At 66.6% G+C, this 56,385-nt stretch carries 52 protein-coding genes (1 of these 52 only partly in view); 25 read left to right on the top strand and 27 right to left on the bottom strand.

Going from position 1 to position 56,385, the window contains the following annotated elements:
• The 9 genes from VLA96_03990 to VLA96_03950 form a co-directional block, all read right to left on the bottom strand.
• On the bottom strand, window positions 1-204 hold the start of the coding sequence (locus tag VLA96_03990) for a hypothetical protein (protein ID HSE48349.1). The gene continues 1,425 nt to the left of window position 1, outside the view; 204 of the gene's 1,629 nt are visible here — the first part of the coding sequence; the start codon lies at window positions 202-204; its stop codon lies off the left edge, out of view.
• Window positions 205-267: 63 nt separating this feature from the next.
• Window positions 268-741 (bottom strand): hypothetical protein, encoded by a 474-nt coding sequence (locus VLA96_03985; protein ID HSE48348.1) that lies wholly within the window; start codon window positions 739-741, stop codon window positions 268-270.
• 283 nt (window positions 742-1,024) lie between these two features.
• Window positions 1,025-1,471 (bottom strand): transcriptional repressor, encoded by a 447-nt coding sequence (locus tag VLA96_03980; protein ID HSE48347.1) that lies wholly within the window; start codon window positions 1,469-1,471, stop codon window positions 1,025-1,027.
• A gap of 144 nt (window positions 1,472-1,615) precedes the next feature.
• Window positions 1,616-2,299 carry a hypothetical protein gene (locus tag VLA96_03975; GenBank protein HSE48346.1) on the bottom strand — a complete coding sequence of 228 codons (684 nt, stop codon included), beginning with the start codon at window positions 2,297-2,299 and terminating at the stop codon, window positions 1,616-1,618.
• Between the two features lie 159 nt (window positions 2,300-2,458).
• Window positions 2,459-3,763 (bottom strand): imidazolonepropionase, encoded by a 1,305-nt coding sequence (hutI, locus tag VLA96_03970; GenBank protein ID HSE48345.1) that lies wholly within the window; start codon window positions 3,761-3,763, stop codon window positions 2,459-2,461.
• 41 nt (window positions 3,764-3,804) lie between these two features.
• Window positions 3,805-5,490, bottom strand: a complete 1,686-nt coding sequence (gene hutU / locus VLA96_03965) for a urocanate hydratase (GenBank protein ID HSE48344.1) — start codon at window positions 5,488-5,490, stop codon at window positions 3,805-3,807.
• Window positions 5,491-5,528: 38 nt separating this feature from the next.
• On the bottom strand, window positions 5,529-5,960 hold the full coding sequence (locus VLA96_03960) for a type II secretion system protein (GenBank protein HSE48343.1): 432 nt from the start codon (window positions 5,958-5,960) through the stop codon (window positions 5,529-5,531).
• Entirely contained in the window at window positions 5,960-6,478 is a 519-nt protein-coding gene (locus tag VLA96_03955) for a type II secretion system protein (GenBank protein ID HSE48342.1), read from the bottom strand. Before VLA96_03955 ends, VLA96_03960 begins: the two co-directional genes overlap by 1 nt.
• On the bottom strand, window positions 6,479-8,878 hold the full coding sequence (locus tag VLA96_03950; protein HSE48341.1) for a cohesin domain-containing protein: 2,400 nt from the start codon (window positions 8,876-8,878) through the stop codon (window positions 6,479-6,481).
• A 165-nt stretch (window positions 8,879-9,043) separates the two neighbouring features.
• Between VLA96_03950 and smpB the strand changes: the two genes are divergently transcribed.
• The 4 genes from smpB (at window position 9,044) to VLA96_03930 (ending at window position 12,649) form a co-directional block, all read left to right on the top strand.
• The gene (gene smpB / locus VLA96_03945; protein ID HSE48340.1) at window positions 9,044-9,571 is read left to right on the top strand and encodes an SsrA-binding protein SmpB; all 528 of its coding nucleotides are present in this window, start codon (window positions 9,044-9,046) and stop codon (window positions 9,569-9,571) included.
• Between the two features lie 60 nt (window positions 9,572-9,631).
• Window positions 9,632-10,021: a GxxExxY protein gene (locus tag VLA96_03940; protein HSE48339.1), complete on the top strand. Its 390-nt coding sequence runs from the start codon at window positions 9,632-9,634 to the stop codon at window positions 10,019-10,021.
• A gap of 48 nt (window positions 10,022-10,069) precedes the next feature.
• Window positions 10,070-11,620: a leucyl aminopeptidase gene (locus tag VLA96_03935; GenBank protein ID HSE48338.1), complete on the top strand. Its 1,551-nt coding sequence runs from the start codon at window positions 10,070-10,072 to the stop codon at window positions 11,618-11,620.
• 72 nt (window positions 11,621-11,692) lie between these two features.
• Window positions 11,693-12,649 carry a PAS domain S-box protein gene (locus VLA96_03930; protein HSE48337.1) on the top strand — a complete coding sequence of 319 codons (957 nt, stop codon included), beginning with the start codon at window positions 11,693-11,695 and terminating at the stop codon, window positions 12,647-12,649.
• Window positions 12,650-12,706: 57 nt separating this feature from the next.
• Here the strand turns inward: VLA96_03930 and VLA96_03925 are convergent, their stop codons facing one another.
• On the bottom strand, window positions 12,707-13,177 hold the full coding sequence (locus VLA96_03925) for a hypothetical protein (GenBank protein HSE48336.1): 471 nt from the start codon (window positions 13,175-13,177) through the stop codon (window positions 12,707-12,709).
• A gap of 81 nt (window positions 13,178-13,258) precedes the next feature.
• Window positions 13,259-13,831, bottom strand: a complete 573-nt coding sequence (locus VLA96_03920) for a hypothetical protein (protein ID HSE48335.1) — start codon at window positions 13,829-13,831, stop codon at window positions 13,259-13,261.
• An 84-nt stretch (window positions 13,832-13,915) separates the two neighbouring features.
• On the opposite strand from VLA96_03920, the gene VLA96_03915 reads away from it, so the two are divergent.
• Window positions 13,916-14,197 carry a hypothetical protein gene (locus VLA96_03915; protein ID HSE48334.1) on the top strand — a complete coding sequence of 94 codons (282 nt, stop codon included), beginning with the start codon at window positions 13,916-13,918 and terminating at the stop codon, window positions 14,195-14,197.
• A gap of 108 nt (window positions 14,198-14,305) precedes the next feature.
• A complete protein-coding gene (locus tag VLA96_03910; protein ID HSE48333.1) occupies window positions 14,306-14,506 on the top strand; it encodes a hypothetical protein in 201 nt (66 codons plus the stop codon).
• 60 nt (window positions 14,507-14,566) lie between these two features.
• Here the strand turns inward: VLA96_03910 and VLA96_03905 are convergent, their stop codons facing one another.
• From VLA96_03905 to argS, 3 genes are all read right to left on the bottom strand, one after another.
• A complete protein-coding gene (locus tag VLA96_03905; GenBank protein HSE48332.1) occupies window positions 14,567-15,445 on the bottom strand; it encodes a hypothetical protein in 879 nt (292 codons plus the stop codon).
• 16 nt (window positions 15,446-15,461) lie between these two features.
• Window positions 15,462-15,899, bottom strand: coding sequence for a hypothetical protein (locus VLA96_03900; protein HSE48331.1), 438 nt, complete (start codon window positions 15,897-15,899; stop codon window positions 15,462-15,464).
• A 1,036-nt stretch (window positions 15,900-16,935) separates the two neighbouring features.
• Window positions 16,936-18,891, bottom strand: a complete 1,956-nt coding sequence (gene argS / locus VLA96_03895; protein ID HSE48330.1) for an arginine--tRNA ligase — start codon at window positions 18,889-18,891, stop codon at window positions 16,936-16,938.
• A gap of 183 nt (window positions 18,892-19,074) precedes the next feature.
• Here argS and larC point away from each other — a divergent pair, with 183 nt between their 5' ends.
• From larC to VLA96_03865, 6 genes are all read left to right on the top strand, one after another.
• Window positions 19,075-20,511 (top strand): nickel pincer cofactor biosynthesis protein LarC, encoded by a 1,437-nt coding sequence (larC, locus tag VLA96_03890; GenBank protein HSE48329.1) that lies wholly within the window; start codon window positions 19,075-19,077, stop codon window positions 20,509-20,511.
• A 15-nt stretch (window positions 20,512-20,526) separates the two neighbouring features.
• Window positions 20,527-22,596: a methionine--tRNA ligase gene (metG, locus tag VLA96_03885; protein ID HSE48328.1), complete on the top strand. Its 2,070-nt coding sequence runs from the start codon at window positions 20,527-20,529 to the stop codon at window positions 22,594-22,596.
• Window positions 22,597-22,663: 67 nt separating this feature from the next.
• Window positions 22,664-23,455, top strand: a complete 792-nt coding sequence (locus VLA96_03880; protein HSE48327.1) for a TatD family hydrolase — start codon at window positions 22,664-22,666, stop codon at window positions 23,453-23,455.
• Window positions 23,456-23,557: 102 nt separating this feature from the next.
• Complete coding sequence (locus tag VLA96_03875) at window positions 23,558-24,055, top strand: YajQ family cyclic di-GMP-binding protein (GenBank protein HSE48326.1); 498 nt, start codon at window positions 23,558-23,560, stop codon at window positions 24,053-24,055.
• A 30-nt stretch (window positions 24,056-24,085) separates the two neighbouring features.
• Window positions 24,086-25,084 carry a polyprenyl synthetase family protein gene (locus VLA96_03870; GenBank protein ID HSE48325.1) on the top strand — a complete coding sequence of 333 codons (999 nt, stop codon included), beginning with the start codon at window positions 24,086-24,088 and terminating at the stop codon, window positions 25,082-25,084.
• Between the two features lie 91 nt (window positions 25,085-25,175).
• Window positions 25,176-25,739, top strand: a complete 564-nt coding sequence (locus tag VLA96_03865) for a class IV adenylate cyclase (protein HSE48324.1) — start codon at window positions 25,176-25,178, stop codon at window positions 25,737-25,739.
• A gap of 31 nt (window positions 25,740-25,770) precedes the next feature.
• On the opposite strand, the gene VLA96_03860 is transcribed toward VLA96_03865, so the two are convergent.
• A complete protein-coding gene (locus tag VLA96_03860; protein HSE48323.1) occupies window positions 25,771-26,250 on the bottom strand; it encodes a hypothetical protein in 480 nt (159 codons plus the stop codon).
• A 118-nt stretch (window positions 26,251-26,368) separates the two neighbouring features.
• Here VLA96_03860 and VLA96_03855 point away from each other — a divergent pair, with 118 nt between their 5' ends.
• Entirely contained in the window at window positions 26,369-26,812 is a 444-nt protein-coding gene (locus tag VLA96_03855; protein ID HSE48322.1) for a hypothetical protein, read from the top strand.
• Between the two features lie 101 nt (window positions 26,813-26,913).
• On the top strand, window positions 26,914-27,501 hold the full coding sequence (locus tag VLA96_03850) for a DUF6448 family protein (protein HSE48321.1): 588 nt from the start codon (window positions 26,914-26,916) through the stop codon (window positions 27,499-27,501).
• 110 nt (window positions 27,502-27,611) lie between these two features.
• Here VLA96_03850 and secA read toward each other — a convergent pair whose 3' ends face one another.
• Window positions 27,612-30,536, bottom strand: coding sequence for a preprotein translocase subunit SecA (gene secA / locus VLA96_03845; protein HSE48320.1), 2,925 nt, complete (start codon window positions 30,534-30,536; stop codon window positions 27,612-27,614).
• Between the two features lie 151 nt (window positions 30,537-30,687).
• On the opposite strand from secA, the gene VLA96_03840 reads away from it, so the two are divergent.
• Window positions 30,688-31,200, top strand: coding sequence for a superoxide dismutase family protein (locus VLA96_03840; protein HSE48319.1), 513 nt, complete (start codon window positions 30,688-30,690; stop codon window positions 31,198-31,200).
• An 80-nt stretch (window positions 31,201-31,280) separates the two neighbouring features.
• On the opposite strand, the gene VLA96_03835 is transcribed toward VLA96_03840, so the two are convergent.
• The gene (locus tag VLA96_03835; protein HSE48318.1) at window positions 31,281-31,829 is read right to left on the bottom strand and encodes a DUF892 family protein; all 549 of its coding nucleotides are present in this window, start codon (window positions 31,827-31,829) and stop codon (window positions 31,281-31,283) included.
• 136 nt (window positions 31,830-31,965) lie between these two features.
• Here VLA96_03835 and VLA96_03830 point away from each other — a divergent pair, with 136 nt between their 5' ends.
• Together VLA96_03830 and VLA96_03825 are read left to right on the top strand one after the other, a co-directional pair.
• Window positions 31,966-34,695: an AMP-binding protein gene (locus tag VLA96_03830; GenBank protein ID HSE48317.1), complete on the top strand. Its 2,730-nt coding sequence runs from the start codon at window positions 31,966-31,968 to the stop codon at window positions 34,693-34,695.
• A gap of 87 nt (window positions 34,696-34,782) precedes the next feature.
• Window positions 34,783-35,193, top strand: coding sequence for a bleomycin resistance family protein (locus VLA96_03825; protein ID HSE48316.1), 411 nt, complete (start codon window positions 34,783-34,785; stop codon window positions 35,191-35,193).
• A gap of 1 nt (window position 35,194) precedes the next feature.
• On the opposite strand, the gene xerC is transcribed toward VLA96_03825, so the two are convergent.
• The 4 genes from xerC to ligD all read right to left on the bottom strand — a co-directional run bounded on the left by xerC (window position 35,195) and on the right by ligD (window position 39,015).
• Window positions 35,195-36,085 carry a tyrosine recombinase XerC gene (gene xerC, locus VLA96_03820; protein HSE48315.1) on the bottom strand — a complete coding sequence of 297 codons (891 nt, stop codon included), beginning with the start codon at window positions 36,083-36,085 and terminating at the stop codon, window positions 35,195-35,197.
• Entirely contained in the window at window positions 36,082-37,008 is a 927-nt protein-coding gene (xerD, locus tag VLA96_03815; GenBank protein HSE48314.1) for a site-specific tyrosine recombinase XerD, read from the bottom strand. The genes xerC and xerD overlap by 4 nt, the downstream gene beginning before the upstream one ends.
• 119 nt (window positions 37,009-37,127) lie before the next feature.
• Window positions 37,128-37,826, bottom strand: a complete 699-nt coding sequence (locus tag VLA96_03810) for a DUF72 domain-containing protein (GenBank protein ID HSE48313.1) — start codon at window positions 37,824-37,826, stop codon at window positions 37,128-37,130.
• A gap of 145 nt (window positions 37,827-37,971) precedes the next feature.
• Window positions 37,972-39,015 (bottom strand): non-homologous end-joining DNA ligase, encoded by a 1,044-nt coding sequence (gene ligD, locus VLA96_03805; protein ID HSE48312.1) that lies wholly within the window; start codon window positions 39,013-39,015, stop codon window positions 37,972-37,974.
• A gap of 128 nt (window positions 39,016-39,143) precedes the next feature.
• Here ligD and VLA96_03800 point away from each other — a divergent pair, with 128 nt between their 5' ends.
• Window positions 39,144-39,959, top strand: coding sequence for a nucleotidyltransferase (locus VLA96_03800; GenBank protein ID HSE48311.1), 816 nt, complete (start codon window positions 39,144-39,146; stop codon window positions 39,957-39,959).
• A gap of 16 nt (window positions 39,960-39,975) precedes the next feature.
• On the top strand, window positions 39,976-40,683 hold the full coding sequence (locus VLA96_03795) for a metallophosphoesterase (GenBank protein ID HSE48310.1): 708 nt from the start codon (window positions 39,976-39,978) through the stop codon (window positions 40,681-40,683).
• A gap of 22 nt (window positions 40,684-40,705) precedes the next feature.
• Here VLA96_03795 and VLA96_03790 read toward each other — a convergent pair whose 3' ends face one another.
• The gene (locus tag VLA96_03790; protein ID HSE48309.1) at window positions 40,706-42,580 is read right to left on the bottom strand and encodes an Ig-like domain-containing protein; all 1,875 of its coding nucleotides are present in this window, start codon (window positions 42,578-42,580) and stop codon (window positions 40,706-40,708) included.
• Window positions 42,581-42,818: 238 nt separating this feature from the next.
• Here VLA96_03790 and VLA96_03785 point away from each other — a divergent pair, with 238 nt between their 5' ends.
• From VLA96_03785 to VLA96_03765, 5 genes are all read left to right on the top strand, one after another.
• Entirely contained in the window at window positions 42,819-43,604 is a 786-nt protein-coding gene (locus tag VLA96_03785; protein HSE48308.1) for a DUF4097 family beta strand repeat-containing protein, read from the top strand.
• A gap of 110 nt (window positions 43,605-43,714) precedes the next feature.
• Window positions 43,715-44,719: a choice-of-anchor P family protein gene (locus VLA96_03780; GenBank protein ID HSE48307.1), complete on the top strand. Its 1,005-nt coding sequence runs from the start codon at window positions 43,715-43,717 to the stop codon at window positions 44,717-44,719.
• Between the two features lie 63 nt (window positions 44,720-44,782).
• Window positions 44,783-45,454: a UdgX family uracil-DNA binding protein gene (locus VLA96_03775; GenBank protein HSE48306.1), complete on the top strand. Its 672-nt coding sequence runs from the start codon at window positions 44,783-44,785 to the stop codon at window positions 45,452-45,454.
• Window positions 45,455-45,512: 58 nt separating this feature from the next.
• Window positions 45,513-46,529, top strand: a complete 1,017-nt coding sequence (locus VLA96_03770; protein HSE48305.1) for a radical SAM protein — start codon at window positions 45,513-45,515, stop codon at window positions 46,527-46,529.
• A 102-nt stretch (window positions 46,530-46,631) separates the two neighbouring features.
• Complete coding sequence (locus VLA96_03765) at window positions 46,632-48,653, top strand: M13 family metallopeptidase (protein ID HSE48304.1); 2,022 nt, start codon at window positions 46,632-46,634, stop codon at window positions 48,651-48,653.
• Window positions 48,654-48,743: 90 nt separating this feature from the next.
• Here the strand turns inward: VLA96_03765 and VLA96_03760 are convergent, their stop codons facing one another.
• The 4 genes from VLA96_03760 to VLA96_03745 all read right to left on the bottom strand — a co-directional run bounded on the left by VLA96_03760 (window position 48,744) and on the right by VLA96_03745 (window position 54,130).
• Entirely contained in the window at window positions 48,744-49,424 is a 681-nt protein-coding gene (locus VLA96_03760) for an RNA polymerase sigma factor (GenBank protein ID HSE48303.1), read from the bottom strand.
• A 165-nt stretch (window positions 49,425-49,589) separates the two neighbouring features.
• Window positions 49,590-51,101, bottom strand: coding sequence for a M20/M25/M40 family metallo-hydrolase (locus tag VLA96_03755; protein ID HSE48302.1), 1,512 nt, complete (start codon window positions 51,099-51,101; stop codon window positions 49,590-49,592).
• 47 nt (window positions 51,102-51,148) lie between these two features.
• Window positions 51,149-51,985, bottom strand: a complete 837-nt coding sequence (locus VLA96_03750; GenBank protein HSE48301.1) for a response regulator — start codon at window positions 51,983-51,985, stop codon at window positions 51,149-51,151.
• Between the two features lie 21 nt (window positions 51,986-52,006).
• Complete coding sequence (locus tag VLA96_03745; GenBank protein ID HSE48300.1) at window positions 52,007-54,130, bottom strand: response regulator; 2,124 nt, start codon at window positions 54,128-54,130, stop codon at window positions 52,007-52,009.
• Window positions 54,131-54,419: 289 nt separating this feature from the next.
• Between VLA96_03745 and VLA96_03740 the strand changes: the two genes are divergently transcribed.
• Window positions 54,420-54,692, top strand: coding sequence for a DUF4242 domain-containing protein (locus VLA96_03740; GenBank protein HSE48299.1), 273 nt, complete (start codon window positions 54,420-54,422; stop codon window positions 54,690-54,692).
• On the opposite strand, the gene VLA96_03735 is transcribed toward VLA96_03740, so the two are convergent.
• Window positions 54,693-56,385, bottom strand: a 1,693-nt coding sequence (locus tag VLA96_03735) for a tetratricopeptide repeat protein (GenBank protein HSE48298.1), incomplete at its 5' end; no start/stop codon positions are given.

Genomic DNA, 56,385 nt, shown 5'->3' with positions numbered 1-56,385 from the left:
GGGTGCGGTGGCTTCCGCGGCGGGGCGCGCGGCGAGCTGTTGGCGCAGTTCCTGCTGCTCGGCGCGCAGGCGCTTGAGCTCTTCCTCCTGCGAATCGAGCCGCTGTTGGAGTTTCAGCAGGAGCTCCTGCGTCGAGGCAGGCTCCTGCGCAAAGCCGAAGACTGGGATCAGAAGTAAGAGTACGAACACACCAAGACCGCGCATGCTGCGAAGCACACTTCCTCCTTCGACTGCTTATGACTTTAGGATTGCGTACCGGACCCTGGTTCAACCCGGCGGTTCGTGGTGACCGTTCCGCCGTCTTCCAAAAACGTAGATCCAAAGGCCGCTGACGAGCAGCACCGCCCATCCGAGCGTCGCAGCGTCGAGGATGAGCGCGCCGTTGGGGCCGAGGATGCGGCCGGAGTGCACGTCAGTGACGACGATGTCGGCGCGGACCTCGGGGCCGTCAAGCGGGCGATAGTTCTCCGGGAGCCAGGCGCGGCTGATGGTCCTGTCTTCCAGCTTGAAGTCCTCGCGATGCTGGACGAGGAAGCCGGTGACGAGCAGGAGCAGCAGGTTCAGCGTGAGGGCGAGGCCGACGAGGGCGTGCAGGCGGCGCAGGCGGCGCGCCCAACCGTTGGGCCGGCGGGGCGCAGGCGCGCGGCGCGGCTCACGCAGGCGCAAAGGCGCGGGCTGCTTGCGCGGCTTGTGCGGGCGCTCGCTCTTCTCGGCCATCGGCTTGTTGAAACTGGGTTGCATCTGGCGAAGGACTATTCTCTAGCCCGCGCAATCCGCGGTCAAGATGGCGGGCGGAGAATGTGTTGCAAATCGGTTGCAACAAGATGCAACAGGGGTGGTCGTCCGCCGTCGGTCGGCCGTCGGCGGGGGGTCGTCGGCCGGTGGCCGTCGGCCGTGCGAAGGAGTTGGCCGCAAGGCATGGTCCCTCGACTCGCCGAAGCCGCGCGCGGCGCGGCTTCGACTCGCTCGGGATGACATTCAGGAGAGAGACCGTTCGCGCAGGCGGGAAGGCCTGCTCCACCCATCAGGTGCGGCACTTGGCGCAGTAGCCGCCGACTTCCATGCGGGAGACGACGATGTGGAAGCCGAGTTCGCGCTCGACCTGGCCCTTGAGGCGGTCGAAGAGGTCGCTCTCGAACTCGTTGATCTTGCCGCAGCGCAGGCAGGCGACATGCAGGTGGTCGCGCCGTGGGTGGCGCTCATAGAAATGTTTGTCGCCCTGGATGTGGAGCAGGTCGAGCTCGTCGATGAGTCCGTGGCGCTTGAGCAGGGCGATGGTGCGGTAGACGGTGACGCGGTTGACGCGGGCGTCGAGCTTGCGGGCGTGGCGGAGGATCTGCGAGGCCTCGAGGTGCTGCTTGGCGGTCTCGATGACGGAGAGGATGGTGCGGCGCTGGCGGGTGAGGCGGATGCCGCGGGCCATCAGCTCGGCCTGAAGATGTCCGGGGCTCTCGGTCTGCGGCATGGGCATGGCGGCGTCCTCCCGGTTCCTGCAAATGGGTTGCAAGAAGCCTAAAGGGGGGCGCACGGTCGAGTCAAAGAGAAAGCGCCGGCGCCCGCTCTCGGCTGGGGCTCTGCGCGTTCGAGGGCGAACGCGCTCCGACTCCGCCGGCGCTCAGCGAGCAGCGGTGGGCCCGGCCTCCGGCGGCGGCAGGCAGCGGGCTTCGCCGATGGAGAGCCGCAGGTCGGAGGTGGGGATCTTCTCCGTCATGGCGAAGGCGATGACGCGCTCTTCGGGGTTGGAGCTGGGCAGCTCCTTTTCGATGGCGGCATTCGAGCGGGCGGTCTCCGAGGCCCCGACGACGGCGACAACGTTGAAGGGCGCGGGATACGCGGGATCGTCCCAGGAGGGGAACATGCGGCGCGCATTGCCGCCGGCGAGGGCGGTGGTGGCGAACTGCGAGTCGCCGCAGGAGGCGCGGTAGAAACCGCGGGCATTCTTGCCGAGCTTGCCGCGGTACTTGATCTTGATCTCGACCGGGCCGGCGGGCAGGGGCACGGTGGCGCCGAGCGTGGCGGTCTGCTGCTTCTTGTCGAGCTTGACGCTGGCAGTCTGGATCTCGCCGGCGGGTAGCGCCTGGATGGTGACCTCGCGGAATTCGAGGTCGACGGCGTGCAGGGTGATCTCGCTGGTGGGGCGGAGCGTGTCGCCGTGGATGGTGACCTCGCCCTTGAAGATGCCGGCCTTGAAGTCGGGCGTGATCTTGAGGATGTAGTGGTGCGGCTTGGCAGCGTCGAGCTGCTGGGCGGAGAGTGAAAGGCCGGAGAAAAGAGTGACGGCGAGGAGAATGCGACGCATCGGGAGCCTCTCGCTTTCTTGCTCGGGCTTGCGCCCTCGCTCATGTATGCCGCCCCTGAAGGGGCTCGAAATCCTTACTGCCGGGATCCACCGGGGGCTTACGCCCTGGACCAACTCAAATACCGCCCTTCGGGCCGGAGCGACGCGCCGCGAACCGCCTCAGTCCTCCAGCAGTCCTCCGGCGATGACCGTCGCTGCACAGCGATGCGCGCCAAACCAGTAGGCGATCTCGCGATAGTCGCGCACGTCGAATACCGCCAAATCAGCGTCCTTGCCTGGCTCGACACTTCCCTTCCGGTCCACCAGGCGCAGCGCATGCGCGCCGTTGATGGTGGCGGCGGCGATGGCTTCGGCCGGGCGCATCTTCATCTGCGTGCATGCCAGGGACAGCACGAACGGAATGCTGACCGTCGGCGAGGTGCCGGGATTGTAATCGGTGGCGAGCGCGACGGCTACACCGGAATCGATGAGGCGGCGCGCGGGCGGATACTCGCGCAGGCCGAGGAAGTAGTTGGACCCGGGCAGCAGCGTGGCGACGGTATCGCGGCGGGCGAGCTGCGGGATGTCTTCGTCGGCGACCTGGTCCAGGTGGTCGAGCGAAGCGGGCTGGAAGCGGAAGAGCGGCCACAGCTCGGAGGGCGAGAGCTGGCAGACGTGCGCGCGGGCGACGAGACCGAGCTTCGCCGCCGCGCCGAAGACGCGCTCGGCCTGATCGAGCGTGAAGGCGCCGCGCTCGACGAAGACGTCGACGAAGCGGGCGAGCTTCTTCTTCGCGACGGCGGGCAGCATCCGCTTGATGATCTCGTCGACGTATCGGTCGGGCTTGGCGGCGAACTCCTTGGGCACGACGTGGGCAGCGAGCAGCGTGGCGACGACGGTGCCGGGCCAGCGCGCGGCGGCGTCGCGGATGGCATCGAGGGATCTCAACTCCGCCTCGGTGGAGAGGCCGTAGCCGGACTTGGCTTCCACGGTGGTGGTTCCCTGGGCCGCCATTCGATGCAGCGCGCTCAACACCTCGGCGGCGAGGTCGGCCTTGGAGCGCTTGCGGACCGCGTCGACGCTGGAGCGGATGCCGCCGCCGCCGGCGGCGATCTGCTCGTAGGTGGCGCCGGAGATGCGCTGCTCGAAGTCGACGAGGCGAGGCTCGGCGAACACGGGATGCGTGTGCGAGTCGACGAAGCCGGGCAAGACGACCTTGCCGTGGCAATCGAACTCGCGGACCTTCTTCCTGTTCTTCTTAAGCCAGGGATCTTTGAGCGCGTCCTTCATGCGGCCGGCGGCCACGAGCTTGCCCCCGGCGCAGAGCACGGCGGCGTCCTCGACCACGGCGACGTCGTTCAGCTCAGGACCGCGGCGCGGCTTCGCGGCGCCGCGGAGCGTGAGGAGCTGGGCGATGTTGGTGAGGAGGAGAGGCTGCGCGATTTGTGATTTGTGATTTGTAATTTGTAACTTTCCTCTGGCCATGCGGTTGGGTCGTTCCCCAATTGCAAATCACAAATGGCGAATCACAAATCCATCGGGATCTTCACGCCCTTCTTCTTCGCGGTGTCCCTGGCTTCGTCGTAGCCGGCGTCGACGTGGCGGGCGACGCCGATGCCGGGGTCGTTGGTGAGGACGCGCTCGATGCGCCTGGCCATCTGGTCGGTGCCGTCGGCGACGGTGACCTGGCCGGCGTGCAGCGAATATCCGATGCCGACGCCGCCGCCGTTGTGGATGGAGACCCAGCTCGCGCCGGAGGCGGTGTTGAGGAGCGCGTTGAGCAGCGGCCAGTCGGCGACCGCGTCGGAGCCGTCCTTCATGCCCTCGGTCTCGCGGAAGGGCGATGCGACCGAGCCGGTGTCGAGGTGGTCGCGGCCGATGACGATGGGCGCCTTGAGCTTCCCGTGCTTGACGAGGTCGTTGATGGCGAGGCCGAACTGGGCGCGCTCGCCATAGCCGAGCCAGCAGATGCGCGCCGGCAGTCCCTGAAACCGGATGCGCTTCTGCGCGAGCTTGATCCAGCGGTTGAGCAGCTTGTTCTGCGGGAAGAGTTGGAGCACCAGGGCGTCGGTGGCGGCGATGTCGGCCGGGTCGCCGGAGAGCGCGACCCAGCGGAAGGGCCCGCGGCCCTCGCAGAACAGCGGCCGGATGTACGCCGGGACGAAGCCGGGGAAGTCGTAGGCGTTCTTGACGCCGCGCTGGAAGGCGAAGGTGCGGATGTTGTTGCCGTAGTCGAAGGTGACCGCGCCCATCTTCTGGAGGCGCAGCATGCCCTCGACGTGGCGGGCGATGGCGTCGAGCGATCTCTCCTCGTAGGCCTTGGGGTCGCGCTTGCGCAGCTCGAGCGCCTGCTGGAGCGGCATCCCGTTGGGGACGTAGCCGTTGAGCGGGTCGTGCGCGGAGGTCTGGTCGGTGAGGATGTCAGGGACGACGCCGCGCTCGGCGAGCTCCGGGATGACGTCGGCGCAATTGCCGACGAGTCCGACGGAGACGGCTTCCTTCTTGCGGACGGCGTTCTTGAGGATGCGGAGCGCTTCGTCGAGCGAGTTGACGAGGAAGTCGCAGTAGCCGGTCTTGAGGCGCTTCTTGATGCGCTCGGCGTCGACGTCGATGCCGAGGAAGGCGGCGCCGGCCATGGTGGCGGCGAGCGGCTGCGCTCCGCCCATGCCGCCCATGCCGCCGGAGACGACCAGCCTGCCGCTGAGGTCGCCCGAGAAGTGCTTGTCGGCAGCGGCGGCGAAGGTCTCGAAGGTGCCCTGCACGATGCCCTGCGAGCCGATGTAGATCCAGGAGCCCGCGGTCATCTGGCCGTACATCATCAGGCCGGCGCGCTCGAGCTCGTTGAACTTCTCCCAGCTCGACCAGTGGCCGACGAGGTTGGAATTGGCGATGAGGACGCGCGGGGCGTAGTCGTGCGTCTGGAAGACGCCGACCGGCTTGCCGGACTGCACGAGGAGGGTCTCGTCGTTGGCGAGGCCTTTGAGGGCGGCGACGATGGCGTGGTAGGCCTGCCAACTGCGGGCGGCGCGGCCGGTGCCGCCGTAGACGACGAGGTCGCGGGGGCGCTCGCCCACCTCTTCGTCGAGGTTGTTCATCAGCATGCGCATGGCGGCTTCCTGCTGCCAGCCTTTGCAGCTGAGCACGGGGCCGCGGGGCGCGCGGATGGGCGTGTAGTTGGAGGCGGTGATGGGAGTCTCCGTCAGCGTCGCCATGACAGACGATGGTACGCGGGCGCGCGCGGCGCGCGCAATCACCAGCTGCTGTAGGGGGTGCCTTCGCTGGAGATCTGCTCGGAGGCGGAGTGGACGTCGCAGATACCGGTCTGGGACTGGTCGATGGAGGCGTAGGTCTCGCACTGGTCGACGACCCAGTTGGTCTCGCCGGTCATGGGGTCCTTGGGGACGGCGCGCAGGTAGCCGCCGGAGACGAGGTCGTCGAGCGACTGCGGCGCGGCGTTCTTGTCGTAGGTGTAGTTGTCGATGGTGGTGCGGAGGGTGAAGAGGTTGTCGCGCAGGACGGCCTCGCGCGCGCGGTGCATGGAGCGCACGTAGTTCGGCACCGCGATGGAGACCAGGATCAGCATGATGGAGATGACGATGATCATCTCCAGCAGGGTGAAGCCGCGCGCGCGCCGATGCGGGCGCGTGTTTCCGGTTTCCCGTTTCCGGTTTCGCGAGTGCATCACCAGTCCTCGTACTTGGTGCCGTCGAGCGCAGTGCCTTGCGCCTTAGTGTAGACGTCGAAGACGTTCTGGCCGCCCCAGGAGGTGGATTTCGGGTCGTCCTGGGTGGAGCGCAGGCCCCACTCGGTGGAGCCGGTCATGGGGTCGACGGGGATGCGGCGGAGGAAGCGGACTTTCTTGCCCTGGATGTCGACGCCGTTGACGAGGGTCTCGAGGTCGGGGGGATAGCCGTCCGAGCCGAGCTTGATCTGGAAGGCGCCGCGGTCGGCGGCGTCCTTGTAGCGGTCGATGGCGTCGCGCATCTCCCACAGGTCGCGGCGGAGCTCGCGCTCCTTCTCGCGCTGGATCCGGACGCGGGCGATAGGGATGGCCGCGCCCGTCAGGATGAGCAGGATGGTGATGGCGACGATGAGCTCGACGAGGGTGAGGCCAATGTCGTTTCCCGTTTCCCGTTTCCCGTTTCCCGAAGATCGGGCGGCGGAAATCCGGAAACGGAAAACTGGAAACCGGAAACGCATTTATTTCACCGTGACTTGCGCCTGGAGCTGGCTGCCGGAGAAGAGCTGTCCGGCGGCGTTGCGCGCGGTCGGGCGCGCGATGGTGATCAGGCTCTGGCCGGGCGCCTTGGCGACGAAGGTGAGCGTGAGCACCGAGCCTTCCCCGGTAAGGCCCTCGGTCTGCGGCGGACGCGTGGCGGAAACCTGCAGCGTGCCGGTGGTCTCGTCGGGACGATGGACGACGGCGGCGGGCTGGCCGTCCTTGGAGAGGTAGCCGCCGTTCGAGACGTTCACGAGTTGCAGCACCTTCGGATCGTATTGCACCTGCATCGCGGCCTGCCACACGGGCACGCCGGCGTTCATCGCCACGTTGATGGCGAAGGTGGAGCCGACGGTCTGCGTGAGCGTCTCGGGGTCGAAGCGGAAGCTCACACCCGCGCCGGAGGGCGCCGGCTGGGTCTCGGTGATGACGGGCGAGGGCTTCACGCCGGGCTGCGGCGGGGGCGGCTGGGCCATGGCGCCGGTCGCGGGCACGCCGCCCATCTGGGCCTGCTGCCCCGTGGCGGCCGCGGGCTGCGGCGCCTGCTGGACCGGTCCGGGCGAGGTCATGGGGACGTTCTGCGGGCCGGCGGGCTGGGCCTTGCTGGCGCGGCGGAGGTCGATGGAGCTGCCCGTGCCGACGTCGACGGCGCGCAGGTTCATCTCGGTGAGCTCCTGGGCGCGCACGATGCGCGGGATGAGCATGAACACGATCTCGTTCTCCACCCGCTCCTTGTTGGTGCGCGAGAAGAAGTACTTGAAGAAGGGGATGTTGGCGAGGCCGGGAAGGCCGCTGAGGCTCTTGACGTCGGATTCCTCGAGGATGCCGCCGAGCAGGTTGACCTCGCCCTCCTTGAGGCGGATCTCGTGCTCGATCTTGCGCTGTCCGATGACGGGCTGGTCGATGCCGCCGATGTTGACGCGCGAGGTGACGCTCGAGATGTCGAGCATGATCTTCATGGTGACCTCGCGGCCGGCGTGGACGCGAGGCGTGATGTCGATGTTCACGCCAACGTCGATGTACTGGAACTGGGTGTTGACCAGCGGGTTGATGCCGACGCCGCCGATGCCGGGCTGGAACGACCCGGTGGCCACCGGCACGCGGTCGCCGATCTTGAGCGAGGCCTTGGCGCCATCCAGCGCGCGGATCTGCGGGTTCTGGATGACCTTGGTGGTGGAGTCGTTGTAGAGGAAGCTGGCGGTGGCCGACGGGATGGTCAGCACGATGTTCCTGGCCGTGAGGTTGGCGAGCGAGTTCAGGTTGATCTGGCCGGTGGGGGTGGTGGGCGTGGGCGTGGTGGTCGTGCCGCCGGTCCCGGTACCGCCCGTCGTGGGCGTGGTGGTGGGAAGGTTCTCGGCGAGCGAGCCGGTGACGCTGGTGGGCGGCTGGATGCCGAGGTCGAGCAGCTTGTCGCGCCGGACCTGCAGCACGGCGACCTCGATGACGACCTCGGGCTTGGCCTTGTCGATGTCGTTGATGATCTTCTCGGCGAGCGCGACCTGGTCGGGGGTGCCACGCACCACGATGGCGCCCTGCGAGGGCAGCTGCTGGATGCGGCTGATCTCCACCAGCGTGCGGATGGCGTTGACCGTGTCCTGCAGCTCGGTGGGCGCCGAGATGTTGGAGAGGTAGAACGTCTTGATGACGTTCTGCTCCAGCTCCTTGCGCTTGGCGACGGTGTCGGCGGCAATGAAGATGGTGTTCGAGGTCACCGGGCGCCAGAAGGTCTTGGACTCGAGCGCGGTGATGTCGAGCGCCTGGTTGAGCGTGACGCCGTTGAGGTTGACCTTGATGCGGCGCGAGGTGTAGTCCGGGTCGAACATCACGTTCAGGCCGGCGAGCTTGCCGATGGTCTCGTAGACGACCTTGGTGTCTTCGACCATGGAGAGGGTGATGGGGGTCTCGGCGATGGGGGCCAGCTCGACCGGGCCTTCGGCTTCCTCGAGGCGCTTGGTGAGGGGGCTCTTCTGCGGCACGAAGGGCGGGGGCGCATTGGCCTGGTTCTGCGCGGCGTCCATGAGCGCCTGCGTGCGGCGCACTTCCTGGTCGGCGATGAAGCTGGAGGGGTCGATCTCCTTGGCGCGAAGGAAGAGCTCCATGGCTTCCTGGAGCTGTCCCTTGTCGCGCAGCTGCTGGCCGCGGTGCACGTAGCTCGCCGAGGCGAGGAAGCGCGTGCGCTGCATCGCGATGCGGTACTTCACTTCCTTGGGCTTCTTGTCCCAGGCCTGGCGATAGAAGTCGAAAGCTTTTTCGTAGTCCTGGCGGGTCTCGGCTTCCTTGCCCTTCTTGTAGAGCGAGCCGGCGGACTCGTCGGCCCACACGGGCGCCGTGAGGAGCGCGACGATGAGGAACCACGCGGTGGCCTGAAGGATCGGCCTCATCGGACTATTCGACGCATGGGCTCGGTCTGCGTTCAGATGTTCTCCTGCAAGACGAAGCGGTGGGCGAATCCGCGATTATAGCAGCCGGTCCCGCGCCGTCCACTTCCAAGCTGCTGATTCCGCCTGTGTTACGATGCAAGATTCCTCCGAAACGGCTACTCCGCCATGGCGCGCCAGTCCACACACCAGACCAAGCCGAATGCGCCCAAGAACCCCAAGCGCGACCCGGTCGCCGCGGGGGAACGCGACGCCTCGTTCAACCGGGCCGCCAGCCATAACTACTTCCTGATGGAGAAGCTGGAGGCGGGGATCGCGCTGATGGGGAGCGAGGTCAAGTCCGTACGCGCCGGCCGCGCGAACCTGAAGGACGCATACGGCCTGATCAAGGACGGCGAGCTCTGGCTGCTGAACGCGCACATCGGCCCCTACGAGAACGCCGGGTACGCCGGGCACACGCCGGTGCGGACGCGGAAACTGCTGGTCCACAAAGCGGAGCTGCGGAAGCTCATCGGGAAGATGCAGGTGAAGGGGCTGACGCTCATCCCGACGCGGCTGTACTTCCGCAACGGCAAAGTAAAATGTGAGGTTGCGCTGGCGAAGGGCAAGCAGTTGTGGGACAAGCGCGAGACCGAGCGGCGGCGCACGGCGGACAAGGAAGCGCGCGAGGCGATCGCAAGATCGAGAAAAAGCTAAGTCCACCACAGAGACACAGAGACACAGAGACACAGAGACACAGAGACACAGAGGAAAGATATGGGATTTGGATCTGCCGCCGCCCGCGACCCAAGGACCGAGGAGATCCTCGGTGCAGCGATCGAAGTCCATCGCGAGCTTGGCCCAGGCCTGCTGGAATCCATTCATGAAGAGTGCCTCTGTCGGGAGCTGAAGAGCCGTGGGGTCCCATTTCAACGCCAAGTCCCGCTCCCGATCACCTACAAAGGAGAGCGCCTCGATTGCGATTACCGTGTCGACTTGGTGGCATTCGACGAAGTGGTGATGGAGCTTAAAGCGGTGGAAGCGCTCCTGCCGGTCCATGAAGCGCAGTTGCTCAGCTATATGAAGCTCCTGCATAAGCGCTACGGCTTGCTCATCAACTTTTGCGTTCCCGCTCTGAAGGATGGGATTCGGCGCAGGATCTTATGAATTCAAACCTCTGTGTCTCTGTGTCTCTGTGTCTCTGTGGTGGACTTTATGAAAATCTCTCTTACTACGAAGAATGTGGCTGAGCTGGAGATCGAATGCCTTGCCGTTGTCGCCATCGACCAGGGCGAGAAAGACAAGAACGAGCCGCGGATCTCGCCCGCCGAGCCGGCGCTGCAGAATGCGGTCGCCGAGCTGTTCAGCTCGGGCGAGGTGAAGGGCCGCATCTTCGAGGCGGTGATGCTGCACCGCCCGGCCGGGCTGAAGGCCAAGCGCCTGCTGGTCATCGGCGGCGGCAAGGGGAAGAACTTCTCCGCCTACGAGCTGCGCAAGATGGCGGGCACGGCGGTCCGGTTCCTGAAGCCGAAGGGCATCAGGAGCTTCGCGTTCGTGGCGCCGGAAATGGCGTCGGGCGGGGCTGACTCGGTGCGCGCGGTGGTGGAAGGCGCGCTGGTCGGGGACTTCGATCCCGACACCTACAAGTCTGACCGCAAGGACATGGCGATGCAGGAGATGACCGTGGTCGCCTCCGGCGCGGACGACGCGAAGGCGCTGCAAACGGCTCTCGAGCAGGCGCGCATCATCGGGGAGTCGCAGAACTTCACGCGCGAGCTGGTGAACGAGCCCGGCAACCGCATGACGCCGACCATGCTGGCCGAACGCGCGAAGAAGATGTGCGCGGCGGTGAACTCGCCGCACCTCAAGTGCGAGGTCTACTCCACCGAGAAGATCAAAGAACTGAAGATGGGGGCGTTCTGGTCGGTGTCGCAGGGCTCGGACGAGCCGCCGGCGCTCATCCTCATGACGTACGACCCGCCGGGTGCGCCGGAGAAGCCGGTGCTCGGGCTGGTCGGCAAAGGGATCACGTTCGACTCGGGCGGCATCTCGATCAAGCCGTCGGACGGCATGGAGAAGATGAAGTACGACATGGCGGGAGGCGCGGCGATGATCGGCGCGATGCGCGCCATCGCGCTGCTGCAGCCGAAGGTGAAGGTGATCGGCATCGTGTGCGCGAGCGAGAACATGCCGAGCGGCAAGGCGCAGAAGCCGGGCGACGTGCAGATCGCGATGAGCGGCAAGTCCATCGAGATCATCAACACCGACGCCGAAGGCCGGCTGGTGCTGGCCGACGGCCTGTACTACGCGCGGCAGCTGGGCTGCACGCACCTGGTGGACGCGGCCACGCTGACCGGCGCCTGCGTCGTGGCGCTGGGCATGATCAACGCCGGGGTGTTCGCCAACGACGATGCCATGTACGAGCGCTTCCGCCGCGCGCTCGACCGCGCAGGCGAGAAGATGTGGCGCCTGCCGCTCGACCCCGAATACCAGGAGATGATCAAGAGCGGCATCGCCGACATCGTGAACTCGGGCGGGCGCTGGGGCGGCGCGGTCACCGCCGCCATGTTCCTGAAAGAGTTCGTGGACGAGACGCCGTGGATCCACCTCGACATCGCGGGCGTCGCGTGGATGGAACAGGACAAGAGCTGGATCGCCAAGGGCCCGAGCGGGATCGCGGTGCGGTCGCTGGTGGAGTTCGCGAGGGAGTTCGGGGAGAGCGGCGCACCGTCCGCCAGCGGCGGACAGCCGGGCGCGCAGGGTTAGAGGCGCGACCGTCGTCGCCGTCGCAAATCGGCGGCGGGAGTAGAATTGCGCCAGGGCCCCTGGGAGAGAACGATGCCCCTCGAACTGTCTCTAGCCTCCGCGAGCGAGATCTCCCCGCTGCGTCGCTGGTTGCTGCCGATCGGATTGGTAGGAACCGCATACTTGGCGGCCGCCGCGGTGGTCGACATTGCCCGCGCGCCGCTGTTCCCCTTCTTCACTGTCGCGGTGCTGCTCGCGTCGTATTTCGGCGACCACCGATCGGGCCTGTTGGCGGTGGGACTCTCTGCGGGAATCAACGCCCTTGTGATGACGCACGCGCGCGGGAACTGGACGCGGCTGGATGCCGATCATGCCTTCCGCCTGGCCGCCTTCTTGCTGGTGGCGTTGGTGGGGGTGGGCGTCGTGTATCGCTTGCAGATCCTGCTGGAGCGGGAGCGCGTGCTGAACGCCCTGGTGGACACCAATCCGAGCATGACGGTGGTGACCGATGCCTCGGGCTGCATCCTGGCCTTCAACCATCAATGTGAGCGGGTGACGGGATACAAGGCGACCGAAGTGATCGGCAAGACGATCCCCGAGGTGTTTCTGTCAGAAGATTGGATCCCGGTGGTGGCCGAGCGGTTCCGAACCTTCGACGCGGAGGCATTGGCGCATCCGCACGAGAACCCGTGGCGAACGAAATCGGGCGAGGAGCGGCTGATCGAGTGGCGCTGCACGCGGATCCAGTCGCCGCGTGCGGAGAAGCCGCTGGTGATCGGCATCGGCATCGACGTGACCGACCAGAAGCGCCTGGCAGCAGTGCTAGCGGAGGCGGAGAACACGCGGCGGCGAACGGAGATGGTCAACCAACTCGCGCATGAGATCTTCAACCCGATGCAGGCCATGACGAATGCGCTGACGCTGGCGCAACTAGCCGATGGCGAGGCGGAGAAGTACATCCGTCTGGCGGAGGAACAGTTGAAGCGGATGTCGGAAGTCAGCAGCGCTCTGCTCGTCGCGACTGAAAAACCAGTGGGACCAGACTCCTAGCGCCGCGTCTGCCGACATCACCTGCTGTCGCGCTAAAGGCTCGGCTTCCTACAGTTCCTACGCGCCTTTGGGTTGCGGCAACTGGCGGGCGGCTTCCTCGACCTCGGTGCGGAACTGCTGCACCAGCGGGGCGTTGCCTTCGAGGCCGTCGACCATGAGGCCGCGCCACAGCGGCGAGCTGTTGAGGCCGTCGCGCGCGTCGTAGATGGCGAGCTCGTCCTCGAAGCTGCCGCCGCCGCTGGAAGCGTACGGCCGCCCTTCGTTGACCAGGATGATGATGTCGGCGTTGGCGGCGCGCTGCGTCACCCTGTAGCGGCCCCACGACTTGATGGCGTTCTCGACTATGGCGATGGCGCGCAGGTTCTCGACCGAGACCTGGGGCAGCGGCGCGGAACCTTCGTAGGTCGTGACGTAGACGTACTGCGCGTTCACGATCAGCGTGGGCATCACGCGCTTCTTCTCGCGCTGCCCTGCCGCGAGGGTCCCGAACAACAGCAGCAGGAGCGCTCCGCAGACCAGGCGTTTCATAATCGCCTCCCGGAGAGGTCGCGGACCTCTCCAGCGTGAAGCGTAGAAGCGTGGTGGCGCTCCTGCAGTGACGGCGGTCACCTAGGGCTTCTGTTTCTTCTGCTGCTCCTGCTCTTTCAGGACCTTTTCGGTCTCCTCGACGGCGGCGCGGAGCTTCTCGACCAGAGCCGGGGCGGGAGCTTGCAGGCCGTTGGCCATCAGGCCGCGCCAGAGCGGCGCGGAGTTGAGGCCGGCAGCGCGCTGGTAGACCGCCAACTCGTCCTCAAGGCCGGAGGAACTCACTTCCACGCGCGTGTTCGGGCCGGTCGTGGTCGTGGGGCGGTCGCTGCCGGTGTGGACGCCGCCGCCGACACGAGCGTCGAGCGTGCGGCCGGCGCGCACCAGCAGGATGAGGTCGGCGTCCTGCTGGCGGAGCGTGACCCTGTACTTGCCCCACTTGCGGATGGCGTCCTGCACGGTGGCGAGCGCCTGACGGTCGGCGGGCGAGACGCCGAACGAAGTCTCGGGGCCGTCGTAGCTGGTGAGGTAGACGTACTGCGCCTGGGTGACGAGGGCGGGCACCGGCGTCTTCACCTTTTTCTTATCCTTGTTGCCGGCGGAGGCCAGGGCGACGCCGCAGGCGAGCACGAGCAACACACGGAGAGCGCGCTTCATAGAGTCCTCGGTTGTCCTTGGGTTCTACTCCTTTTGATGCCGCAGGGGTGCATTTGTCATGCGGCGTTGTGATATTTTTCGCGCATGCCCTGGATCAAGACGGTCAAACCGCAGGAGGCCTCGCCCGAACTGTTGCGGGCGATGGAAGCGCAGAAGGAGCTGTACCCGATCGAGTACGCGGTGCCGGTGCACCCGTCGGAGAGCGGCGGGGCGTCGATCGTGGAATCGCACTCGCTCATTCCGCAGGCGCTCTACCACGCGTTCGCCACGTTCGGCGCGCTGATGTCGCCGGAGCTGCCGCTCACGCGCCGCCAGCACGAGATGATCACCACCGTCGTTTCGGTGACGAACCGGTGCGTGTATTGAATCGGCGCCCACGCAGAGTTTCTGCGTCGCGTCACGCTGGATCAGGAGTTCGTCGCGCAGCTCGAGCGCGACTACACCAAGGCCGACCTGCCGGCCGAGGACCGCGCCATGCTCGACTACGTGGTGAAGGTCACGAAAGACGCCACGCAGTGCTCGCCGAAAGATCATGACAAGCTGCGAGCGGCCGGCTTCGACGACCGCGGCATCCTGCAGATCACGCTCATCACTTCGTGGTTCAACTACATCAACCGCGTGGCCGACGCGCTCGGCGTGGGGCGCGACGACGCGGCACACGCGCAGCACAAGTAGCAAGAGAGGCCAAATGGAAAGCGGCACGCTGCTCGCGTGCCGCACGCCTCCGCAGTTCCTCTAGTGCATTTGATCGACCTTACTCTGATTGGCCCGGCATTCCGGGCGTAGAACCGCCGTGCGAAAGTCGTCAATCACGAAAAACACGTCATAGGCCCACCTGCTGCTTCCGTCGGCTTTCGTCACTTTCGCGCGATAGCGCAGCAGATTACCGAATCTGTCTTGCCGCTCCGAGCGGCGATAGTCCAGTGCTATGGAGGCAATGCCCGCCCACGATAGCGATAAGAGCTCGGCGGGATCGGAGATTCCATCATGATTCTTATCCTGCCAGAGCCGAAGCGACCAGTACACAACGTCGCCTGGATCAATTACCCCGTTTCCGTTCCCACCGTTCACCGGCTTATCCAACTCCGCTAGTGCGAGGAACCCGTTGGGGCTGCTGCTTGCAGGTTGGTCTGTGAAATTGCCGAATAGCTCGCCCCCGTCGTCGATTCTTCCGTTGCCGTTTCGGTCCAACGCGAGAAATGCATCATCCGATACGGCTGACGTCCAAGCGATTTGTCCGGCCCGGCCATCGCGATTCAGATCGAACCGAACACCGCCGCCAAAACTTGTTAGCTGAAAGTCGTTCCCGTCCATGTCGACAATGATGGGGCTGCAGGCTCCGCAGTTACGACAGATCTGAGCACCGTCTATGAAGCACTCGAAATCACCGCCGCCGCTTCCGCCACCGGTCCCACCGCCGCCGCCAGATGGTGGTGGCGTGCCGTATGCGCCGTTGCTGAAATTGTAGGCAGCCTGTTGGTCACAGGATGTCGGACTGGTAGGAGAAGTGGAAGTGACCGGCGTATTCATCGTCGTGTTCGAACAGCCGGAGCAATCGTTGAAGCCCCAGATGTGGCCCGCCTCGTGTGCCATGAGTGCAGTAAATCCAGCCATATATGGTTGCACCTGATTAGGATCGATGTTTTGTCTGCGCTAATGTGACGTTCCCTCCCGAGTTGAGTTGAGATGTGGTACAGGCACCCGTGCCTCCACAGGCCGCAGTTCCACCGTTTGTAAAGATGAATACTGGATTCGATGCAGAGGATGTTCCTGACGGAACTGTGGCAACTGCGCTAATGCTGAAGGTCACCGTTGAGCCGGTCATTCCTGTCCAGCCTTGCATGGCGGCCGTAATTGCCGACATCGCCGACTGTGAGCTTCCCAGATCACCCACTACGTAGACCGTGATAGAAGCACCTTGTTGAGGTCCCTTGTCGGCGGTACCGTTGACCGTCAATTGCGTCAGATTCGGGCAAGAACTCTGAGCTTCTGCGGGCGGTATTCCCAGCCAAAGATTAAGCAGAAGAATGCACAACACCACCGCCAGCACGACGGAAACGGTCTTCATAACCATAGAGATCCGTCCTGATCAATAGTTTGAGAGCTTTCGATTGAGAACTTGGATGAGCTCCGGGATCTTCAACCCGGTTATTTCCGAGCGTCCGTGCTCGGCCCGATACCTACCGTCGTCCGAATCTGGTACTACAACTCCGCTTGTCAGGTCCCAGCGCCTTGGCCCCTCCGTGTACATGTCCACCGTGCGATGGTACTGGAGCAGTAGGAGGTATGTGTGACCCGGCTCTATGTCAAATTGGCGAGGATATACATGATCGGAGATTGTCTTTCCCGATGCCGTAACTACGGTGCCTCCAGGGCGGCCAACGTCTATTACCGAGTTCTGGCGGAGAGTGGCACCACTACGGTTTCCAAAGACATGTTCGACTCGAATGTTCATCTCTGTATAAATTGAACGACCGCTGGAAGACAGGAAGGTGCGGTAGCCCTCGAACTTGCCGATGACCCATACACTGTCGGGAATTCGTATGAATTCGGGGCTGTCGGCCAGGTTCCCTCCCGGCGCGATCACCAGTCTTGTAGCTTGCTCCCCGGCTAGCGGAGTTGGTGCTCCAATCAAGGCGTCCCAATAGCTCTCGCGTTGCTGCCTCGCGCTTGGGGCCACAGGGTCCGCTTGCGCACGCGTATCAACCGGCACTTTCATCCACGCGCCCGCACCCGCACCCCGCCCTTGCGGGTCTCGCTGCTGTAGTGCAGCCGCTCCAAGAAGTCCGCACGAAAGCACTGCCAAAACAAGCATTCTTCTTATCACTAAGTTCATGTTGGACTCCATTTTGCGCTTTTCTCGAAACTAACGGGTAGCCAAGAGGTCTCTCCTGAAGGCAACATTACTTACCCGCGGCGGCGTTCTGCGCCATCGAACGCAGACTCACGAACGCCACACTTGTGAGGATTTGCCTCGTGCACGGCCGCGCCGAAGCACATCCAGTGTAGCTCATTGGATGCCCAGTCCTCTCCGGAAGGCCACTCATCGAGACACGGGAGTTACACCCCGTTCCCAAAGCGGGCCATTTTCCCCGCGAATGGGCTCACATCACCGGCGGCACGTTGATGCCCATGATCTCGAGGGCGCGGACCAGTTCGCGGCGCACGACCGCGGCGGTCGCCAGCAGGAACTTCTTCCGCTCCGGGTCGGTCTCGGTGAGGATGTGGTGCCGGTGGTAGAAGTTGCTGAAGAGCTGCGCGAGCTGGAAGGCGTACTTCGCCAGGTAGGCGGGCTCTGTGTTGGCGATGGCCTGCTCGACGACGGTCGATAGCTTCGCCGCCGAGAGCCAGAGCTCCCAGAGCTCGTTGCCGTCGGTGGCGTCGAGGATGGCCTCGAAGTTCACGCGCTCGGCGAGCGCGGTTTCGGGCGAGGCGCCGGCCCTGCGGAAGATGTTGCCGGCGCGGACGGCGGCGTACTGCGCGTACGGGCCGGTCTCGCCTTCGAAGCTGAGCGCGTCTTTGAAGTCGAAGGCGATGACCGAGTTCTTGGTGAAGCGCAGCATGAAGTAGCGGAGCGCGCCGATGGCGATCTGCTCGGCGATGGCGCGCTGCTCGGCGGCATCGAGCTGGGCGTGGCGCGCGGTCACCTCTTCGGCGGCGGAGTGGATGAGGGTGTCGAGCAGGTCGTCGGCCTTCACGCCGAAGCCGCGGCGGCCGGAGACCTCGATGTACGCCTTGGCCATGTCCTCGGGCAGGACGTCGTAGCCCATCTCGGCGGCGCAGCGCGGCGTGAGTGCGACCATCTCGTAGGAAAAGTGGTGGTAGTTCTCGGCGTGCTCGGTGTCGCCGAGTTCGCGGATAGCCTCGCGGACCTGGTTCTGCGGGTCGGACTGGCGCGCGTCGATCACGTTGTAGATGGCGCCGACGCCGCCGAAGTGCGGATGGTCTTTTTCTCCGGAGTCGGCGGAGACCCAGCACCAGTGGCCGTCGGGATATTCGTAGAAGCGCTTGTAGCCGAAGTCCTTGCCGAGCAGGCCGAACTTCCACAGGTGGTACGCAATGTCTTTGCCAACGTAAGTGACGGTGTTGTTCGACCGCACGATGACCTTCTGGTCCTCGGCGTCCTCGGGTTTCTGCTCGGCGGCGGCCTCGGACTTCGCGCCCGCGCGGCGCATCACCCAGCAGCCGGCGTTCTTCCCTTCCTTCTCGAAGTGGAGGACGCCGGCTTCCTTGAGCTGCTGGAAGGCGGCGTCCCAGAAGTGGAGGTGGAGGATCTCGCTCTCGCGCGGGAGGAAGTCGTAGCAGATGTCGAGCCGCTGCATGGTGCGCAGGTGGCGCCGCATGATGTCGGTGGAGATCATGTCGGCGAGCTCGGCGAGCTCGTTGCCGCCGCGCTCGATGGCGTGCAGCACGTCGAGGCGCACCTTGTCGCGCGCCTTGTCTTCCGCGTACCACTGCGAGACGCGCGCGTACAGGTCCCAGCAGGTGTAGTCGAAGCGCAAGTCGGTGGCGATGAGCTTGGCGACGTCGTCCTTCGACTTCTTTTCCAGGTGGACGAAGCCGACGACGACGTCGGCGACCTGGACGCCGGTGTTGTCGATGTAGTTCTGGACGTCGACCTGGCGGCCGTCGGCGCGCAGCAGGCGCACGAAGGTGTCGCCCAGGATGGCGTTGCGCAGGTGGCCGATGTGCGCGGCCTTATTGGGATTGATGGAGGTGTGCTCGACCAGGATCTTCTCGCGGTCGAGCTCGGCGGTCTCGCGGTGGTCGGCGGCGAGCGCGGCGGCCATCTCGCCGCGGTTCACGCGCGCGTTGATGTAGCCGGCGCCGGCGACTTCGAACTTATGGAAGCCGGGGACGTCGCCCAGCCCGCTGACGATCTCGTCGGCGATCTTGCGCGGCGCCTTGCGAAGCTGCTTGGCGAGCTCGAAGGCCACGGGCAGCGCGTACTCGCCGAGCTCCACCTTGGGCGGCTGCTCGAGGACGACGTTGGCGTTCTCGATGCCGTAGTGCGCGCGCAGGAAGGCGCGCACACGTTCGGCAAGCCGCCGCTGGAGCATGCGATACAAGCTTCAGGCCTCTCCGTAAGTTGCTGTAGAAAAAGGCGATTATAGCAAACGCGTTTCAGCGGCCCGGTTTGACGCTGTTCGCACGCCCACCTATCATCAGAAGTTTGAGCAGTCGTCGGTCGTCGGCCCTCGGTCGTCGGCTGCCGCGATCCTGCTCAAGCCATCCGAAAACCCATGCGCATCGCCTATCTCGACTGCTTCTCCGGAATCTCGGGCGACATGTTCCTGGGCGCCCTGGTCGACGCCGGCGTCTCGGCTGAGCTGCTGAAGCAGACCGTGGCGGCGCTCGAGATCGGCGCGGAGCTCGAGATCAGCAAGGTGGACCGCAGCGGCATCACCGCGACCAAGGTGGACGTGGTCGTCGACGGCGAGAAGGACGAGCCGCGCGTGGAGCACGACCACGGCGACCGCAAGCACGGACATTCCCACCAGCACGCGCACGAGCGCGTGACCGGGCACGCGCATGCGAAAGAGAATGAGGTCGGGCTGCTGAAGCACAACTTCCCGCGGGTCGCGCCCATCCCGGAGAGCATGCGGCGGGCCAAGGAAGCGCAGGCGGGACGCAAGCACGGGCACGGCCGGCATCTCGCCGAGATCAAGCAGCTCATCGCGCAGTCGAAGCTCTCCTCGGGCGCGAAGGAGACCGCCACCGAGATCTTCCAGGCGCTGGCCGAGGCGGAGGCGAAGGTGCACAACAGCGATCCCGAGAAGGTGCACTTCCACGAGGTCGGGGCGGTCGACGCCATCGTGGACATCGTGTGCGCGGCGGTCGGCGCCGAGGCGCTGGGGGTGGACGAGTGGATCTGCTCGCCGCTCAACGTGGGCTCGGGCACGGTCGAGTGCCAGCACGGGACCTTCCCCGTCCCCGCGCCGGCGACGGTGGAGCTGCTTTCGGGCGCCGCCATCTACTCTTCCGGCATCGACGCCGAACTGGTGACGCCGACCGGCGCGGCCATCGCGCGCATCCTGGCGGGACAGTGCGCGCCGCTCCCGCCGCTCAAGGTCGAGAAGACCGGCTACGGCGCCGGCTCGCGCAGTTTCCCCAATCATCCCAACGTGCTGCGCATCACCATCGGCGAGGCGGTCGACGCCACGAAGCTGCGCGCCCCCGCGGCCGGCGGGCAGGAGGAGATCTCGGTGCTCGAGGCGAACCTCGACGACCTGAACCCGCAGCTGTTCGGCTACGTGATGGACCGCGCGCTGGCCGAGGGCGCGCTCGACGTCTTCGCCACGCCGGTGCAGATGAAGAAGAACCGCCCGGGCATGCTGCTGACCGTGCTGTGCAAGCCGGCCGATTCCGAGAAGTTGACCAGGCTCATCTTCTCCGAGACGACGACGCTGGGCGTCCGGATGCGGGAGGAGAAACGCGCCGCGCTTGCGCGCCGCACGGTGGAAGTGAAGACGCCGTGGGGCTCGGTGCGGATGAAGGTCGCGAACCTGAACGGCACGGTGGCGAACTACGCGCCGGAGTACGAAGACTGCCGCCGCATCGCCGAGCAGAACGGCCTGCCGCTGAAGCGCGTGATGCAGGAGGCGATGAGCGCCTACGCCGGGCTCAGCGACAAGACGTCTACCTCCTCGCCCAAGGTCAAGGCGGCGAAGAAGAAATGAATCTCAAGAACGACGATGTCCGATAAGCCCAGGTTCTACCTCACGACGCCGATCTACTACGTGAACGCGCGGCCGCACATCGGGCACGCGTACACCACGCTGGCGTGCGACGCCATTGCGCGGCGCCAGCGCATGCTCGGCAAAGACACCTTCTTCCTTACCGGCACCGATGAGCACGGCATCAAGATCGAGCGCTCGGCCACGGCGCAAGGCACGAAGCCGCAGCAGCTCGCCGACGACGTGGCGCAGTCCTTCCGCGCGCTCTGGGACCGGATGGGGATCAGCTACGACGACTTCATCCGCACCACCGAAGAGCGACACAAGAAGGGCGCGCAGGCGCTGTGGAAGGTCCTGAAGAAGAACGGGTACATCTACAAGGGCAGCTACAGCGGGCAATACTGCGTGTACGACGAGCTGTACGTGGATTCGGTCGGGCCGGGCGCGCCCTGCCCCGAGTGCGGCCGACCCACCGAGACGGTGAGCGAGGAGAACTACTACTTCAAGCTCTCGGCCTTCGAAGACAAGCTGCTGAAGTACTACAACGAGCATCCGGAGTTCATCCGGCCGGAGACGCGCCGGAACGAGGTGATCTCGTTCGTGCGCGCCGGGCTGCGCGACCTCTCCGTCTCGCGCTCCACCTTCACGTGGGGCGTGCCGGTGCCCGACGACCCGAAGCACATCATGTACGTGTGGCTGGACGCGCTCTCGAACTACATCACGGCGCTGGGCTACGGAGCGAAGGACGACAAGAAGTTCGAGCGCTACTGGCCCGCCGACCTGCAGATGATCGGCAAGGAGATCGTGCGCTTCCACTGCGTGTACTGGCCGGCGTTCCTGATGGCGGCGGGGCTGCCGCTGCCGAAGTCCATCGTGGCGCACGGGTGGCTGCTGTTCGAGGAGAACAAGATGTCGAAGTCGCGCGGCAACATCGTGCGGGCGGAGACGATCCTCGACGTGCTGGGCGCGGATGCGCTGCGCTACTTCCTGCTGCGCGAGATCGTCTTCGGGCAGGACGGCTCGTTCAGCTTCGACGCGCTCGTCACGCGCTACAACGCCGACCTCGCGAACGACCTCGGGAACCTCGCCAGCCGCACGCTGACGATGATCAACAAGTACTTCCGCGACGAGGTGCCGTATCCCTCGGCCGCGGCAGCGCGCAGCGCGGGCGACGACGCCATCGCCAAGCTGGCGACCGAGGTGATCGCCAACTTCGGCGCGCAGTTCGACGACTACCAGTTCTCGAAGGCGCTGGAGAGCGCGTGGTCGCTGGTGGGCGCGGTCAACAAGTACCTGGTCGAGAACGAGCCGTGGGCGCTGGGCGAGAAGCAGGATGACCAGAGCCGCTCGCGCCTCGGCACCATCCTCTATACGGCGGCGGAGGCGCTGCGCATCGTGACCGCGCTCGTCCACCCGGTGCTGCCGGAATCGACGGCCAAGATCTGGCGGCAGCTCGGACTGGGCGACATCAGGAAGGTGAACCCCGCGAAGCTGAAGTGGGGCGAGCTGAAGATCGGGGTGAAGCTCGGCAAGATCGAACCGGTGTTCCCGCGCGCCGACAAGAGCGCCATAGAAAGGATGCAGAAGATGGAAGAGCAACGGAGCCTGGCCCACAAGGAAGCCGACGCGGAGCGCGAGCAGGACAAGAAGAAGACGAGATCGCCCGAGCCTGCGGGCGCGGGCGCGCAAGCGGGACAGCCCGCCACGCAGGCGGCCACCGGCCCGGGGCCGGCGGCGCCGGCCGCGGCAGCGCCGGACGCGAAGATCTCCATCGACGATTTTGTGAAGGTCGAGATGCGCGTGGGCCAGGTGAAGTTCGCGGAGAAGGTGAAGGGCGCGGACAAGCTGCTGCGCCTGGAAGTTGACATCGGCACGGAAGTCCGCCAGGTGGTCGCGGGCATCGCGAAGGCGTACGAGCCGGAAAAGCTGATCGGGCGCAAGGTCGTGCTGGTGGTAAACCTCGCGCCGCGGAAGCTGCGCGGGCTGGAATCGAACGGCATGATCGTCGCGGCTTCGTTCGGCGAGGAAGGCACGCCGGTGCTGGCGAGCTTCCTGGAAGACGTGCCGGTGGGAGCACGGCTGAAATAGATCGAGTAATCGGGTAATCGCGTAATTTGAGCCCTACCACCCGATCCCCCGATCACCAAATCACCCAATGTTCGTCGATTCCCACGCCCATCTCGACGGCCCCAAGTACGCGGGCGACCTCGACCAGGTGCTCGACCGGGCGCGGGCCGCCGGGGTGGAGAACATCCTGTGCATCGGCAACGGCACCGGACCGGGCACGCTCGACTGCGCGGCGCGGCTCGCCGAGCAGTACGAAGAGCTCTACGCTTCGACCGGCGTCCACCCGCACGAGGCCGCGCTGGCAAGCGACGCCAGCTACCTCGAGATCGAGCGGCTCATCCGCGAGAAGAAGGTCATCGCGGTGGGCGAGATCGGGGTGGACTACTTCTACAAGCACTCGCCGCCCGAGGCGCAGCAGCAGGTCTTCATCCGGCAGATGGAGATCGCGCGCGCCGCCAAGCTGCCCATCATCCTGCACATCCGGCCGGCGCAGAACAGCGACGATGCGTGGGAGCACGCCTTCCGCCTGCTGCGCGAGCACTGGCAGCCAGCCGGGCTGGGCGGCATCTTCCACTGCTTCACCGGCGACGCGGAGAAGGCGCAGCGCGCGCTCGACCTCGGGTTCTTCATTTCGTTCGCCGGGGTGGTGACATTCCCCAAGTCGGGCGCCATCCAGCAGGCGGCGCGCACGGTGCCGCTCGACCGCATGTTGATCGAGACCGACTCCCCGTACCTGGCGCCGGCGCCGCACCGAGGCCAGCGCAACGAGCCGGCCTACGTGGCCGAGACCGCGCGCTACATCGCCCAACTGCGCGGCATCGACCTAGAGGAGGTCGGCGCCGCCACGACAAGCACTTTCCGGCGATTGTTCAACCTTTAGTTCAACCACGGAGACACGGAGAACACGGAGGGTTTGTTTCTTGTTCTCTCCGTGGCCTCCGTGCCTCCGTGGTGAATCTGGTTGTGTAAACTACTTGTTCCCATGGCAGAGAACTCTTTCGACATCGTCAGCAAGGTCGACCTGCAGGAGGTCGCGAACGCGATCCAGAACGCGCTCAAGGAGGTCCACACGCGCTTCGACCTCAAGGACGCGAAGGCGGACATCAAGCTCGAGGGCAAGGACGCGATCCACCTGGCCGCGGTCGACGACTACAAGCTCAAGGCCGTGAACGACGTCTTCCAGCAGAAGCTGGTGAAGCGCGGCGTGCCGCTCAAGGCGCTCAGCTACGGCGCCATCGAGCCGGCCGCCGGCGCGACGGTGAAGCAGAAGATCACCATGCAGCAAGGCATCCCGATCGAGAAGGCGCGCGAGATCGTGAAGCTCATCAAGGACTCGAAGAAGAAAGTGCAGGCCTCGATCCAGGGCGACACGGTGCGCGTGAGCGGCAAGGACCGCGACGCGTTGCAGGAGATCATCGCGCTGGTGAAGGGGCGCGATTTCGGCATCGACATGCAGTTCACGAATTACAGAAGCAATTAGCGATCAGCGGTCAGCGATTTGCGAGAGCGGATGAAAGAGACCCGGCAGAACAACGCAGTGAACGCGAAAGAGATCTTCGATCTCCTGCGCGACGACCTGTCGGCCATCGAGCGCGAGTTCGGGCGCGACACGGTCTCGAACGTCGGCGCCATCACCGAGATCGGCGAGTACCTGCGCGGCGGAGGCGGGAAGCGCATCCGCCCTGCGCTGCTGCTGCTGTCGTCGAAGCTGTTCAATTACTCGGGGCGCTCGGTCATCCGGCTGGGCGCGGTGGTGGAGATCATCCACACCGCGACGCTGGTGCACGACGACATCATCGACGAGGCGCAGACGCGGCGCGGCCGCCCGGCTGCCAACACGCAGTGGGGCAACTCCAAGTGCGTGCTCGCCGGCGACTGGCTCTACATGCAGTCGTTCAAGATCGCGGTGCAGGAGCGCAACTTCCGCGTGCTCGACGCGCTCATCGACCTGACGCAGGCGATGGTGGAGGGCGAGCTGCTGCAGATGGAAAAGCTCGGCAAGATGATCTCCGCCGACGAGCACTTCGACCTCATCTACCGCAAGACGGCGTGCCTGTTCTCGGTGTGCATGCGGCTGGGCGCGATCGTCTCGGGCGCCTCGCAAGAGGAAGAAGAAAAGCTCGCCAGCTATGGGCGCAACGTCGGCCTGGCCTTCCAGATCGTGGACGACGTGCTCGACCTCACCGCCACCGCCGACGTGCTCGGCAAGCCGGTCGGGAGCGACCTGCGCGAGGGCAAGGTCACGCTCGCGGTGATCCACGCGCTGGAACGGTGTTCCAAGGGCGAGCGCGCGATGATCGAGACGGTGCTGCGCGAGCGCGCGTTCCGCTCCGTCACGCTCGAGCAGGTGCTCGACATCCTGACGCGCTACGGCTCCATCGATTACGCGAACGCCCGCGCCAGCGAGTACGCCCAGGCCGCGCGCGACAATCTCGCCGGCTTCCCCGATTCCGAGATCAAGCGCGCCCTGCTGTGGGTGCCGGAGTTCGTGGTCGAGCGCGAGAAGTAAGACCCACCACAGAGACACAGAGGCGCGGAGAAGCCCGTTTTTGCCTACATTCCCCGGTGTCCCTGTGTCTCTGTGGTAGGTTTGGTTCTCGATGGCGAACGAAGTCGAGATCAAGTTCCTGGTAAAGAGCCTGGAAGACCTGAGGAGCCAACTGGGCGCCGCGGGCTTCCGGGAGCGCACGCCGCGGACGCACGAGATGAACGTGCTGTACGACTTCCCCGGCCGCCCGCTGCGCGCGCAGGGCGAGCTGCTGCGCATCCGCAAGTACGGCGAGAAGTGGAAGCTGACGCACAAGGGCCCGGGCGACGCCGGCAAGCACAAGTCGCGCGTCGAGACCGAGACAGAAGTGAAGGACGGGGCGGCGCTGGAAGCCATCCTGAGGGCGCTCGGGATGCAGGAGGCCTTCCGCTACGAGAAGTTTCGCAGCGAGTGGAGCGACGGCCAGGGCGAGATCGTGCTCGACGAGACGCCCATCGGCGACGTCGCCGAGATCGAAGGCCCGCCGGAGTGGATCGACGCGACCGCGAAGCGGCTCGGCGTCGCCGAGCGCGAGTACATCACCAAGAGCTACGCGGTGCTATTCGAGGAGTGGAAGCAGCGCACCGGCAGCCGCGCGACCGAGATGACGTTCGCGGCCATCCGCGAGAGGAAGTAAGCGGCGGTCTTGCCGGCTGAAGCCGGAGTTCCTAGAACGACGCGACGATATCGAGCGTGCGCTGGGCGTGCGCGACCTCGCGGCGCATGGCCGCCTCGTAGCCGCGGCAGGCGTAGTACATCGCGTGATCGAAGAAGCGGTCGAGGCGCGTCATCAGTTCCAGCATCCCGACCAGCTCGACGGTGCTGTCCATGAGCGCTTCCTCGCGGATGAACTTGTGGATGGCCTCGCGCGTGGCGCCGATGGCCCAGATGAAGTGGCTGAGCGCCACGCCTTGCGCGGCGCGGCGGCGTCCCAGGTCGGTGTAGCGGCGCTCCAGGTCCGCCTCGGTCTTGGTGGTGAGCCAATCGCTCACGTGCTCCAGCAGGTCGTGCGTGCGGGCGTGCAGCTCTTCCGGCGGGATCTTCCGCAGGTCGCTGCATTCCGGGGAGTTGAGGAAGATGCCGAGGATCTTGGCGGAGAGCTTCTCGGAGTGCGTCTCGATCAGGTGGACCAGCCGAAGAGCCAGCATAGGAGCCTCCTTTTCGGCTTTATCGGAGCCATTCTAGCGCCAAACAATCACGCCCGTTTGTGACGGCGGTCACGTCATTTTGAGCGCGGCAGGAGCAGTCTTTCAGCTGGAGGCGTCTATGAAGAACCTCATGAAGATCCTCCTGCTGGTCTTCGCGCTCATCGCGTTCTTCGCGCTGCTGACCCCGGTGTCGCTCAGCCAGAACAAGCCGCCGGAGCAGAAGCCGGACGGCACAAAGTATTCGCGCGTGAAATACGACCGCGCGGCCGAGGTGAAGGTCATCGGCACGGTGGACGAAGTGCTGGACTTCGACTGCCCGGTGACGAACACGGAAGGCGCGCACGTGGTGCTGCGCACCGCCGACGCGCGCATCATGGTGCACATCGCGCCCGTCAGCTTCCTGAAGCAGTTCGGCATCGAACTGAAGAAGGGTGAGAAGCTGCAAGTCATCGGGGCGCGCATGAAGGACGGCGAGGGCGGCGACACCATCATCGCGCGCGAGATCACCTCGAACGAGGTGGTGTTGGGCGTCCGCACGCCCGACGGCAAGCCGCTCTGGTAGGACAGTCGCCGGCGGCTGGCGGCCGGCGGCTGGCCGCGGAGCGTTGCGGGTAGAGCTGTTCCCCGTCATCAGAACCCCTGCAAATCCTGCGAGGAGGTCTTATGTCTCTCTTTTTCAAGCGAGCTGTCCCTGCGTTGCTGTGGACAGCGCTGCTGATGGTGCCGGTCCAGGCGGCGGCGCACTGCGACACGCTAGGCGGGCCGGTCGTCTCCGACGCGCGCGCCGCGCTGGCGAGCGCGGACGTGACGCCGGCGCTGAAATGGGTGAAACCGGAGCAGGAAGCGGAAGTCCGCGCGGCGTTTGCGCGCACGCTCAAGGTGCGCAGCCAAGGGGCTGATGCCCGCGAACTCGCCGACACGTACTTCTTCGAGACGCTGGTCCGGCTGCACCGGCAGAGCGAAGGCGCGGCTTACACCGGGCTCAAGCCGGCCGACGCGGTAGAACCCGCGATCGCCGCGACCGACCAAGCGATCGAGACGGGCGACAGCGAACGGCTGGTCGCCGCGTTACAGCGCGAGGTGGCGGAAGCGGTGCGCGCGCGGGTGGCGCGCGTGCTGGAGGCGAAGAAGCATGCCGGGCAGAGCGTAGCCGCGGGGCGGGCGTACGTCGCCGCCTACGTGGAATTGCTGCATTACGTGGAGGCGCTGCACGGCGGCGCGGAGGAGACGACCGAGGCGGCCGTCCACTAGAAACGGGCTAGCGGCGGGCGGCAGGCCGCGGAGGATCGCTCTGCAAAGCTCTATTTCGCGCGCCGGCGTGGATGAGCGGCAAGCGGCAGGCCCGCTAAACGCCAGCGCTTCTAGGCCGCCGCGCCGTGGCACTTCTTGTACTTCTTGCCTGAGCCGCAGGGGCAGGGATCGTTGCGGCCGACTTTGCCGCCTTCGCGGCGAACCTGCTGCACGGGCGCCTGGTCGCCGGAGCCGGCCATGCGGGCCTGCTCCAGCTCGCGCCTTTTCTTGCGCTGGAACTCGGCCTCGATCTCGTCGATGGTGGTCTGCGCGCGCCGGCCCGCACCGTCGCCGCCCGCCGGCTGCTCCGGCTGCACCTCGACCGGCCGCCCCGTCGCGTTGTCTACGATCTGCATGAGGTAGAGGTAGCGGACGGTGTCTTCCTCGAACTTGCGCATCATGCCTTCGAACATCTCGAAGGACTCGCGCTTGTACTCCACCAGCGGGTCGTGCTGGGCGTAGCCACGCAGCCCGATGCCCTCGCGCAGGTGGTCCATGTTGAGCAGGTGCTCTTTCCACAGCTGGTCGATGACGCTGAGCATGAGCATGCGCTCGTGGTAGCGCATCTGCTCGGCGCCGATCAGGTGCTCCTTGGCTTCGTAGCGCTCCTTCAATTTCTCGAAGACGGAGTCGCCCAGCTCCTGCCGGTTGAGCTCCTCCAGCTTCAGGCCCTCGGCCGCGAGGTCCACGCCGAAGCGCGTGAAAACGTCCTTCTTCAGCCCCTCGAGGTCCCAGTCGTCGGCGTGCGCCTTCTCGGAGACGTGCTTCTCCATCAGCTCGCTGAGGATGCCGGCGACGTATTCCTCGAGGATGAGCTCTTTCTGCTCGACACCTTCGAGCAGCTGCCGGCGCAGTCCGTAGACGGCCTGGCGCTGCTTGTTCATGACGTCGTCGTACTCGAGCACGTGCTTGCGGGCCTCGAAATTCTGGGCCTCGACCGCCTTCTGCGCGGCCTCGATGCGCCGGGTGATCAGCTTCGACTCGATGGGGATGCCCTCTTCCATCCCCAGCCGCTGGAGCAGGTTCGACACCCACTCCTTGGCGAAGATGCGCATCAAGTCGTCTTCGAGCGAGAGGTAGAAGCGCGAGGAGCCGGGGTCGCCCTGGCGGCCGGCGCGGCCGCGCAGCTGGTTGTCGATGCGGCGCGCCTCGTGCCGCTCGGTGCCGAGGATGTGCAGGCCACCCACGCCGGTGACCTGGTCGTGCTCCGCGTCGGTCTCGCTCTTGTACTTCGCGAAGATCTCTTCCCACTGGAGGAGGGGCATCTCGAACTCGGTGCCCTGGTAGTAGAAGAGAGTGGAATCGGCGCGCTGCTCGCCCTTGATGACCTGCCCGACGGCGGTCTGGCGGGGCTGGGCGAGGCCACGCTTGACCGCCTCCTGGCGCGCCATGAACTCGGCGTTGCCGCCGAGCAGGATATCGGTGCCGCGGCCGGCCATGTTGGTGGCGATGGTCACCATGCCGAAACGTCCCGCCTGCGCCACGATCTCGGCTTCCTTCTCGTGGTACTTGGCGTTCAGGACGACGTGCTTGATGCCCTTCTTTTTCAGCAGCTCGGAGAGCCGCTCCGACTTCTCGATGGACGTGGTGCCGACCAGGATGGGCTGGCCGGTCTGGTTCATCTTGGCGATCTCATCGGCCGCCGCGTAGTACTTCTCCTTCTCGGTGCGGTAGACGACGTCGGGATTCTCCTTGCGCAACATCGGCATGTTGGTGGGGATGACCACCACTTCGAGCTTGTAGATCTTGTAGAACTCGGGCGCTTCGGTCTCCGCCGTGCCGGTCATGCCGGCCAGCTTCTTGTACATGCGGAAGTAATTCTGGAAGGTGATGGTGGCGAGGGTCTGGTTCTCGCGCTCGACCTTCACGCCCTCTTTCGCCTCGATGGCCTGGTGCAGGCCGTCGGACCAGCGGCGGCCGGGCATGAGGCGGCCGGTGAACTCGTCGACGATGAGGACCTCGCCGTCCTTGACGACGTACTCGACGTCGCGCTTGTAGAGCGCGTGGGCCTTCACGGCGGTGTCCACGTGGTGTTTGAGGTCCCAGTTCTCGGGGTCGGCGATGTTGCCGATGCCGAGCAGCTTCTCGACCTTCTCCCAGCCGTCGTCGGTGACGGTGATGGTGCGGTGCTTCTCGTCGATGACGTAGTCGCCGGTGAGGATCTTGTCCTCGCCCTGCTTGATCTCTTCGCCGCGCTTCAGCTTGGGGATGATCTTGTCGACGCGGTGGTACTTGTCGGTGGATTCGTCGCTGGCGCCGGAGATGATGAGCGGGGTGCGAGCTTCGTCGATGAGGATGGAGTCGACCTCGTCGACGATGGCGAAGTTGTGGACGCGCTGGACGCAGTCCTTGAGGTCGAACTTCATGTTGTCGCGCAGGTAGTCGAAGCCGAACTCGTTGTTGGTGCCGTAGGTGACGTCGGAGGCGTAGGCTTCGCGGCGCTGCTCGTCGTCGAGCTCGTGCACGATGACGCCGACGGTGAGCCCGAGGAACTTGTAGAGGCGGCCCATCCACTCGGCGTCGCGCTTCGCCAGGTAGTCGTTCACGGTGACGACGTGCACGCCCTGCCCGCCGAGCGCGTTGAGGTAGACCGGCAGGGTGGCGACGAGCGTCTTGCCCTCGCCCGTCTTCATCTCGGTGATCTTGCCCTCGTGCAGCACCATGCCGCCGATGAGCTGCACGTCGAAGTGCCGCATGTTCAGCACGCGGCGCCCGGCCTCGCGCACCACGGCGAAGGCTTCGGGCAGGATCTCGTCGAGGACCTGCTTGCGGACTTCGGCGCGCGCCTTCTGCGCGTCCTCGTCGTCGCCCGCGACCGCGTCCACGCGCTCCGCGATGCGCCGGCGGAACTCTTCGGTCCTGGCGCGCAGCTGCGCGTCGGAGAGCTGCTGCATCGCGGGCTCGAGCGCGTTGATGCGCTCGATGGCGGGCAGCAGGCGCTTCACCTCGCGCTCGTTCTTGGTGCCGAAAACCTTGGCTAAGAGTGTGTTGATCAATCCGGGATTTCCTGGGCAGGGTCTTGCCTTATCAGGCTAACACATTGGATGCGGGAGACTTGCGCAGGACTCAGAGCGCCGGCCTCCGGCCGCCAGGGGGGCCGGCGGCTCGCCGCCGCTTATATAATCCCGGTTGTCAACGGAGGAACGCATGAAGCGCATCGCTTTCGCAATCATCCTGCTCGTGGCCACCGCGGGCTACGCCAAGTCGATGAAGAAGACGGTCGAGCTCAAGGACGCGAAGGGGGCGGCGGTCGGCACCGCCGAGCTCTCGCAGGGCAAGGACGCCGTCACCATCAAGCTGAACCTGAAGGGCCTGCCGCCGGGCGAGCACGCACTCCACATCCACCAGAACGCGAAGTGCGAGGGCGCCGACGGCTTCAAGTCCGCCGGCCCGCACTTCAACCCCAGCGGCAACAAGCACGGCCTGCAGAACCCCGAAGGCCCGCACAACGGCGACATGCAGAACTTCACCGTCGGCAAGAACGGCAAGGCCAAGGTCACGGTGACGAACAAGAACGTGAGCCTGGACGAGGAAGAGGCCGACTCGGTGTTCGCCAACGGCGGCACCGCGCTGGTCATCCACGCCAAGGCCGACGACCTGAAGACCGACCCGGCCGGCAACGCAGGCGACAGGATCGCCTGCGGGCTGATCACGAAGTAGGCCAAGTCCACCATAGAGACACAGAGGCACAGAGAAGCGGGATTCTGTGAACCTCTGTGCCTCTGTGGCAGGTGTGGGTTTTATGCCGCGCGCCTGCCGCCCTTCTTGCGCGCGCCGCGGCTCTCTTCTTCTTCCATCGCTTCCATGCCCATGTCGTCCGGTCTCAGCTTCTTGCCAAGGGCCTCGATCTTCCGCAGCGTCTCCTGCTCTTCCTTCAGGTTCCGCTGCAGGAGACGCGTGGCCTCGGTGTGCTTCATCATGCGGGCGAGCCGGATGAGCGCCTCGTACTCGGCGATCTCGTAGCGCTCGATCTTGCTGGCGCCGACGGCGGCCTCGATGTCGGCGATGTCGGGCGACGGATCTGCGCTCTTGAATCCCTCGCCCTCTTCCACCAGGCCCTTGATGCCCTTGCACTCGACGTCCGACTCGGGCTCCTCGCCGAGCGACTCGAACACCTGCTGTAGGCGCTCGACCTGCTTCTCGGTCTGTGTCTTGTGCTGCTCGAAGGCCTTCTTGAGCTGCGGGTTCGAGGCCGACTCGGCGTTCTTGCCCAGGGCCTCGACCAGCTGCTTCTCACCATCCATGATGTCGCTCAGTCCATGCAAAAAGAATTCGTGCGCGGTCTGCATTGTGATCTCCTCCTGGAAGATTGCGGTCTCTTGCTCGGATGCGACCCTCCCGAGCAGGGTGGGCATCGGAGGGTTTGGAATCGAGAGCGGCTACAGCTAATATTCAGGCCTGTCTCCCAGCCCCAGCCCCGCTCTGATGACGGGTTTCTACAGCTGCTTCTCTGAATCCGCGGAAAAATGGCCACAGAACGTGGCGATCGAGGTGCAGCGCGAGCGCACCGTCGAGCGCCATACCTACGCCGAGCTGCGCCTGCGGGCGGAATCGGTGGGCCGCTGGCTGCACCAGCAGGGCGTCGCGCGCGGGGCGCGCTGCGCCTTCCTCGGCAACAACGGCGCGCGCTGGGTGGCGGCGTACCTGGGAACCATCGCCGCCGGCAACGTCGCCGTGCCGCTCGACACCGCCTTCAAGCCCGCGCAGATCGCCACCCTGCTGCGGGACAGCGGCGCTACGCTGCTGTTCGTCGACGAGCGCTACCTCGAGACGGCACGCGAAGCCACCGAGGGCATGAACCTGCGCTTCGTGCTGCTGGAGGGCGCGGCGCCCGGCGTGGAGAGCGTGGAGCGCATCTTCGCGGCCGGGCCCGGCGACTTCCGCCCGTTCGCCCCGAAGTCCCTCGACGACGCCTGCGTCATCCTCTATACCTCCGGGACGACCAGCGACCCGAAGGGCGTGGTGCTCACGCACGACAACATGATGGCCGAGGTCGAGGCCGTCTTCAGCTTCGTGCACATCCAGCCCACCGACTCGATCCTCGGCGTGCTGCCGCTGTTCCACTCGCTCGCCCAGATGGCGAACCTGCTGCTGCCGTTCGCGGGCGGCGCGCGCGTCGTTTACCTGGAGACGCTCAACACCAACGAACTGTTGCGCGGCCTGCGCGAGCGCGACATCACGCTGTTCTGCTGCGTCCCGCAGTTCTTCTATCTCATCCACGAGCGCATCCTGAAGGAAGTGGCGGCGCGCGGTCCGATCGCGCGGCAGGCCTTCCGCGCGCTGCTCGGGGTCTCGACCGCGCTGCGCAAAGTCGGCATCAATCCCGGCAGGCTGCTGTTCCGGGGCGCGCACGAGGCGCTCGGGACCAGCATGCGGTTCCTCGTCACCGGCGGCTCGCGCTTCGACCTCGACGTCGCCAAGGACCTGTATGCGCTCGGCTTCGACATCCTGCAAGCCTATGGGCTGACCGAGGTCACCGGCGGCGCCTTCGCCACGCCGCCGGACGACAACGTGCTCGGATCAGTGGGGAGGCCGCTCAAAGGCGTAGAGGCGAGACTGGTCGGAGAGCCGGCGGCGTTGAACGGCGACGGCAAGGCGTCGGCCGAGGTCGCGCTGCGCGGGCGCACCGTGATGCAGGGCTACTACAACCGGCCGGACGCCAACGCGCAGGCCTTCCGCGACGGCTGGTTCCTGACCGGCGACCTCGGGTACTTCGACGATGGCGGCAACCTCTTCATCACTGGCCGCGCGAAAGAGGTGATCGTCACCGCCAACGGCAAGAACATCTATCCGGAAGAGATCGAGCAGCACTACCTGCAATCGCCGTGGATCAAGGAGATCTGCGTGGTGGGCCTGGAGTCGAAGCCCGGGCAGCGGCTGGAAGAGCGGCTGCACGGCGTGGTCGTGCCCGACTTCGAGATGCTCAAAGAGAAGCGCATCGTCAACATCAACGAGGTCATCCGCTTCGACATCGAGACGCTGTCCACCAAGCTCACGCCCGCCAAGCGCATCCTGAGCTACGAGATATGGAAAGAGGAGCTGCCGCGCACCACCACGCGCAAGCTCAAGCGCTTCGAGATCCTGCGGCGCGTGGAGGCCGGCGAGGGCGCGAAGCAGGAGGAGCGCGGGCCAGTCGAGGTCACCGCGGAGGACGAGAGCTGGATGCTCCAGCCGCAGGTGGCGGAGGCGCTGGCGCTGATCCGCGAGGCCGCGCGCGAGCATGGCGAGCAGGTGGCGCCGGCGGCGAACCTGGAGCTCGACCTCGGCCTGGATTCGATGGAGCGCGTGGAGCTGCTGGTCGCGCTCGAAAAGCATTGCAACGCGCACGTGCCGGAGTCGCTCGTCTCCGAGGTCTACACCGTGCGCGAGCTGGTGGAGGCCGTGCTGGCAAGCGCCGGCCAGGGCGCGCGCCGCGAAGAAACCGGCTGGGACAACGTGCTGAGCGTGGAGTCCGACGACCCCGACGTCCACGCCATCACGCGCCCGCGACTGCTCTCCACGCTCTTCTGGTTCGTCTTCGGGCGCTTCGTGGGGTTGTTCACGCGCGACTTCTTCGAACTGCGCGTCACCGGGCTCGAGAAGCTGCCGGACGAGGGCCCGTACATCATCTCGCCCAACCACCAGAGTTTCGTGGACGCGCCCGTGCTCGTCGCGCTGCTGCCGTGGAAGCTTTACCGCCAGCTCTTCTACGTGGGGACGAGCGAGATCTTCGGTTCGGGCTTCGGGCGGTGGCTGGCGCGCACCATCAAGCTCATCCCCGTGGACCCGGACGCGAACCTGGTGCCCGCGATGCGCGCCGGCGCTTACGGGCTGCGCCACGGGCGCGTGCTCGTGCTCTACCCCGAAGGCGAGCGCTCCATCACGGGCGAGCCCAAGACGTTCAAGAAGGGCGCGGCCATCCTGGCCACGCACCTGCAGGTGCCGATCTATCCCGTCGCGATGGACGGCTTCTTCGAAGCGTGGCCGCGCGGCAAGAACTGGTTCCAGCGCTTCACGCGCATGCGCATCGCCGTCGGCGACCCCGTGGTGCCGCCGCCCTCACCCGGTCCGAGCCCGGAGCTGACCTACGCGCAGCTCACCGCGGAACTGAAGCGCCGCGTGATGGACATGTGGGTGCCGATGCACGAGCAATTAGCGATAAGCGATAAGCGATAAGCAAGATCCAAGAACAGCCGGGTTTGGGCGGTTTGGCTTATTGCTTATCGCTTACTGCTTATCGCTTCTCTGCTATCATCCGCCGCCATGAAAGTAGAGAGCCTCGTCCCGATCCTCAACGTCTCCGACATCGCCGCCACCTTCGCCTGGTTCGAGAAGTGGGGCTGGAAGAAACTCTGGAACTGGGGAGCGCCGCCGAACTTCGGCGCGGTCGGTGCGGATAAGTGCGAGATCTTCCTCTGCCGGGGCTACCAGGGCGGTCGCGGGCGCGGCGCCAACAAAGCCACCTTCGGTCCCGAGGGCGATGAAGCCGCGGACAAAGGCGTGTGGATGTCGGTGTTCGTCGACGACGTGGACGCGGTGCACCAGCACTGCCTGGCGCAGGGACTCGAGATCACCTTCCCGCCCACCACCATGCCGTGGAACGTCCGCGAGATGCACGTGCGCCACCCCGACGGGCACGTCTTCCGCGTGGGCACCGGCGTGGCGTGCGAGTAGCTTATTTCGCGCGCGGGTGCGACTTGTCGTACACCGCGAGCACGTGCTTCATGGAGAGCTGGGTGTAGCGCTGCGTGGTCGAGAGCCGCTCGTGGCCGAGCAGCTCCTGGATGGCCCGCAAGTCGGCGCCCTCTTCCAGCATGTGCGTGCCGAAGGCGTGGCGCAGGGTGTGCGGATGCACGTCCGGGGGCAGGCCCTTCGCCACCGCGATGGCCTTCACGATGCGCCCGACGGAGCGCGTGGTGAGCGGCCCGCCGCGCCGGTTCACCAGCAGGGCGCGGGTCGTCTTGTTCGCGAGCGCTTCCTGGCGCTTCGGCAGGTACGCCGCGAGCGCCTCGCGCGCGCTCTCGCCGAACGGCACGAAGCGCTCCTTCTTCCCTTTGCCGCGGATGAGGATGGCTTCGTTCGACCAGCGGATGTCGTCGAGCCGGATGCCGACCAGCTCCGAATTGCGGATGCCGCAGCCGTAGAGCAGCTCGAAGATGAGGCGGTCGCGTTCCGGGAAGCTCGCGCGCTCGGGCATGGGCGCGTCGAGCACTGCGTTCATCTCCTCGATGGTCGGGACGCGCGGCAGCTTCTTCGGCAGGCGCGGCGTCGAGACCAGTGCCGCCGGGTTCTGCTCCACCTCGCCCTCGCGCGCCAGCCAGCGGTAGAACGAGCGCAGCGCGGCCAGGGTGCGGGCGACCGAGGTCTTCGACAGGTTCTGGTCGTAGAGGTGGGAAAGGAAGCGGCGGATGGCGACGTGGTCCACCTTGGCCGGGTCCACCTCGCCGGCGAACGCCGCGAAACGGGCCAGGTCCTTCGCGTAGGCGCGCAGCGTGTGCGGCGAGGCGTTGCGCTCGGCGCGCAGCGTGCGGAGGAACGACGCGATGTGCTTCTCGAGCTTCTTCATTCCGTGACCTTGTGCCTGCGCGCGCGGGGATGATGCGCGGTGTAGACCGACTTCAGGCGGTCGAGCGCGACGTGCGTGTAGATCTGCGTGGTCGAGATGTCGGCGTGGCCGAGGATGGTCTGCACAGTGCGCAGGTCGGCGCCGCCTTCCACCATGTGCGTCGCGGCGGAGTGCCGCAGCATGTGCGGCGAAGTCTTGCGGCCGGCAGCGCTGCCCGCCGCGCGCACCAGCTTCCACACCATCTGGCGCGTCAGCGGCCGCCCACTGCGCGCGACGAACAGGTACGGCGACCGCGCTTCTCCCGCCAACTTCGGGCGGCCTTCTTTCAAGTATTCGGCGACGGTATCCAGCGCCGCCTTCCCCAGCGGTACGATGCGCTCCTTGTCCCCCTTGCCGCGGACGAGCAGGTAGCCGAGGTCGAGCTTCACGTCCTCGAGCTTGACGGTGGTGACCTCCGAGACGCGCAGCGCGCCGGCGTAGAAGACTTCGAGCATGGCGTGGTCGCGCAGCGCGAGCGCGGGAGCGAGCTTGCTTTCAGCACGCGGGGCGGGGTGCTCGAGCATGCGCGTGACCTCGTCGCGCGCCAGCGACTTCGGCAGCACCTTCCACTGCTTGGGCGAGTCGAGGTTGAGGGTGGGGTCGTGCTCGATCATGCGGTCGAGCAGCAGGTACTTGTAGAGGTGGCGCAGCGCCGAAAGCTTGCGCGCGATGGAGCGCCCGTCCACCTGGTGCGAGAAGAGCTGGTCGAGGAAGGCGCGCACGTCGTCGCGCTTCGCGTTGAGCAGCGTGCGACGCCGCTTCGCCAGGAAGTCGGCGAACTGCGTCGCGTCGCGGCGATAGGCTGCCACGCTGAGCGGCGCGAGTCCCTTCTCGACCTTCAGGTAGTCGAGGAAGGAGGCGAGGGTCTGGCCGTTGTCCGCCATGGGAAGACTGTAGAACGTTATCGGACACTGAGGAATAGCGAGGATGGTGCGGACGCCAGCGATCGCAGATTGCAGATTTTAGATCGCAGAATGGGCCGGTCTATTCTGCAAATCTGCAATCAGCAATCTGACTTCAAAAGTTCTTCCGCGTACATCGTGCCGGCCGGGTCGTCCTCGTGCTTGTAATAGACGTAGACGTCGCCGGGATGCGCGCTGACGCGTTTGCGGATCTTCTCGCGCTCCGCCGAGGTGTACTCGCCCTTGCGCATTCGGTAGTAGACGTAGTCTGCGGTCGCGACCTCCGGCACCTCGAGCTTCTCGCTCTCGGCGATGCAGAGCGCGACGTTGGCCTCGCGCAGCATCCCGTAGATGCGCTCCTGGAACCACGAGGCGTGGCGGAACTCGAACGCGAAGCGCATGGTCGCCTTGGGCAGCAGCGGCAGGAACCCGCCCAGCAGCTCGGGGTCGGCTTTCAAGAACGGCGGCAGCTGGAAAAGCACGACGCCGAACTTCCCTGCCTCGCAGAACAGCTGCAGCGAGCCGAGGAAGGCACGCGTCTTCTCCTCCGCGTCGCGCAGGCGCTTGACGTGCGTGATCTCCTGCGGCGCTTTAAAGGTGAAGCGGAAGTGCGCGGGCGTGGCCGCCAGCCACGAGGTCGCCAGCTTTTCGGTCAGGTAGCGCCGGAAGGTGTAGTTCACCTCGACGGTGTTCAGCCGCGTGGCGTAGTACTCGAGGAACTTCTTCGAGGGCGTCTTGGGCGGATAGAACGCCGGCTTCCACGACGGATACGCCCAGCCCGATGTGCCCGCGTAGATCATCGTTCCAGTTAAACCCACGCGTTCTGCCGCGACAAGCGAAAAGCTTCAACGCAGAGACGCAGAGAGCGCTGAGAAGAAAGAAGATAAAGCCTCGGCGAGCTCTGCGCCTCGGCGTTGAAGCTGCTCGTCCGGGGTGGCGGGGCGTCTACTTGGCTTTGCGCTTCCTGGACATCATCGCCGCGCGCGCCTTGTTGGCGGCGGTCGGGGCGGGCGGCTTGCGGCTGCGGGCGAGGTTGGGCTCTTCGCCCACCAGCTCCTGCCGCAGTTTTTCCAGCCTCTCCAGCGAGGGCAGCTTCTGCTTCAGCTTGAGCACCGGCTCGAACAGGTCGCCGAGCTTCTCGACGCGCTTCAGCACGTCGTCGGAGGTGAAGACCAGCAGCTCCGCATCTTTCTTCTTCAGACACTTCTCGACCTCGTCCCAGGTGATGGGGGTCGAGACGGTGGGCCGCTCCTTCGCGCGCAGCGAGTAGACGTTGACGGTGGTCTTGTAGTCGTCGTTCTGGCTCCAGTCCACCAGGACCTTGTTCGTGCGCAGCGACTTCTTCATGTCGCTGACGACCTTGTCGGGATGCACCGCCTCCATCAGCCGCGCCATGGCGTGCGCGAACGGCTTGGTCTCGGCGTACGTGACCGCCGTGTTCAGCGGGATGTACACCTGCATCCCCTTCGAGCCCGAAGTCTTCGGGAACGCCTTCATGCCGAAGCGCTCGAAGATGCCGCGCACCCAGAGCGCGACCTCGCAGCATTGGACGATGTTCGCGGGCGGGCCGGGGTCGAGGTCGAAGGCGATGCAGGTGGGGCGCTGCATCTCCGGGAACTTCGAGAGCGAGGTGTGGAGCTCGAGGTCGGCGAGGTTCGATGTCCAGACCAGCGTTGCCAGGTCCTGCGCGAGCACGTAGTGGATCCAGCGGTTGTTCCCCGGGCTCCAGATCTTCGCGGTCTGCACCCACTCGGGCCGGTGCTTGGGCGCGTTCTTTTCGTAGAAGTGGAAGCCGTCGACGCCTTCGGGGTAGCGCTTGAGCGTGAGCGGGCGGTCCTTGAGGTGCGGCAGCGCGACAGGCGCAATGCGCGCGTAGTAGTCGATCACCTGGCCCTTGGTGAAGCCGACCGCGGGATACAGCACCTTGTCGAGGTTCGACAACGAGAGGTGCTTGCCCTGGATCTCGACGGTCTGTTTCTGGCTGGCCACACGCGCTCCTGAAGTCTGCGATTCTCGCCGCTCCCGCCGCGTTGCCGCAATATCCAGCGGGGTTCCTGCGCCGCATTTTCGGCGGCGTAACCCAACACGCGGAGGAGCAGCTACATCCAATCATCGCCATGCCGAATGGCGACAAACCGCTGCCGGTCTCGACCTCGGTACAGCCCACGCTGCCGCCGGAGCAGAAAGCGTGTTTCTGTCACGTGCTCGAGCTGATGAACGAGCAGGGCTTCCCGTACGTGGTCTCGGGCGCATTCGCGCTGCAGGAGCACACCGGCATCTTCCGCGACACCAAGGACCTCGACCTGTTCTGCACAGCCGAGACCGCCAGCAAGGCGCTGGCGTTCCTGAGGACGCAAGGCTTCCAGATCGAGCTGACCGACCCGGTCTGGCTGGGCAAGGCGTGGCGCGAGGAGTTCTTCGTGGATTTCATCACCGGCATGTCGAACGGCGTAATCCGCGTGGACGACTCGTGGATCGCGCGCGCTTACCCGGAGAAAGTCCTGGGGGTGCCGTCACGGGTGCTCGCGCCCGAGGAGCTCATCGCCTCCAAGGTGTTCGTGGATTTCCGCGAGCGCTTCGATGGCGCCGACATCGTGCACGTCATCTTCGCGACCAAGGGCAAGCTCGACTGGCAGCGTCTGCTCACGCTGCTCGACGGCCACACCGAGCTGCTGTTCTGGCACCTGGTGCTCTTCCATTACGTCTACCCGGCGCACTCGCAGTACGTGCCGCACGCGGTGTGGGACGAGCTGATCGAGAACTTCACGCGCGAGCTCTCCGAGCCCGACAGGCGGGCGCGCTTCCGGGGCGCGCTCATCGACGAGCGCATGTTCGCCATCGACGTGCAAGGGTGGGGCCTGCCCGACCTGCTGAAGGAAGCGCGCGCGGCCAAGCGCGAGCGCATCCGCGCGCCGGAGTCGGAAGCCGCCTGAGCGAGCACGAGCCGCCATGCGCATCGCCGCCATCGCCGACCTGCACTTCTCCCCGCAAAGCTACGACCGCATCCGCGAGGCGATGCAGCGGGTGCGCGACGAGGCCGACGTCCTGGTGCTCGCCGGCGACCTCACCAACTTCGGCAAGCCGGAAGAGATGGAATCGCTGCTGAACGCGCTGGTGCGCTTGCGCATCCCGATCGTCGCGGTGCTCGGCAACCATGACTACGAATCCGGCAAGCAGGAAGAGCTGATCAAGATGATGTCGACGGAGGGCGTGAAGGTGCTGGACGGCACCGCCTACGAGCGCGACGGCGTCGGCTTCGCCGGAACCAAGGGCTTTCCCGGCGGATTCGGGCGCGGCGTGCTCACCGCCTTCGGCGAGCCGGAGGTGAAAGCCTTCGTGCAGGCATCGCTGGATGAGACGATGAAGCTGGAGCGCGCGCTCATGCAGTTGCGCGCCGAAAAGCGCGTCGCCGTGGTGCACTACTCGCCCGTGGTCGACACCGTGCGCGGGGAGCCCGAGCAGATCTTCCCGTACCTCGGCAGCTCGCGGCTGGCCGAGGTCATCGACCGCCACGCCTGCAACCTCGTCATCCACGGCCACGCGCATCACGGCGCGCCCGACGGCAAGACCACCGCCGGCATCCCGGTCTACAACGTGGCGCTCGCCATCAACCAGGCGCAGACGCCGCCGCAGGTCTACCGCGTCTTCGAGCTGTAGCGGCGGCGTCCCGCCCGCGCTCTCATTGCACGGTGACGTTGACCGTGCTCTTCACGATCACGCCATTCACGTCCTTCGCCTGCACGGTGACGCGGCGGGCGCCTGCGGCCATCGGTACCTGCGCGTCGAGCGTCGCGCCATTAACCGTCAGCACCGCTTTGCCATCCACGTAGACCTGCACGAACTTGATGGGGGCGGTGCTTGCCGCCGCGGCCCACACGCGCACCGGCGAAGCCGGCGTGGCCCCCTGAGCCGGCGCGCAGATCGCGACGCCCGATGCCGGCGCGGTGCAGGTCGGCGGCGGAGGAGGCGGTGGGGGTGGGGGTTGTGGGTCCGGGTCGTCCGCGCCGGGAGGCGGCGTGCTCACGGTGATGGACGCGCTGACTTTCGTGATCAAGCCACTGGTGTCCTTCGCCTGGACCGTCAACCGATGCGTGCCGTCGGCCACCGCCAGCTGCTCGTTCAGCTCCGCGCCCGAAACGGTCTTCTGCGCGGCGCCGTCGAGATAGATCTGCATGAACTTGATCGGCACGGTGCTTCTCGCGGCGGCCGTGACGCTCACCGGCGAAGCGACCGTGCTGCCGTTGGTAGGAGTGCACATGCGCACGCCGTTGAAGTCGATGGTGCAGCTGCCTGAGGTCGTCTGGTCCGGCACCGCGAACAGCTCCACCTGGTCCGAGAGGCCGGGCCACGCGAAGCTGTCCCGCCCATTCACGGTCGCGCCGGTCAGGCTCGCCTGCACGCTGTCCACCGCCGGCGCCGGGACCGCCAGCGCGTAGCGACCACTCGCGTCGGTGGTCGCCTGCACGCCGCCCGCGCTCACAGTCGCGCCCTCGGCGCCCAGGCAATCTTTCGAGGTTCCCGCGCGCGCGTAACGCACGCGGCCGGCGATCGTCCCCTGGCCCGATTGCGCCGCGTACGCACTCATCGGAAAGCTGAACCGGTTCTCGGCATCGGTGAGCCACGCCGTTTGTCCCAGCGACTCGCGGTAGGGCGAGTAGGTCTGGACGTCCACGGTGTTCGTCGCGGGGTGGAAGGTGTAGATGCGCAGCCAGCCGTCGCCGCCATTGGCCGCGTCCTGCCAGTCCTGCAGCGTCTGCATCACGAGCCGCCCGTTCTTGCCCGCATCCAGGCGCTTGCTCTGCGGCTTGCGCGAGACGTGACCGCTGAGGACAAGGAAGATGTTCTCGTACTGCGAGACGAAGCTGCGCCACACCCGGTCCGGATCGTTGCCGTCGGGTACGCTCATGTCGTTGGTGTCGCACTCGTCCACGCGCGTGTCGTCGACATACATGAAGCTGTGCGTGACCACGATGACGGGAGCGGCCGGGTACTGCGCCAGGACCGACTCCGCCCACGCCAGCACCGCATCGCGCGGATAGAACTCCAGCACCAGCAGCAGGTACTGCGTCCCGCCGGCCGTCAAGGTTGCGTAGAAGTTCTCGTTGCTACCGTTGTAGTTGCCGCGATAGACGGGCGACGTCGCGTAGCGCGCCGGACCAAACCAGGTGTTGAAGGCGGCCGCGCCGCGGGTCTTTGGATTGAAGTTGTCGTAGTCGTGGTTCCCGATGGCGAGCAGGTAGGGTACCTGCGCCCCATCGAGCGTCTTGATGGCCGCGTCGGCGTTCTGCCACTCCGTGGCCGAATCCCAGTGGTTCACCATGTCGCCCACGCCGACCACGAGCTGGATGTTCCGCTCGGCGCGGTGGTCCGCGATCCACTGCGTCTGCTGCTGAAAGATCTGCGGATAGTACTGGGAGTAGTTCTGCGGGTCAGGAAGGACGACGATGGAGAAATCGTCGCTGCTTTGCGCGGCCGTGAAGCGCACCACGCTGAGCACTACAAGGGCGAGAAGGACCAGCCGCCGCCACGCGGCGACGGCTTCGTCGGTTGTCATGAGGCCAGAGACCGGCATCAAGCCGGACTTTCCCCTACGCAGGACCGCGGCCGGTCGAGCTGGCTGTCGGGTGTGATAGTTACTGCGTGGTTATTAACTCTATTAGAACACTGCGGAGCGTGCTGTGCCGCCAAGCGGGGCGACAAATCGCGCTGCAGCTCACGATTTCCAGCGGCTCTGCCGTATTCCCCGGAACCGAGCAGCCGGACCATGCGTAACCTGCAGCGGAGGGGTTCGTATGCGCCTGAAGCTGCTGCTGGTGGTTGCGCTGCTGGTATCCGCCGCCCACGCCGATGTCTGGAACAAGCACTACGCCGTCAGCGGCGAGCCGAGCCTCTACCTGAAGGCGGGCGACGGCCACGTGCGGGTCACCAGCTCCGATTCGCCGGAGATCTCGGTCCGGGTCGTGACCGACGGCTATCGCATCGCGCCAGACGAGGTGACGATCGAAGAGTCGCAGGAGGGCGGCGGCGTCCGGGTGGTGGTGCGCGTGCCGCGCGGCATGCGGCTGTGCATCGGCATCTGCGTCCGGCGGATCGAGATCGACGTGACGGTGCCGCGGCGGACCAACCTCGACCTGCGTACCGACGACGGCAACATCACGGTCGCGCACGTGCGCGGCGAGTTCCGGCTGCACACCGGCGACGGGCACATGGAGCTGCACAATCTCGACGGCTCGCTCGTGGCCTCGTCCGGCGACGGGCACATCAGCGCCGACGGCCGCTTCGACCGCCTCGACCTGTCTTCCGGCGACGGCCGCATCGAAGCCGACGCCGAACGCGGCTCCAAGGTCGCGACCACCTGGCGGCTGCGCTCGGGCGACGGCAGCGTGACACTGCGCCTGCCTGACGACTTTGCCGCCGAGCTCGACGCCACCACCGGCGACGGCAGCGTCGACGTCGATCTCCCCATGAACACGCGCGGGCGCATGCGGGAATCGCGCGTCCACGGCCTGCTCAACGGCGGCGGCGGGCTCATCAGCGTCCACACCGGCGACGGGCACATCCGCATCGGCAGGCTCTGAGTCGGCGCGCCAGTCCCCATGCAGCAAACCCGCGAGGGATCGCTCCCGTCAAACAGAGTAGCGGCGGGATCGACCCACGGCGCAGGTACCACCCGACGCGAGGGCCCCAGATGAAGAGGTACCTGTACGTCCTAGCAGTACTTTCCCTACTCACCAGCCTAGCCAGCGCCACCGGCATGAGCTTCCGCGGCCAAGCCACGGTCGTCAACGCGACCGTGCTCGGCAGCAACGCAAAAGTCTCAGACACCGGTTCGCTCGGCGCCAGCGGCGGAGCGCGCAGCACCGCGCTGGTCACCTTCCACAACACGCTCGGCGTGGTCTCCGGCTCGGTAGCCGGCGCTTCGACCACCGGGTTCGGCAACAAGACCGTCTCGCAAGCCAGCGTCGCCGATCTCGAGCTGAACGTCGGCGGCAACCTGATCAACGCCAAGCTGCTCGCCTCGTACGCCCAGGCACTGAACACGGGCGGCGTGCCGGCGACGAGCGGCAACTCGGTCATCCTCGGGCTGACGGTCAACGGCAAGGCGATCATCGTCTCCGGGGCGCCGAACCAGAAGATCGCGCTGCCGAACGGCTACGTGATCATCAACCAGCACTGGCACTCCGACGCTGCCTCCATCACCGTGATCGCTCTGCGCGTGGTGGTCAACGGCACCGCCGACGTGCTGATCTCGCGTGCCAACGCCGGCGTCGGCCCCTGCACGTCGTGTGTCCCCGGCACCTGCAGTGGCACTCCCAATTGTTCCAACCCCAGCGACTTCGTGATCGGTAGCGCATCGTTCAAGCTCTCATCTACTGCTCGCGCGAACCTGGATCTCTCGGTCGGCAACAACAACGGCACCAAGGGCGGAAACCTCGTTTTCGTCGATGCCGCTGCCAATGTCACCGCGAAAGTCACTGCTATCACCCGCTACGACGTGGTGAGCGCCACCAAGCGGCACATCGAGGCGCTCGCCGAGGTCAACGGACAGGCGAACGTCAAGCTCACGCTCGATGTGACCGACAACGGCACGCCCGACAACCTGGACTACGTCAGCCTGAAGCTCGCGACCGGCTACTCGCTCAGCGCGAACGTCAACGCCGGCTTCCTGCAGGTCCACAAAGCCTGCAACTGACGCCGTCCCTCGCCAGGCTGCGACGGTGCAACCACAAGCCGTCGCAGCCTGTTCTTATTGGATATGGCGCGCAAGGGGCTCACCGCCAAGGCCGCCGTGCCCACCGCGGCCCCGTTCGTCCCACCCAGCCGCAACCTGCGCGTCTTGGCGAAGGCCGCGCAGGACTGCAAGGGCTGCGACCTCTGGAAGGGCGCGACGCAGGCCGTCTTCGGCGAGGGCAGGCCGCACGCCAAAGTCATGTTCGTCGGCGAGCAGCCCGGCGACAAGGAAGACCTCGCCGGCAGACCCTTCGTGGGACCGGCGGGCAAGCTGCTCGACCGCGCGCTGCAGGAGGCGGGCATCTACCGCGGCGAAGTCTACGTGACCAACGCGGTCAAGCACTTCAAGTGGGAGCCGCGCGGCAAGCGCCGCATCCACAAGAAACCCAACGCCATCGAGATCCACGCCTGCCGCCCCTGGCTCGACGTCGAGCTCGAAGCGGTGAAGCCAGAGGCCATCGTCTGCCTGGGGGCCACCGCCGCCCAGGCCGTGCTTGGCCGCCAATTCCGGCTGACGCAGCACCGCGGCCAGCCGGTGCCCTCCCCGCTGGCGCCGATGGTGACAGCCACGGTCCACCCCTCCGCGCCGCTGCGAGCTCCGGACGACGAGAGCCGGCGGCGGGTGATCGCCGCCTTCCTCGCCGACTCAAGGCGAATCGCCCGGATGTTGCGGCGCTACGAGCGCAAGGCGGCTTGACAGCCAGCCCCTGCCGGCGTATCTTCGCCATTTGTTCGCTTAACGATACGGTAAACGCATGTCTGCGGCGCTCTTCCCCATCCTCGACCGCGACGCCGAGCGCAAGCCGCTGGTCGGCATTGCGCGCCTGGCGGCGCAGGGCGAGCACGTGCGCGACGGGCACAACGTCGAGTACCTGACGCTGCCGGTCCGCTCGCTGCTCAACAAGTGCGATTCGCCGCGCATGCCGTTCACCTGGACGGTCAATCCGTACCGCGGCTGCGAGTTCGCCTGCAAATATTGCTACGCGCGCTACACGCACGAGTTCATGGAGCTGCGCGACCCGCTCGATTTCGAGCAGCGCATCTTCATCAAGCAGCAGGCGGCGGCGCTGCTGCGGCGCGACTTGGGGAAGATCAAGCGCGGCGAGTCCATCGCCATCGGCACCGCGACCGACCCGTACCAGCCCGCGGAGAGGCGCGCGGAGATCACGCGCGCGGTGCTGGAGGAGCTCGCGCTGCATCGCGGGCTCGACATCGGCATCGTGACGAAGTCGAACCTGGTCGTGCGCGACATCGACGTGCTGCGCCGCGTCGCCCAGCACAACGCGCTCTGGGTGAACTTGACGGTCACCACGACCGACGCCGAGCTCGCGCGCATCCTGGAGCCGCGCGCGCCGCGCCCCGACCTGCGGCTCGACGCCATCCGGCAGCTCAACACCGCGGGGATCCCGGCCGGGGCCGGCTGCGCGCCCATCATCCCGGGCATCACCGATCCGCCCAAAGCGCTGGAAGCGGTGGTGCGCGCGGTCGCCGAGGCGGGTGGGCGCTGGATCTTCTCCAACGCGCTCTTCCTGAAGCCGTGTTCCGCCGCGGTCTTCCTTCCCTTCCTCGAAGAAAAGTTCCCGCACCTGGTCGCCGACTACCGGCGGCGCTACGCGGGGCGGGCGTTCCTCGACCAGGCGTACCGCAAGCGCATCTCGGCGCTGATGCACATGCTGCGCCGCAAGTATTCCATCGCCGCGCGCGAGGACGAGATCGAGAGGGTCTCGGCCGGCTACGAGGCTGCCGCCGAGCAGCAGATGAGCCTGTTCTGAATCTCGTCCTCACCAAGCCGCGCCGGCCGCGTCCTACAGATTGACCATCCCAGCGGGAAACGTGTATCAATCGAGGTTCTTCCGTTCTCCCAGGAGCCAGTCATGCGCCGTCGGTGGGTCGTCCTGTTGTTCGCGCTCTGTTCCCTGCCGCTGTTTGGGCAATCCAGCCAGCTGAAGTCGATCGTGGTCTCCGACATGGACCGCAAAGTGGAGCCGTGCGACGACTTCTACGAGTACGCCAACGGCGCGTGGCGCGCCGCCAATCCCATCCCGGCGTCGATGCAGCGCTGGAGCCGCCGCTGGAAGTCCGGCGAAGACAACAAGGAGCAGCTGAAGGTCATCCTCGACGAAGCCGCGGCGGGCAAGGGGTACGCCCAGGGCTCGGTCGACCAGCTCATCGGCGATTTTTACGGCGCATGCATGGACGAGGCGCGCATCAACCAGCTCGGCATGAAGCCCGCCGAGCCGCTGCTGCGCGAGATCGAAGCGATGAAGACGCGCGGCGACGTGGAGAAGATGATCGGCCGGCTGCACGACATCGGCGTCAACGTGCCGTTCGGCATCTACAGCTCGCCTGACAATCACCAGCCGACGCGCACCATCGCAGACGTCTACGCCGCCGGGCTCGGCCTGCCCGACCGCGACTACTACTTCAAGCCCGAGCCGCGCTTCGCCGAGGCGCGGGCGAAGTACCAGGCGTACATCACGCAGATGTTCCAGCTCGCGGGCGCGAGCGACGCCGATGCGGCCGATGCCGCGAAGACGGTCTTCGCCTTCGAGACCAAGCTCGCCGAGGCGCACCTCGACAACGTCGCGCTGCGCGACCCGCAGGCCACCGACCACCCCACCACCTTCGCGCAGCTCCAGAAGATGACGCCGCACTTCGGCTGGGCGGCCTACTTCAAGCGGGCGAACATCCCGACCGCCGACCTCACAGTCGACCAGCCGAAGTTCATGGCGACGGTGGACGCGGCGCTCGCCAACGACCCGGTCGCGACGTGGAAGACGTATCTCAAGTGGCAGCTGCTGAACTCCGCGGCGCCCGCACTGGCGGTCCCGTTCGAGAAGGCCAACTTCGACTTTTACCAGGCCTATCTTGGCGGCGCCAAGGAGATGAAGCCGCGCTGGAAGCGCTGCGCCGAGCTTGCCGACAACCTGCTGGGCGAGGCGCTCGGCAAGAAGTACGTCGAGAAATACTTCCCGCCGGAAGCCAAGGCGCGCATGCAGGAGCTGGTGCACAACGAGCTGCTGGCGATGAAGGACATCGTCGAAGGCCTCGACTGGATGAGCCCGGAGACGAAGAAGAAGGCGCTGGAGAAGATCGCGACCTTCAACCCGAAGGTCGGGTATCCCGACAAGTGGAAGGACTACAGCAAGGTCCGGATCACGCGCGGCGACTTCTGGGCCGACGTGGTGGCGGGCAACGAGTTCAACGTGGCGCACGACCGGGGGTACATCGGCAAGCCTACCGACCGCGGGCGCTGGGGCATGACGCCGCCGACCTCCAACGCCTACTACAACCCGCTGCTGAACGAGATCGTGTTCCCCGCCGGCATCCTGGTGCCGCCGGCCTTCAGCGTGGACAACGTGGACGCGGTGAATTACGGCGCCATCGGCGTGGTCATCGGCCACGAGATCTCGCACGGCTTCGACGACCAGGGCGCGCAGTTCGCCGCCGACGGCCGCCTGCAGAACTGGTGGACCGCCGACGACCTGAAGAAGTTCCAGGAGAAGACCGCCTGCGTGGTCGACCAGTTCGACAACTACTACATCGAGCCGAACATCCACCACAACGGCAAGCTGGTGCTGGGCGAGTCCATCGGCGACCTCGCGGGCGCGAAGATCGCCTACGTCGCCTTCCAGAAGGCGCAGCAGAAGAACCCGGCGCCGACCATCGACGGCTTTACCCCCGACCAGCAGTTCTTCATCGCGTGGGGCCAGTTCCGCGGCGACGCCATCCGGCCCGAGACGCAGCGCCTCATGGTCCAGGGTGACCCGCATCCGACCGGAAAGTACCGCGTGATCGGGCCGCTCTCGAACCTGCCGGCGTTCCAGAAGGCGTTCTCCTGCAAGGCCGGGACGACGATGGTCCGCCCGCCTGAGAAGCGGTGCGACGTCTGGTAGGGCGGATCGGCCGCAGCAGAACGCAGATGGACGCGAGATAAGACCTATCTGCGTTTTTCCGCGTTCACCTGCGGCTAAGACGCAACGCTCTTACTCGATGCGCTCGAAGACGTGCTTGACGACGCGGTCGCAGCGCGTCGCGGGAAACAGGAAGGCCTCGGTGCTCGAAGCCTGCGCGGCGCGGAAGAGGTTGCGGCGCAGCATGGCGCGCGCGCGGAACAGCCGGGTCTTCACGTTGTCGGCGCCGATGCCGAGCGACGCGGCCGTCTCTTCGGTGCTCAGGCCCTCGACCTCGCGCAACATGAAGACCTGCCGGTAATCGAGCGGGAGCTTGTCGATGGCCTCTTCCAGCAACGCGCGGGTCTCGGCGGTGGCGGCTTGCGTCTCAGGGCTCATACGCGGATCCGTTACGGCGACGACTTTCGGCGCGCCGTCCTCGTCAAAGGTCTCTTCCAGGGAATCGAAGCGGGCGGCCTTGCGCATGCGCCCCAGGGCCTCGTTGACCGCGATGCGCGTGAGCCAGGTGGAGAGCTGCGCGCGCCCCTCGAACTGCCGCAGCGCGCGGTAGGCGAGCACGTAGGTTTCCTGGAGCACGTCCTCGGCCTCGGCTTCGTCGCGCACGATGGCGCGCACGGCGCGGTAAAGCCGCTGGTTGTGCCGCCGCATCAGGATCTCGTACATCGCCGTCTCGCCCTCCAGGATGCGCGCGACCACCTGCTCGTCCGTCAGGGCCGCGCCCTGGGCTAACACCGTGCTGGTGGCTGGAGACATGGGTTTTTCCCGTCCCTAGGAATAGAGATGGGCGTGGACGTTCGGTTGCAACTATTTTTCGCTCCGCGGAAAAGAGCCACACCCACCACAGAGACACAGAGGCACAGAGGCACAGAGAACAACATTAATACGATTTTCTCTGTGTCTCTGCGTCTCTGTGTGGACTCAGCTGGCCGCCAGCTCGTACAGGTACTCGACGTAGGACTTCACCGCGCCGTCCCAGCCCGCGACCTTGGGATTGGAGGACTCGATGACGAAGTACTCGTCGGGGGCGTGCGCGCCGGAGCCGTGTCCCAGGCCGAAGTGGCCGGCGGCCAGCTTCAGCGGCTCGCCGGTGAAGACGTAGCCCGGCCAGGAACCGGCGTTGCGCGGCAGGATGATCGGGTCGATGCCGTGGTTCTTGTAGACCTTCTCCTCCACCTTGATGAGCTTGGCGTCGGGCGCCGTCGCGTTGGGGTCGTAGCCGCCGGTCATGTTGACGTCGATGTCGCCGAAGCCGCGCTTGGCGAGGTGCGCCTTCAGCTTGGCGAGCGTGTCGGCCGCGGTCATGTCGGGGACGAGCCGCAGGTCGAGCTTGGCGACGGCCTTGTGCGGCAGGATGGTCTTGCCGCCCGGCCCGGTGTAGCCGCCCACCAGGCCCTCGATGTTCACCGTCGGCTGCGAGACCAGCATCTCGATCGAGGTGCGGAAGTCGACGTCGTTGATCCAGTGCTTCACGCCCAGGGACTTCTTCGCCGTCTCCTCGTTCAGGCGCGCGGCGGCGACCGCGCACATGCGCTTCTCTTCCGCGCTGATGGGCCGCGCCTTCTCGAAGAAGCCGTCGATGGCGGGCGTGTTGCCGTCGTCCTTGACCAGCGTGTTCAGCGCCTTCACCAGGTGCCAGGCCGGCGAATCCACCCGCGCCTTGAGGCTGGAGTGGATGTCCTTCGCCGGTCCGCGGCCCCAGCGCTCGCCGGAAGAGGTGAGCTCGCACTCGATCACGCCCTTGGCGCCGAGCGCGGTGGTCACGCTGCCATCGGGGCTCTGCGAAGCCGACGGCATGAAGATGCCCTCCGTCTGCTTGAGCGCCGCCAGCACTTCCGGCCGGCGCACGACCTGCGGGAAGTGCGGCGAGCCGATCTCCTCCTCGCCCTCCGCGACCAGCACCAGGTTCACCGGCAGCTTCCTGCCGGCGCCCTGGATGGCGTGCAGGGCGGCGAGGAAAGCGGCTTCCGGGCCCTTCTGGTTGACGGCGCCGCGGCCCATCACCACCTTGCCGAAGCCCGGCTTGTCGATGATGCGCGCCTCCCAGGGCGGCGACGACCACTCGGCCGGGTCGACCTGCTTCACGTCGTACATGAAGTAGAGGCCGAGCGTCTGCGGCGCGCCGGCGTCGAGCGTGGCGAAGATGCCGGGCTGGCCGTCGGTCGGGATCTTGGTGACGCTCTGGAAGCCGGCGTCGCGCAGCATCTGCATGGTCAGCTCGCAGCCTTCGTTGACGCCGCGGTTCTCCGCCGCGATGGAGGGCTGCTTGATCCAGGCCTGCAGGCGCTGGACGCTCTCGTCGTGCCGCTTCTCGACTTCCTTGTAGATGGCGTCGAGGTCGCCCGCCGTGGCGGACTGGGTGAAGGCAAAGCGCGGCATGGCCATCGCCGCGCCGGTGACTGCTGCGCCGTAAAGGAGCTCTCGCCGGTTCATGGCCGGAAACGATAAGCCCGGGGGCGCGGCCGTGTCCAGCGCACGGGTCAGCGCGAGGCGGTCACTTCGAGCGCCTGCTGCGCCTGGGTCGCGGGATAGAACTCGCGCAGGCGCGCGACCAGCTGCTCGAGGTCGGGCGGCTTGGTGAGGAAGCGGTCGGCGCCCGCGGCGAGCGCGACCCGCGCGCCCTGCTCGTCGGTCGAGCCGCTGACCACGACGATGGGGATCTCGCTCCGGCGGCTGAAGGACTTGAGGCGCCGGATGACCTCGAGGCCGCTCCCGGAGGGCAGTTCGAGGTCGAGCACGACGGCGTCGATGCGGAAGGCGTTCAGCACGCGCAGCGCTTCCGGGATGTCGGCGGCGAACATGGTGGCAAAGCCGGCGCGCAGCAGGCGGTTGGCGATCACGTTGGAGACGACGATGTCGTCGTCGATGACGAGTACGTTGCGCACAAGAGCCTCCGGCGGCGGCAAGGGTTCGACTTTCGGTGGGGGCGAGCGGTGGACGATGCGCGGGCGCGGCGAATCCACGCGCGCGGCGCAGCGCTCGAGGATCTCGCACAGGCGCTCGAGATCGGGCGGCTTGAGCAGGAAAGCGTCCGCGCCCTGCTGGAGCGCGGCGTTCTCGTGCTCCGCGTTCCCCGTCAGGACGATGACCGGGATCATGGCGGTGTTGGCGGAGCTTTTCAGCCGGTGCAGCACCTGCAGCCCGCTCCCGCCCGGCATCTGGACGTCGAGGACGACGGCGTCGGGACGCAGCTTCATGCACATCATCATGGTCTGCATGGTGTCGAAGGCGACGGTGGTGCGGTGTCCCGCGTCGTGGATGCGCGCGCAGAGCAGTTGCGTGGTGGCGCGGTCATCGTCGGCGATCAGGACGTGCATCGGCTTCCTCCCCGTGCGGCCTCAGGCCAGCACCGACAGTTCCTGCTCCAGCACGCCGAGCTCGTATTCCAGGCGCGAGACGACGGGCGCGGCATCGCGCAGGTCGCCCGCGCGGCCCAGTTCCTCGAGCTCGCGGCTGACCGCGAAGGCACGCCCGGCGGCGAACGTGGCCGCCATCCCCTTCAGGCAGTGCGCGATGCGCGCGAAGCCTTCGGCATCGCGGAAGGCGAGCGCCTGGCGCAGCTCCTCCAGCTTATGGCGCGCGTCGGTGCGAAACAGCGCGAGCAGTTCGGCGAGCAGCGCGGCATCGTCGCCCACGCGCTCCCGCAGCTCGCCCTGGTCGAACGCGGGCTGCGCCGCCGCGCTCTCGCGCCCGGGCGCGGCGCAGTAGCGCGCGAGCGCCTCGGCCAGCTCGCCGCGCGCCACGGGCTTGGCGATGTAGTCGTTCATGCCGGCAGCCAGGCAGCGCTCGCGGTCGCCCTTCATCGCGTAGGCCGTCATCGCGAGGATGGGCACGTTGGGATCGAAGCGCCGGATGGCGGCGGCGGCCTCCAGGCCGTCCATCTCGGGCAGCTGCACGTCCATCAGGATGGCGTCGAAGTGGGAGTCGGCGGCGTGCCGGACCGCGCTGCGGCCGTCGGGCGCGAGGGTGACGGCGTGGCCCATCTTTTCCAGCAGCGCGCGCGTGACCTTCTGGTTCACCACGTTATCCTCGACCAGCAGCAGGTGCAGCGCGCAGGGCGTGCCGGGGCCGGCGGGCGCCGGCTCGGGCGCGCGGCGCAGCAGAGCATCGCGCAGGGCGCGCACGCGCACCGGCTTGAGCAGGCACTTCTCGATCTCGAGCTCGCGGCAGCGCGCGACGTCGCCCTCCTGCTGGTCGGAAGAAAGCAGCAGCACGCGCAGGCCGGCGAGCTGCGGGTCGCCGCGGACGGCGCGCGCCAGATCGAAGCCGTCCATGCGCGGCATCTGGACGTCGCTCAGCAGCACGGTGAAGGGCCGGGCCGCGAGCGCCGCGCGTAGGTGCTCGAGCGCGGCGGGCCCGTCGGCCACGGCCTCGGCCATGACACCGAGGTGCGCCAGCATGCGCAGCAGGATGAGCCGGTTGGTCGGATGGTCGTCGACGACCAGGACGCGCAGCTCCGCCGGCCGGACGAGCGTGACCGGCAGCGGCGCCTCCGCGCCCGCGCGGCCGAACGATGCCGTGAAGCGGAACGTGCTCCCCTTCCCCACCTCGCTCTCCACCGTGATCTCCCCCTGCATGAGCGCGACCAGGCGGGCGGCAATGGCCAGGCCCAGGCCGGGTCCGCCAGAGCGGCGGTGCACCGCCGGCTCGACCGCATGGAAGGCGTCGAACAGGCGCGCGCGCTGCTCCGCGGGGATGCCGATGCCGGTGTCGCGCACCGTGAAGGCGAGCGCGATGCGATCTTCGTCGTTCGCGAGCACTCCGACGCGCAGCACCACCTCGCCCTGGGTGGTGAAGCGGAGCGCGTTGCTCAGCAGGTTGAGCAGGACCTGGCGCAAGCGGCCGGGGTCGCCGACGACATAGGCCGGGACGGCGGGGGCGATCTCGCACATGATCTCGACCTGGTCGCCGTGGACGCCGGCGGCCACGGTGCGGACGGCGTCCTCCACCGTCTCGGCCAACTCGAAGGCGACGTGGTCGAGTTCCAGCCGGCCGGCCGCCATGCGCGAGAAGTCGAGGATGTCGTCGACCACGCCGAGCAGCGTCTGGCAGGAGCGCCGCGCGACCTGCAGATACTCGCGCTGCTCGGGGAGCAGGTCGCCCTGCAGCGCCAGCTCGACCATGCCGAACACGCCGTGCAGCGGCGTGCGCAGCTCATGGCTCATGTGGGCGAGGAAGCTGATCTTCTCCTGGCTGGCCATGTCGGCTGCGGCGACCGCGTTGCGGATGCCGGCGTTGCAGGCCTCGCGCTCGCGCTCGCGGGCGAGCAGCCGGCGGCGCAGCCACAGCCCCTTGGCCAGCGCGGCGAGGAATAGCGCGACGCCGGCGACCACGCTCCAGCGCTCGAACGCGGCATGGCGCGCCGGCGCCACGGGATGAAACTGCATGAGCGCCAGCAGGAACGCGCCCACCACGCCCGCCGTCACCAGCGGGACCAGCAACCAGCGAGAGGGCTCGCGCACGATCACATCGACCCCTTTTCGGATTCGACTACTTACGTTGCACTTCAGCCACCACTCGCAAGAAGCTGAAAAGAAGCGGCATAGCGGTGCCCGCCAGGCGCGGCCGGGGCTCCGAGGCGTCCCAGATCGGCATCGGTTCCCGGATTGGGCGTCCAGCGGAGCAGAAACTCTCGTATAGCAACGTCCGGCTGGACCAGGAGGTGTCGGGGGCAGGGGCGGGGAGCCGGCTCTTGCCGTCCGCAAAACGCGGCGCGAATGATTCTGCTAATATTTTTTCCGAGGTGGGCCAATGCCGCAATTCGTGATCGAGCGCGAGATTCCCGGGGCGGGAAAACTGTCGGACGCTGAGCTGCAGGCCATCGCCGCGAAGTCCGTCGGCGTCCTGCGGGACATGGGACCGGAGATCAAGTGGCTGCACAGCTACGTGACCGGCGACAAGGTGTACTGCGTGTATCTCGCTCCCGATGAGGACACCATCCGGGAGCACGCGCGGCGGGGCGGCTTCCCGGCGAATCGCATCTCGGCGGTGCGGCGGCTGATCGACCCGACGACCGCGGACTGATCAGGCGGGGCGCGGGGTGCTCAACCCCTGCGCCACCTCTTTGCCGACGACCTCTTCCACCACTTTCGCCAGCGGCAGGCTGTAGCCTTCCATCCAGGCGCTGGTGCCTAGCGCGCCTTCGAGCGCGGCATGCGCGGGCTTCAAGGCGGACTCCAGCGCGCTGTTCTGCGCGGGTGTGAGCGGCGCTCCCACGCGCTCGCGCAGCGCGGCCGCCGCGCCCGCCAGGCGGAGCGCTTCGGGCGCCTTCCCCTGTGCGACCGCCGAGATGGCCAGGCTCTCCAGCACGCGGGCGATCCCGCGCTTGTGCCCGAGTTCCTGGAAGATGCGGATGCTCTCCCCGAACAGGCGCTGGGCGCCGGCGAAATCCTGCTGGTCGCAATCCAGGCTGGCGAGATCACAGAGCACGCTGGCCCGGCCCCAGCCATCGTGCAGCTCGCGGAACGCGGCCAGCGCCTGCTCGTAGGCAGAGCGCGCCGCGGCGAAGTCGCGCTGCTCGCGCGCCATGTCGCCGGTGTAGTTGAGTGTCCAGGCGGCGCCGGCCTCGTCGCCGATGGCGCGGAAGGTGGCGAGACATTCCTGGTAGAGCGTACCGGCGCGGGCGTAATCGCCGAGGAGCTTGCTGGCGCTGGCAAGGTTGCTGAGAGCGCGCGCGACGTCGACCGGGGCGCCCAGCTCGCGCCAGATCCCGACGCACTGCTCGAACAGCTCGGCCGCCATGCTCAGCTCGCCGCGATCGCGCGCGTTGACGGCGAGCGCGTTGAGCGCCACCGCGACGCCGCGGGTATCGCCGAGCGCGCGGCAGACCGCGAGGCTCTGCTCGAGCAGCTTCTGCGCCGAGCCGTAGTCGCCCTGCTCGCCCGCCAGCACGGCCGAGGAGAACAGCAGCCGTGCGCGCAGCTTCGTCCCGGCCTGGCTGCCCGGCACCGCCAGCAGGCGCGCGAGCTGCGCGCGACCCTCGGCCAGGTGCTCGCGCGTCTCCCAGAAGCGGAAGAGCGCGGCGCCCAGGCGCAGCCCCCAATCGGATTCCCCGGTGGCGACGAGGTAGTCGATGGCGGCGAGGAAGTTGCGGTGCTCGGCGTCGAAGCGCGCCAGCCAAGCCGGGTCGCTGACGACCAGCTCGGAGCCTTCCTCCGCCAGCACCAGGAAGTATGCCGCGTGGGCACGCCGCACCGCGGGCTCCTCGCCCGCGGCCGCCAGCTGCTCGCGGGCGTACTCGCGGATGGTGGAGAGCATGGTGAAGCGCGCCTCGGCGCCGGCTTCCTGCACTTGCTGCACCAGGCTCTTGTCGGCGACCGAGGCCATGCCGTCGAGGATGTCGAGACCGAGATCGCCCTTGGTGTCGCAGACGGCCTCGACCGCCTCCAAGGTGCAGCCTCCGATGAAGACGGCGAGGCGGCGGACGAGCATCTGCTCGGCGGATCCGAGCAGCTTGTAGCTCCACTCCACGGTGCCGCGGAGCGTCTGCTGGCGAGTGGGCAGGTCGCGCGCGCCGCCGGTCAGCAGGCTGAGCGAGCTTTCCAGGCGGGCGAGCATCGCCGACGGGGAGAGCAGCTTGATGCGCGCGGCGGCGAGCTCGATGGCGAGCGGCAGGCCGTCCAGGCGCTGGCAGATCTGGGCGATGGCGCGTGCGTTCTCGGCGTCCAGCGAGAAGCCGGGATGGACTTCCTGGGCGCGCTCGACGAAGAGGCGCACC

The sequence above is a fragment of the Terriglobales bacterium genome (assembly GCA_035457425.1).
Taxonomy (GTDB): Bacteria; Acidobacteriota; Terriglobia; order Terriglobales; family Acidobacteriaceae; genus JACPNR01.
The sequence above is the reverse complement of the archived record's forward strand: the minus strand, read 5'-3'. Positions and strand labels throughout refer to the sequence as shown.

Bases quoted from the DNA above. Each gene is read 5' to 3' on its own strand.
- VLA96_03985 (HSE48348.1), bottom strand. From the start codon at position 741: ATGCAACCCAGTTTCAACAAGCCGATGGCCGAGAAGAGCGAGCGCCCG.
- VLA96_03980 (HSE48347.1), bottom strand. From the start codon at position 1,471: ATGCCCATGCCGCAGACCGAGAGCCCCGGACATCTTCAGGCCGAGCTG.
- VLA96_03975 (HSE48346.1), bottom strand. From the start codon at position 2,299: ATGCGTCGCATTCTCCTCGCCGTCACTCTTTTCTCCGGCCTTTCACTC.
- hutI (HSE48345.1), bottom strand. From the start codon at position 3,763: ATGGCCAGAGGAAAGTTACAAATTACAAATCACAAATCACAAATCGCG.
- hutU (HSE48344.1), bottom strand. From the start codon at position 5,490: ATGGCGACGCTGACGGAGACTCCCATCACCGCCTCCAACTACACGCCC.
- VLA96_03960 (HSE48343.1), bottom strand. From the start codon at position 5,960: ATGCACTCGCGAAACCGGAAACGGGAAACCGGAAACACGCGCCCGCAT.
- VLA96_03955 (HSE48342.1), bottom strand. From the start codon at position 6,478: ATGCGTTTCCGGTTTCCAGTTTTCCGTTTCCGGATTTCCGCCGCCCGA.
- VLA96_03950 (HSE48341.1), bottom strand. From the start codon at position 8,878: ATGAGGCCGATCCTTCAGGCCACCGCGTGGTTCCTCATCGTCGCGCTC.
- smpB (HSE48340.1), top strand. From the start codon at position 9,044: ATGGCGCGCCAGTCCACACACCAGACCAAGCCGAATGCGCCCAAGAAC.
- VLA96_03940 (HSE48339.1), top strand. From the start codon at position 9,632: ATGGGATTTGGATCTGCCGCCGCCCGCGACCCAAGGACCGAGGAGATC.
- VLA96_03935 (HSE48338.1), top strand. From the start codon at position 10,070: ATGAAAATCTCTCTTACTACGAAGAATGTGGCTGAGCTGGAGATCGAA.
- VLA96_03930 (HSE48337.1), top strand. From the start codon at position 11,693: ATGCCCCTCGAACTGTCTCTAGCCTCCGCGAGCGAGATCTCCCCGCTG.
- VLA96_03925 (HSE48336.1), bottom strand. From the start codon at position 13,177: ATGAAACGCCTGGTCTGCGGAGCGCTCCTGCTGCTGTTGTTCGGGACC.
- VLA96_03920 (HSE48335.1), bottom strand. From the start codon at position 13,831: ATGAAGCGCGCTCTCCGTGTGTTGCTCGTGCTCGCCTGCGGCGTCGCC.
- VLA96_03915 (HSE48334.1), top strand. From the start codon at position 13,916: ATGCCCTGGATCAAGACGGTCAAACCGCAGGAGGCCTCGCCCGAACTG.
- VLA96_03910 (HSE48333.1), top strand. From the start codon at position 14,306: ATGCTCGACTACGTGGTGAAGGTCACGAAAGACGCCACGCAGTGCTCG.
- VLA96_03905 (HSE48332.1), bottom strand. From the start codon at position 15,445: ATGGCTGGATTTACTGCACTCATGGCACACGAGGCGGGCCACATCTGG.
- VLA96_03900 (HSE48331.1), bottom strand. From the start codon at position 15,899: ATGAAGACCGTTTCCGTCGTGCTGGCGGTGGTGTTGTGCATTCTTCTG.
- argS (HSE48330.1), bottom strand. From the start codon at position 18,891: ATGCTCCAGCGGCGGCTTGCCGAACGTGTGCGCGCCTTCCTGCGCGCG.
- larC (HSE48329.1), top strand. From the start codon at position 19,075: ATGCGCATCGCCTATCTCGACTGCTTCTCCGGAATCTCGGGCGACATG.
- metG (HSE48328.1), top strand. From the start codon at position 20,527: ATGTCCGATAAGCCCAGGTTCTACCTCACGACGCCGATCTACTACGTG.
- VLA96_03880 (HSE48327.1), top strand. From the start codon at position 22,664: ATGTTCGTCGATTCCCACGCCCATCTCGACGGCCCCAAGTACGCGGGC.
- VLA96_03875 (HSE48326.1), top strand. From the start codon at position 23,558: ATGGCAGAGAACTCTTTCGACATCGTCAGCAAGGTCGACCTGCAGGAG.
- VLA96_03870 (HSE48325.1), top strand. From the start codon at position 24,086: ATGAAAGAGACCCGGCAGAACAACGCAGTGAACGCGAAAGAGATCTTC.
- VLA96_03865 (HSE48324.1), top strand. From the start codon at position 25,176: ATGGCGAACGAAGTCGAGATCAAGTTCCTGGTAAAGAGCCTGGAAGAC.
- VLA96_03860 (HSE48323.1), bottom strand. From the start codon at position 26,250: ATGCTGGCTCTTCGGCTGGTCCACCTGATCGAGACGCACTCCGAGAAG.
- VLA96_03855 (HSE48322.1), top strand. From the start codon at position 26,369: ATGAAGAACCTCATGAAGATCCTCCTGCTGGTCTTCGCGCTCATCGCG.
- VLA96_03850 (HSE48321.1), top strand. From the start codon at position 26,914: ATGTCTCTCTTTTTCAAGCGAGCTGTCCCTGCGTTGCTGTGGACAGCG.
- VLA96_03840 (HSE48319.1), top strand. From the start codon at position 30,688: ATGAAGCGCATCGCTTTCGCAATCATCCTGCTCGTGGCCACCGCGGGC.
- VLA96_03835 (HSE48318.1), bottom strand. From the start codon at position 31,829: ATGCAGACCGCGCACGAATTCTTTTTGCATGGACTGAGCGACATCATG.
- VLA96_03830 (HSE48317.1), top strand. From the start codon at position 31,966: ATGACGGGTTTCTACAGCTGCTTCTCTGAATCCGCGGAAAAATGGCCA.
- VLA96_03825 (HSE48316.1), top strand. From the start codon at position 34,783: ATGAAAGTAGAGAGCCTCGTCCCGATCCTCAACGTCTCCGACATCGCC.
- xerC (HSE48315.1), bottom strand. From the start codon at position 36,085: ATGAAGAAGCTCGAGAAGCACATCGCGTCGTTCCTCCGCACGCTGCGC.
- xerD (HSE48314.1), bottom strand. From the start codon at position 37,008: ATGGCGGACAACGGCCAGACCCTCGCCTCCTTCCTCGACTACCTGAAG.
- VLA96_03810 (HSE48313.1), bottom strand. From the start codon at position 37,826: ATGATCTACGCGGGCACATCGGGCTGGGCGTATCCGTCGTGGAAGCCG.
- VLA96_03800 (HSE48311.1), top strand. From the start codon at position 39,144: ATGCCGAATGGCGACAAACCGCTGCCGGTCTCGACCTCGGTACAGCCC.
- VLA96_03795 (HSE48310.1), top strand. From the start codon at position 39,976: ATGCGCATCGCCGCCATCGCCGACCTGCACTTCTCCCCGCAAAGCTAC.
- VLA96_03790 (HSE48309.1), bottom strand. From the start codon at position 42,580: ATGACAACCGACGAAGCCGTCGCCGCGTGGCGGCGGCTGGTCCTTCTC.
- VLA96_03785 (HSE48308.1), top strand. From the start codon at position 42,819: ATGCGCCTGAAGCTGCTGCTGGTGGTTGCGCTGCTGGTATCCGCCGCC.
- VLA96_03780 (HSE48307.1), top strand. From the start codon at position 43,715: ATGAAGAGGTACCTGTACGTCCTAGCAGTACTTTCCCTACTCACCAGC.
- VLA96_03775 (HSE48306.1), top strand. From the start codon at position 44,783: ATGGCGCGCAAGGGGCTCACCGCCAAGGCCGCCGTGCCCACCGCGGCC.
- VLA96_03770 (HSE48305.1), top strand. From the start codon at position 45,513: ATGTCTGCGGCGCTCTTCCCCATCCTCGACCGCGACGCCGAGCGCAAG.
- VLA96_03765 (HSE48304.1), top strand. From the start codon at position 46,632: ATGCGCCGTCGGTGGGTCGTCCTGTTGTTCGCGCTCTGTTCCCTGCCG.
- VLA96_03760 (HSE48303.1), bottom strand. From the start codon at position 49,424: ATGTCTCCAGCCACCAGCACGGTGTTAGCCCAGGGCGCGGCCCTGACG.
- VLA96_03755 (HSE48302.1), bottom strand. From the start codon at position 51,101: ATGAACCGGCGAGAGCTCCTTTACGGCGCAGCAGTCACCGGCGCGGCG.
- VLA96_03750 (HSE48301.1), bottom strand. From the start codon at position 51,985: ATGCACGTCCTGATCGCCGACGATGACCGCGCCACCACGCAACTGCTC.
- VLA96_03740 (HSE48299.1), top strand. From the start codon at position 54,420: ATGCCGCAATTCGTGATCGAGCGCGAGATTCCCGGGGCGGGAAAACTG.